The following is a 56,281-nucleotide window of genomic DNA, read 5'->3' as shown; positions in this document are numbered from 1 at the left end:
GTGTCTGCTCTTCTCGCCCTGTTCCTGACCACCCGCATTCGCGACGTCCACGATCCGGTGCAGGCGCCGTCACTGAAAGCCTGTATCGCCGGGGCAAAACTTCAGCTCGCTGACCGCTCCGTCTGGCTAATCGGTATTCTGGCAACCATCGTAATTCTGGTTCCTTTTGCCACCCGGGACACCCTCACGCCCATTTACGCTGAACAGCTCGGCGCCCGCGCCGGAATTCTGACGCTGCTGAGTAACATCCATCTGATCTTCTACGCCCTGGCGATTGCCCTGTGCAGCTCGGTGTTTTATCAGCGACTGGGGCTGGTCAAAACCGCGGTGCTGGGGATTTTGCTCCAGGTGATTTCGTCGTTTGGCATTCCGTTTACCAGCAATCTGTACCTGATTTATCTTCTGCAGGCGCTGGCCGGTTTCTCGTTTGGTATGGCGTTCGCGGCGTTCATGTCCCTGAGTGTGGTCAACACGACTTCCGATGAGCAGTCCACCCGCATGGGGTTATTCCAGACTATTTACTCCTGCGGCATGTTTGCCGGGCCGGTAATCATGGGCGTCATGATGCAACACATTAATCTCTCGTCCGGGTATCTGTTTATTGCCGGGCTTTCGATTATTGCGGCCATCGCCACCCCGCTGTCGGTGCGCTGGGTCTATTCCCGCAAAACCCGTCAGCCGGTGGAATTATCCACCAACCGTTCCCTCGCCTCCGCGCGAGAATAATTCCCGCTCATTATGTAATAACTATCCCGGTTCGCCGGGAGGGCATCTGTCATTTCGAGTATTAAAGGAGAATATTGTGGCTTATCAACTTAAATCCAGTAAACCGGTGCAGGAACGTCAGGAAGCGCAGCGACAAATACGGGAAACCGTTGAGCTGATTCTGGCGGATATTGAAAAACGCGGGAATAAAGCGATCCGTGAATTATCGATAAAATTCGATAACTACGACCGTCGAGATTATCGCCTGACGGACGCCGAAATTAATAGCTGCATGAAAAAACTCAGCCGCCAGGATATTCACGATATCGAATTCGCCCAGCAGCAGGTGTTTAATTTTGCTCGCGCACAAAAAGAGTGTCTGCGCGATCTGGAGATCGAAACGCGCCCCGGCGTTATTCTCGGCCATAAAAATATTCCGATTAACGCCGTCGGCTGTTATGTGCCGGGGGGTAAATATCCGCTGCTGGCATCGGCGCATATGTCGATAATCACCGCCAACGTCGCGGGCTGCTCGCGCATTATCAGCTGCGCCCCGCCGTTTGGCGGTGAACCGGCGCCAGCGATTGTCGCGGCGCAGAAAATGGCAGGTGCAACGGAGATCTTCGCCCTCGGCGGCATTCAGGCGATTGGCGCGATGGCGCTCGGCACCGACACCCTCGCACCGGTTGATATGCTGGTGGGGCCGGGCAACGCCTTCGTCGCCGAAGCCAAGCGCCAGCTGTTTGGCCGCGTGGGGATCGATCTGTTCGCCGGTCCGACGGAAACCCTGGTGATCGCCGACGACACCGTCGATGCGGAAATGTGCGCCACCGACCTGTTGGGCCAGGCGGAGCACGGCGTTACGACACCGGCAATTCTGCTGACCAACTCGCTGACGCTGGCGAAAGAGACGCTGACGGAGATCGAGCGCCTGCTGGCAAAACTCCCGACCGCTGACGTCGCCCGTCAGTCCTGGCAGGATTACGGTGAAATCATCGTCTGCGACAGCTACGACGAGATGCTCGCCGAAGCGGATCGTATCGCCTCCGAGCACGTGCAGGTGATGACGGATCGCGACGACTGGTTCCTCAATAATCTCACCAACTTCGGTGCTCTGTTCCTCGGCCCGCGCACCAACGTGGCCTATGGCGACAAAGTCATCGGCACTAACCACACCCTGCCGACGCAAAAGGCGGCGCGCTACACGGGCGGCTTGTGGGTCGGCAAGTTCATGAAAACCTGCACCTGGCAAAAAGTCCTCAGTGACGAAGCCACCGCCGAAATCGGCAGCTACTGCTCGCGTCTGTCGCTGCTGGAAGGTTTTGCCGGACACGCGGAGCAGGCCAACATTCGCGTACGCCGCTACGGGAATACGGACGTGCCTTACGCCACGCCTGCGCCGGTTCGGGAAAAGGTGTAATCATGACCCTTCCCCAGACTCCCTCTTTTCATCTTACGGGAAAACGGGCGCTGGTCACGGGCGGCTCCAGGGGGCTGGGCTTCGCCTGCGCCGTGGCGCTCGCCCAGGCGGGTGCAGACGTGTGGATTGCCGCCCGCGATCGACACACGCTGGAACACGCCGCCGCGCTTGCGACTGAAGGCGGACTGACGCTGCATTCGCTGGCGCTGGATATCACCAATATCTCCCGCGTCGATGCGGTGCTCGCAGAGCTGCCCGCCTTCGACATTCTGGTCAACAGCGCCGGGCTGGCCCGTCACGAGCCTTTCCTCGCCGTCAGCGAAACCCATTTTGACGCGGTGATGACCCTGAACCTGCGCGCCACGTTTTTCCTCAGCCAGCGGGCGGCGCAGCGGATGCGCGAGCACAACATTCCGGGTTCCATCATCCATATCTCCTCGCAGATGGGCCATGTCGGCGGTCCGAATCGCAGCGTCTACTGCGCGTCAAAATTTGCACTTGAGGGGTTAAGCAAAACCATGGCGCTGGAGCTGGGTGGCGCGGGTATCCGGGTCAATACCCTGTGCCCGACCTTTATCGAAACCGAGCTGTCGCGCCAGTCCCTCGACGACCCGGATTTTCGCCGCTATGTGCTGGAGAACATCAAGCTGCGGCGTCTTGGACGCGTCGAGGATGTGATGGGACCGGTGGTGTTTTTGGCCTCCGATGCGGCGGCGATGATCACCGGCACTGCGCTGCTGGTCGACGGCGGCTGGACTGCCACATGAGAGGCCAAATGGATAAAACAGTGTGTGATAACACCGCGCTCCCGCTGGTGTTGATCGGCGGAACGCTCTGCACGGCGCGTCTGTGGCAGCCGCTGATAGAGCGCCTGGCGCTCTCTTCCGTGATGTGCGTGAGCCTTACCGGGGCGGATTCCGCACCGCAGGCCGCGCAGCGCCTGCTGCAAAATCTGCCGCCGCGCTTTCTGCTGGCCGGGTTTTCCCTTGGGGCTATCGTGGCGCTACAAATAGCGGCCGATGCCCCGGAGCGGCTGGCCGGGCTTGCGCTCCTGTCGGTGAATCCCCTTGCCGATGCGCCGGAAAATCTCGCCGCCCGACGCGAGGCCGTTCGCGCTGCGCGTGAGCAAGGGCTGGCGAACTGGCTGTCTGACACCCTGTGGCAAAAGTATGTCGCCCCCGGGCGGCGATCTGATGCGCCACTCCACGCGCTTGTCTGCCAGATGGCGCAGGAGAGCGGCCACGACACCTTTGCCAGCCAGACGGAGATCGCCCTCTCCCGGCGGGATAACCGCCAGGCCCTGAGCGCGCTCTCCTGCCCCATTCTTATCATTAACGGCGCGTACGATCCCATCTGCACGCCCCACCATCACCAACTGGTCTCGGCAAGTGCGCCCCACACCCGGCACATCACGGTTCCAACAGCCGGGCATTTCGTGGTGCTCGAAGCGCCCGATGAGGTCGCCCCGCCGCTGCGCCAGTGGATTCAGGAGTCCCTTCATGCGACGCAATAAACTCAAACAATTGATTCAGGAACAGTCCCCCATCATCAACGGCTGGCTGGCGATCCCTTCCAGCTACAGCGCGGAGATCGTCGGTCATCAGGGCTACGACGCGGTGACGGTCGATTTGCAGCACGGAATGATCGATTTCGCCAGCGCCCTGACGATGCTTCAGGCCCTGTCAGCCACGCCCGCGGTGCCGTTAGTACGCGTCCAGCATAACGATCCGGCGCAGATCATGCGCATGCTCGACGCCGGGGCCTACGGCATTATCTGCCCGATGATTTCCACCGCCGAACAGGCCGCGCGGTTCGTCGCCGCCTGCCACTATCCGCCGTTTGGCGTGCGTTCGTTTGGTCCGGCGCGCGGGCTGCTGTACGGCGGAGCGGATTATCCGCAGCACGCCTGCCAGGAGATCCTGACGCTGGCGATGATTGAAACCCGCGAAGGGCTGGCGAATCTCGACGCCATTCTGGCAACCGACGGGCTGGACGGCGTGTTTATCGGCCCGAACGATCTGTCGTTAACCCTCACCGGCAGCGCCAGCGCGGAATCCCAGCACCCTGAGATGCTCGCCGCCGTCGAACGGGTGGTCAGCCGCTGTCGCCAGCAGCAAAAACTGGCCGGGATTTTTTGCACCTCCGGCGACGCCGCACGCCTGCGTATCGACCAGGGTTTTCAGTTTGTCACCCCCGCCAACGACGTGATGCAGCTTGGCCGCGCCGCGCGGGAAGCTATCGCCCTGGCGCGCGGTGCCTCCGCTCCCACCACGGGCGCATCCGGTTACTAACAGGAGAAAAATTATGAAAGCACAACATATCACCCCGGCGCAGGCCAAAAGCCGCGTCATCACGCCCGATGAGATGGTGTCCTGCAATCTGGCGTTTATCGACTGCAAACTGCCCGGCTCGCACCTCAAGCAGAACTACTCCTTCATCGGGCCGGGAGTCACCCAGTCATCGGCGCAGGTGGTCAATATTCCGGAACCGCACGGCTTTAATATTGGCGCAGCGGCGATGCCGAAAGGGGTCACCAATAACCTGCATCTGCACTTCACCGCTGAGGTGTTTTTGATTCATGAAGGCACCTGGCGTTTTCGCTGGGGGGCGAACGGCGAAAACGAGGCCGAGTTCAGCGCGCCGGCCATTCTGTCGATTCCGACGTGGATTTTCCGTGGCTTTACCAACGTTAGTCCGCAAGAGACCTGCGGCATGGTCTACACGGTGCTTGGCGGGAATAACACCGGGGGGATCATCTGGCATCCGTCCATTCTGGCGGCGGCCAGCGAATACGGGCTGTATCTGAGCAAAGACAATATGCTGCTCGACGTGAACGCGGGCGATACGATGCCGGATGCCTCACAGCTGTTAACACCGCTGCCGCCGGAAGAGATCGCCGCCCTGCGCCGCTATTCTGTCGAGGAGATGCGTCAGCGTGCCGTCATCGGCGACGATCGCCGCTGGTCAGCGGACGGCCTGCTGGATTCGGTACTGCCGGGTCATGGCGGGGAGATCGCGCCGGTGATTGGTTTTGGTATGTCGCAGGACCGCCACTCAGCACCGGCGATTGTGAATCCGCACGGGTTTTCCGTCGAATGGCTGCGCCTCGCCGCTGAGCATGTGGTCGGGCGTCATCTCTGCCCGGACGTGCAGGTGATTATGGTGTTCAAAGGGTCGCTGAAGGTGACGTGGAATCAGGCGGGCGAAGAGGTGAGCGTGATCGCGCCGGAGCGCTCGGTGATTTCCGTTCCGGCCAACAGCTGGCGTCAGTATTGTGCGGTCGGGGGTGACGTGGAGTGCATTCTGACCACTCAGGGCGATCAGCGTAAACGCGTCTACTGGGATGACGAGATTCTGGCGCAAGCCAAAGGCTATAACCGCTGTCTCGATCCGGACGGATATGTGGCGGCGGTTGATTTGCTGCCAGTGACGGCGCGTAAGGCGGGTGTAAAGCTGGAAGTGTTGCCGGACTAACCGGCGATATAGGGCGGGTCTGTCCCGCCCTGAAAAGCGTTATTCGAAGTAGACCTGAGGATTGTCAGACAGGGAGATAAAGGTTTTGCTCTCTTTATCCAGCGCGAGGATCTCGCCGCTTTCGATGTCATACACCCAGCCGTGCAGGCGGATGGCGTTATTGCGCAGCCCCACCGCCACCGATGGATGGGTTTTGATGTTGCTTAGCTGGGCAAACACGTTCTCCTGCACCATGCCATTCACTTTATCAGTCGGCGTGGCCCAGGTTTTCTTTTCGACCACGGCTTTGGCCGCATCGGAATAGCGCAGCCAGTGGGACACCGCAGGCATCGGGTCCAGATTCGCATTGTCAGCAATCGCCTTCATCGCACCGCAGTTGGAGTGGCCGCAAATCACAATATCGGTCACGCCCAGCGCTACCACCGCATACTCAATCGTCGCAGAGACACCGCCTGGCTCAGGGCCAAACGGCGGCACAATGTTGCCAGCATTTCGAATGACAAAGAGCTGTCCAGGTTCCTGCTGCGTCACCAGTTCGGGGACCAGACGGCTGTCTGAGCAGGAGATAAAAAGCGCTTTGGGATTCTGGCTGGACGCTAAACTACGGAAGAGTTCTTTACGTTGCGGGAAAATCTCTTTTTGAAAGCTGAGAAAACCTTCAATGATATGTTGCATAGCAATGTCTCTTTTATCTGTTTTAGTTTAGGCATGATCGCGATCACGCTTGTGAAGTTTACCCACCGCGCTTTACTTCATACAAGAAATATATTTCTGCCCTGATTGCATGACGATGTCGTGTGCGTTTTCGGTGATGTTTTGTCCTTCAAAGGCGCCGTAGAGCCGCTGGAACGGGACCTCCCGCAGTCGGTCGGTTATCGCACTGACCGCCGCCCCCGGCAGGGGAAGCATATTCGGGTAACTCCACATAAACGACACCCGGTCCGCGCCGGGCGTCACCTGCAAAATATCCCCGGCGAGCAGGACGCCGCTACCGCAATCCCAGTGCAATACCGTTCCGCCCGCAAAATGGCCGCCCAGACGCAGCAGCCGCACGCCGGGTAGCAGATCCTGAGTGTCCCCCTCCCAGAAGCGCAGCGCCGGGCTGTCGCGCATCACCCACTCCCGGTCGCTGGCATGGAGATAAACCGGCGCGTCAAACGCCGCCGCCCAGTCCTGCATGGTAGTGTAATAATGGGGATGGGAGATCGCAATGGCGTGCAGCCCGCCCAGCGCGTCAATCAGCGTGCGGGTGGCAGGGTCCAGCGTGGCGATGCAATCCCACAGGATATTACCGTGCGGTGTGGTCAGCAGGATCGCGCGCTGGTTGATGGCAAATTTGGGTACGGTTTTAAGGCTTAGCAGGCCTGGCTCAAGCTGCTGCCATTTGTTGGTGTGGTTGGTGACAACGGTGTCAAAATCCACCCACTGTTGCCCGCCAACGGGAACATACTGGCGCTCATCTTCACAAATCGCGCAGCGTTCCACTGCGCCCGTGGTGGTGTCATAGGATGTCCCGCAGGTTTTGCACAGTGTGATCATTTTCCCTCCTCTCAGCCGTCAGAGAAAGAGTATGGCAGGGATTGGCGTTACGTGCGGTGAGGTACTTTCACCGACTTTTTTATCCTATACTCTGCCAACAGCAAAACTGAACTCAGCAGGTACATAATGGAAATTGATCTCGATAATCTGGTGTTTAACGGTCTGGAAGAGGCGCAAGAGCGCAACGCGGAACGTCTGGAAGATGCAGACAAGAAAGCGCAGGCGGTTGTTGCTGACGATGATTGCGGCGATGCCTGCAAGATCTGACCGTCAAGGCCGGGTGGCGGCTTCGCCCTACCCGGCTTTTTTAACGTCTAAGCCGTAGAGCGTTTGTTACTTTTTCACACTGTCCAGCGCCTGCTGTGCACAGGCTTCATCTAACTGACCGCCCGGCGCACCGCCGATACCGATTGCACCAATCACCTCATCGCCCTCTTTCACCGGCAAACCACCTGCCAGCAGCAAGAAGCCTGGAACGTCACGCATATTCTGTGCGCCCGCGTTGCTTTGTGCGGCTTCCATCACCTTGCCGGAGGCATTTTTGGTGCTGAGCGCGGTAAACGCCTTCATCTCACTGGCTTTTACCGTATGCGGACCGGCGTTATCGGTGCGCTGCATGGCTTTCACCACGCCCGCACGATCCACTACCGTCACGCTGACCTGGTAATTTTTGGCGCGACAGGCCTGAATCGCCGCGCTCGCCAGGGCATTCGCCTGGGTGAGGGAGATATTTTTCTGCGTCAGGGTTTCTGCCTGCGCGGATACCGACATCATTCCTGCCACCAGCGCGGCTACCGTCATTAACGTTTTCATCGCAATTCCTCGAATGTGGGAGACACAGCGATGCTATCGGGATGCGCGGTTGAGCGGTATTCGGTTGATTACGCAGCCCACCTGGTAGTTATACGGATTGCAATTTGTCGTACTCACGGATGGCCTGCACCAGGCTGCTCACGCCGAGCTTGGCAAACAGGGCCGCGCGGTGCGCTTCAACGGTTCTGGGTGATAAATTCAGGCGCGCCGCCACCTCTTTATTGCTGCGCCCCTCCATCAGTTCGCAAAGCACTTCGTGCTCCCGCGCCGTCAATTGTTCAAACAGCGCTTTCACCCGCTTCACCTCCTGCCAGTGGGTCGTGCGGCGCTGGCTCTCCTCAAACGCGCGAGCGAGGGTTTCGATAAGCTTATCGGCATCCAGCGGCTTGGTGAAAAACTCGAAAACCCCTTGGTGAAACGCCCGACGGCAGGCATCAACGGTGCCGTGCCCGGTCATGACGATCACCGGCAGCAGCGGCCACGGCCACGCGCCCTCTTCCAGCCAGGTCAGCCCACCTTTGCCCGGCATGCGCATATCCAGCAGCAGACAGCCCGCGAGCGCCCGGTCGTTGCTATACCTTTCGGTAAACGCCTCGATGCTGGCAAAGGTTTTCACCTCCCAGTGCATGCCCGAGAGAAGAAAGGCCATTGACTCTCTGATGGCGGCGTCGTCATCAATCAAATAGACCACATTACCCATGTGCGGCTCCGTTACCCGGTTCCAGTTGCAACACGATCTGCGCCCCGCCCTCCGGCGTGTTAGCGAGCGCAATCGTGCCATTCATGCGCATCATTAGCGATTCCGTGAGCGTCATCCCGAGACCAATCCCCTTTTCTCTGCCGCTGTAGAACGGCATAAACGCCTTCTCCAGCGCCTCCGGGCTGAACCCTGGCCCGCCGTCGGTCATGATAATTTCGATGACCCTGTTTTTACGCTGGCTGGTGATGTGTACCCAGCCGCGCGCGTTCTCCTGCTGGGCCTGAATCGCATTGCTGAGCAGATTGTGTAACACCTGCTCCAGCCACAGCCTGTCGGCCAGCACGGTGGCGGCGTCGGAAGGGAAAGCGTGGCTGACGGTGATGTGCTCCGATTTGCGCTCATGCTCCAGCAAATTCACCACATGCTGCCAGCACTGGGCTAAATCGATATCGCTGAGCGTGACTTTTTCCTGCACCACATGTTCACGAAAGCGCGCCAGCAGTTCGCCGATGCGCTGAGTCTGAATCAGCGCCGCGCCGAGCGCATGGCCCACCGCCTGCGGATTCTCCTGCGCCAACTGTCGCTGCGCCCCCTGAATCCAGGTCTGCGCCGCCGTCAGCGGCTGGTTGATTTCATGCACAATGCCGGCGGTGATCTCGCCGAGCGTATTCAGTCGCGCATGCTGATAATACCAGGCTCGCTGCTCGGCGTTTTGCCGCTGCAAGCGTTGCCAAAGCACACCGCTCCCCGCCGCAACGATGGCCGCCCAGCCGACAAACAGCAGCGGGAATAGCGCCCAGGAGATTTGCAGCCAGTGCGGTTCAGCATCCGCCGTAAGGGTAAAGGGCTGCGTATGCTGAGGGAATGCCCGCTGCCAGTGCCAGAACGCCGTCGATGAGGGATGCGCATCGGCTGCTGACAAGCTGATAGTGAGATGGGAAAAACGGTGCGTGGCGGCGAGCAGCGGACGCAGATCGATCCGCACCCGGATCTGCCGCCACGGATTGTACAGCCAATACTGGTCGTCACGGAGCGGCTCAACGCGAGCAGCATCCAGCGCACGGCCCGCTGTTTTTTCCAGGGCCAGAATGTGGGGGAATTTTTTGCGCAGCGCCGTCAGATCTTCGTCGCCATTAAGCAGGGGCAAAACAGATTCGTTTTGCGTCAGCACCGCGCTGATGGCGGAAAAGAGCGCGGTAAATTCACGATCGCGCTCCCAGAACTGGCGGCGGATCTGTTCGGCATACAGCAGGACGCTGCTCAGCAGGCAGACAATTATCCACACCACCAGGGCACGCCGGATCAAATTTTGGCTGTTCATTCAGTCTTCAGGCGAGGTGATTTTTGCCTTAGACCTTAGCAGGTTGACGGATTAAGAACAAAAAAAAGCCGATACGTTCAGGTATCGGCTGCACAGCTCGTTCCAGTAGGTCATGCGCGTGTGGCGCAGCTCAGCGTGGTGTTTTGTCATGGAACCACTCCGGGTCGATGTTGGCGACGTCGACGCCGTACAGACTGGCGATCGGCAGCACCGATTCAATAACACGTTGCGCGCTGTTCTCCGTCTCTGATTTGGCGACAAAAAACCGCCGTAACGTATTCACCCAGTTTTGCATGGTCCCACTCCTCTCGATGGCGTCTGAACTCAGTTAACCCCCAAACTGGACTTAACGGAAATACCAATATCAGCTGACTATTTTCAGAATTCGCAAATACATCGCCTTCCGTCACTTACCCGTAACACGCTGTTCACTAATACCTTTTTGCATATAGCAAAGAACATTTTCTTATTTGGCGATAGATAACGCTTATGGGAGCGTATCCGGACAAAACAAAAACAACGGGATACTTGAGGGAACTATGGCTACACATAAAAAGCACTATCACACACTGGCACTGGCGCTCGGTTTACTGACCACAGGCGGCCTTTTATCGACCCAGGCGCAGGCCGATCAGCTGGCGGATATCAAAGCCGCTGGCGTGGTGAAAGTCGCCACGTTTGATGCCAACCCACCGTTCGGCTCCATCGATGCCAAAACGCACGATATCGTTGGCTATGACGTCGATTTCGCCAAAGCGCTGGCCAAAAAACTTGGCGTGAAGCTGGAGCTGGTCGCCACGAATCCGGCGAACCGCATTCCACTGCTGCAGTCGGGTAAAGCCGATCTGATCGTCGCCGACATCACCATCACCCCGGAGCGTGCTCAGGTGATTGATTTCTCCACCCCTTATTTCGTGACCGGTCAGCAGTTCCTGGTTCCGGCAAAATCGGCGGATAAGCTGGATGATTACAGCAAAGCGCGCATCGGCGCGGTGAAAGGCACCACCGGCGAGCAGGCGCTGCACCAGCGTTTCCCGCAATCCCGCGTGCTCTCTTACGACGATATTCCGCTGGCGTTAACCGCCCTGCGCAACGGTAACGTGCAGGCGATTACCCAGGACAGCACCATTCTGGCCGGTTTACTGGCCCAGGCGCCGGATAAAGCCGATTTTAAAATCCTGCCGGATTTGCTCAGTAAAGAGGAGATCGGGGTGGGAGTGAAGAAAGGCGAAACCGCGCTGTTGAACGTGGTGAATGACGAGCTGGTGAATCTTGAGAAAACCGGCGACGCCGCCAAAATTTATGACGTCTGGTTTGGCCCACAAACCGCCTCACCTCAGCCTCGCGCCTTTAAAATAGAAGCCCAGTAATATGCTCTCAGCGCTTTTTTCACGCTCCGCGGCCCGTGCCGCGGATTTTTCACATCTGGAGCAGGCAAGCGTTGAGTTCCGCGATGTGGTCAAACGCTACGGCGATCATCAGGTGCTGAAAGGTATTTCACTTCGCATTGAGCCAGGGGAAGTGGTGGCGATTCTGGGGCCGTCCGGTTCCGGTAAGTCCACGCTGATTCGCCTCATCAATCAGCTGGAGTCCCTCAACGGCGGCGAGATCCTGATAGACAACAAACCCACCCGCAAGCTGACCGGCCCCGCCCTGCGCCAGCTTCGTAGTCGGGTGGGATTTGTGTTCCAGCAATTTAACCTTTACGCCCATCTGACCGCCAGCCAGAACATCAGTCTGGCGCTTGAGCATGTTCACGGCTGGAAAGCGCCGCAGGCGCAGGAGCGTGCCCTGACGCTGCTGGAGAAAGTCGGGATGGTGGAGAAAGCCAGCCACTACCCGGCCGAGCTTTCTGGCGGGCAGCAGCAGCGCGTGGCCATTGCCAGAGCGCTGGCCTCATCGCCGCAAATTATCCTGTTCGATGAGCCAACGTCGGCCCTTGACCCGGAAATGATTGGTGAGGTTCTGCAGGTGATGAAGGCTCTCGCCCACAGCGGGATTACGATGATTGTGGTGACGCACGAGATGCAGTTTGCCCGCGAAATCGCCGACCGGGTGGTGTTCATCGACGGCGGACAGATTCTGGAGACCGCCCCGCCGGAGCAGTTTTTCCGCCATCCAGACCATCCTCGCGCCCGACAGTTCCTGCAAAAGGTGCTGAACCCGCTGCATCAGGAGCCATCCTGATGCCCGCCCTCGACTGGCAAGGGGTACTGACCGGACAGCCCTTGCAGTGGATTTTATCCGGCTTTCTGACCACCCTGTGGGTGACGCTCGCGGGGATGATCATCGCCAGCGTCTTCGCCATACTGCTTTTGCTTCTCCGTCTGGCAGGCGGGAAAACGGGAAACGCTCTCGTGGCGGCGTGGGTCTCTCTGTTTCGCAACACGCCGTTACTGGTGCAGCTATTGTTCTGGTATTTCGCGGCCTGGAACGGGCTGCCGCAGGCACTTCGCAGCTTCATCAACGCCGATCACAGCTGGTCGATTCTGCCGGGGGATGTCTGGTGGTTTACACCGGAGTTTCTCTGTTCCGCGTGGGGGCTGGGCGTGTTTACCTCCGCGTTCTTAATCGAGGAGATCGCCTCGGGATTGCAGGCGGTGCCATCGGGGCAGCGACAGGCGGCGCTGACGCAGGGGTTCTCCTCCTGGCGACTGTTCCGCTACATCCTGCTGCCTCAGGGGCTGGCAAACGCCTGGCAGCCGGTGGTCGGGCAGTATTTGAACTTAATGAAACTCTCCTCTCTTGCCAGCGGTATCGGCTTTGCCGAGCTGACCTATCAGGTGCGCCAGATTGAGAGCTATAACGCCCACGCGCTGGAAGCTTTTACCGTCGGCACCGTGCTGTATCTGCTGACGGGCGTGTTGCTGGGGCTACTGCTGGTGAGGCTTGGGCCGTCCACTAAACGCCGCCCGCGTGCGCGTCATGCGGCTATCAACGCCGGGAGGGAACACGCATGATCGCCGGGCTGAATGTCATTATCGATAACCTGGATTATCTGCTCTGGGGACGGATGTCCGCCGGTCAGCCTGGCGGGGTGTTGCTGACGCTGCTGATGGCGCTGGGCGCTGCCGTGCTGGCGCTGCCGGGCGGCATTGCGCTCGCGGCGCTCGCCTGGCGGTTTCCGGGCCTCGTGCGCAACACGCTGTTTTTGTGGGCCGAGCTGATTCGTGGTATCCCGCTGATCTTCGTGATTTTCTGGATGTGGTATTTACTGCCGCTTTTAACGGGTGGCGATCTCCCCGGCGCGTTGACCGTAACCCTGGCGCTGGCGTGGTTTACCGCGGCCGCCGTGATGCACTCCGTGCTGGCCGGGCTGAGGGCTTTGCCGGACGGGCAATTTGAGGCGGCGTTAACTCAGGGATTTGGTACGCAGCAGACGCTGTGGCTGATCCTGCTGCCGCAGGTGTTGCGCAATATTCTGCCGTCTCTGCTGGGGATTTTTATCAGTCTGCTGAAAGACACGTCGCTGGCTTTTATTGTCAACGTGCCGGAACTGACCACCGTTGCCGGCCAGGTGAACAACCGGGTGCAGATTTACCCGGCGGCCATTTTTATCTTTACCGGCGTGGTCTATTACCTGCTCTGCTGCTCGCTTGAGCAGATCGCTAAACGCTGGCGTTTCACCCCGCCAGCGCTTTAACCACCGTTTCCATCGCTTGCGTTGTCAGTTCACTGCGTTTCACGCGCTGGTTCGCCAGCGCGGTACGCAGCACGCCCGCAATGACGATATGCTTAGGCTCCTGCCCTAAATCCCGCATCTCAAGAACGACCTTCCCCACTACCCGGCACATTTCCTGATAAAGCGCGTCGTCTTTGGTCACATTGCCCATTGCTACCACTCCATTGCTTTAAAGGAGCAGCTTAAATGATTAACAGAATGGATACAAAAAAAGCCCGGCGATCGCTCGCCGGGCCTGGGTCTTTTATCCAGGGGATTAGTTGTTTACCGGAATCACAGCGCCTTTATATTTGGTGCGGATCCAGTCCTGAATCTCTTTGGAGTGCAGCACGTCCACCAGCGCCACGATATCTTTCTTCTTCTCGTCGCCGCGATGCACGGTGATGATGTTCGCATACGGGTTGTTCTCACCGCTCTCGACCGCGATCGGGTCGTGAACCGGGTCCAGACCTGCATCAATGGCGTAGTTGGCGTTAATCACGACCGCCGCGCCTTCGTCGTTGTTATACATCTGCGGCAGCAGAGAGGCTTCGACGTTTGGCGTGAACTGCAGTTTTTTCGGGTTTTCGACGATGTCGCTGATGCGCGCGGTCACTTTATCGATGCCTGGCTTCAGTTTGATCACGCCCTCCTTCTCGAAGATAGAGAGAATACGCCCCTCTTCGGAGACCGCATCACGCATGATGATTTTGCCGCCTTCCGGCAGATCTTTCAGGGATTTGTATTTTTTGGAGTAGATACCAATCGGCTCGATGTGAATCGCACCGGCACTGACGAAATCATAATCTTTATCGCCCGCATGATCTTTCAGCACGCTGTTCAGGTAAGGAATGTGCTGGAAGTAGTTCGCGTCGATATCACGGCCTGCCAGCGCGGTGTTGGGCAGGATGTAGTCCTGGAAAGGTTTGATCTCCAGATCGATACCCTGTTTCGCAAGAATCGGCTTCGCCTGCTCCAGAATTTCCGCATGCGGGGTGTTGGACGCGCCTACGGTCAGCGTATCCGCCCAGGAGGCAAAGCTCAGGGCGCTCAGGGTTGCGGCGGCAATCAGTGTCAGTGTCTTTTTCATGATGTGGTTTCCTGTGTGTTTTATCGTTTATCTAACAGTGAAGTAATGACGTCGCCGCAGAACTGGATAATGAAAACGATGATCAAAATAGTCACCGTTGCCACCAGCGTGACATCACCGTGGTTGCGCTGGAATCCTTCCAGATAAGCCAGATTTCCCAAACCACCGGCGCCAATCACCCCCGCCATTGCGCTGTAGCTCACCAGTGCAATCAGCGTCACCGTAATGCCTGAGACCAGTGCAGGTGATGATTCCGGCAGTAAAACCCGAAAAATTAAGGTGCTCAGACGTGCGCCCATCGAACGCGTCGCCTCAATGACCCCTTTGTCCACTTCACGCAGGGCGATCTCCACCAGACGCGCATAAAACGGTGCCGCGCCGACAATCAGCGCCGGGAGCGCGGCGTTGGCCCCCAAAATCGTCCCGACGATGGTCTTGGTGAACGGGATCAGCAGGACAATCAAAATAATGAACGGAATCGAGCGGAAAACGTTCACCACAATGGATATGACGCTGTAGACGGTGCGGTTGTGGAACAATCCGCCGCGCGCCGTCAGGAACAGCGCCAGCCCCAGGACAATCCCCAACACAAAGGTCGCGACGCCGGAGATCGCCGTCATGTAGAGCGTTTCCAGGGTGGCGGCCCACAGCTGGTCCCATTTCAGATGCGGAAAAAGCGTCTCAGCCATGTTTAATTACCTCGCCATCAATATCGCTGTGCTTCAGGTCGGCGAGGATATTGTTCAGTTGCTCTTCGGATGCCACGACGTGCACCCATAATTGGCCGAAAACACCGTGTGCCGTTTGCGTCATTTTGCCGTGCAGAATGTTAAACGGCAGGCCGTAACGCAGGGTCAGCTCCCCGACAATCGGCTTGTGGGTGCTGTGCCCGGTGAAAGTCAGGCGGATCACCGTGCCTTCCAGCTCGTTCGCCAGCTCCGGATTAAAAGCCTCTTCTTCGGTGTACTGGCTCACCTGGCGCACAAACTGCTGGGTGATCGGTTTTTGCGGATGGGTGAAAACGCCGAGGACATCGCCCTCTTCCACCACTTTGCCGTTTTCCATCACCGCCACGCGGTCGCAGATTTTGCGCACCACGTGCATTTCGTGGGTGATCAGCACGATGGTGAGATTAAAACGACGGTTAATGTCGAGCAGCAGATCGAGGATCTGATCCGTCGTTTGCGGGTCGAGGGCGGAGGTCGCTTCATCACACAGCAGTACGTCCGGGTTATTTGCCAGCGCCCGGGCAATGCCCACACGCTGTTTTTGCCCGCCGCTGAGCTGCGACGGATAAGCATTTTCGCGGCCTTTCAGCCCCACCAGATCCACCAGCTCTGCAACGCGGGCGTTAATTTTGGCTTTCGGCACGCCCGCGATTTGCATTGAGAAGGCGATATTCTCCCTGACCGTACGCGACCAGAGCAGGTTGAAGTGCTGGAACACCATGCTAATTTTCAGGCGCGCCTGGCGCAGTGCTTCGCCTTTGGCCGAGGAGATCTCCTGGCCGCTGATGGTCACGCTGCCAGAGGTCGGCTTTTCCAGCCCGTTCAGCAGGCGAATCAGCGTACTTTTTCCGGCGCCGCTGTAGCCGATAATCCCGTAAATCTGCCCCTGTTCGACCGTCAAATTGACGTTATCAACGGCGGTAAGTGCCACTTTTCCGTTGTCAAAAACCTTCGAAATATTCCTGAGAACAATCATTATTTTTCGTTATCCGTTACGCATATAGCGGTTTAGCAGTATGGATGTCCAAAAGATAGTAATCAGACGTTATGATGTTTTAAATGAACAAAATCGAATGTCTTATAACGCCGAGGAATATGTGGCGTGGCGACTGGGCGCAGGATGATTAGCTTATTTTCAGCAATGATTATCTGCACAATGCATATGTGGCAGCGCCTGAGGCGCAAAAACGGTCATTTTTGCCGCATTTTCTCCTTATATAGCCATCCTCACATCCAGAGCACTTTACGGCTTGCTGTCTTAACTGCCAAATCAGCCATTTATATTACTTTCCGTTCTAACAGGCAGTGAAACGTTCTTTCTTGAGGAAATTTCATAGTCCTATCATCCAGCCATGTCTCTGTTAAGGAAAAGACCATGGCGATTTATCACTCCGTGACTGAACTGATTGGCCGCACGCCGCTCATCCAGTTGCACAAGCTGGATACCGGCCTGTGCTCGCTGTTTTTAAAACTCGAAAACCAGAATCCTGGCGGCTCGATTAAGGACCGCGTGGCCCTGTCGATGATCAACGAAGCCGAGCGCAAAGGACTACTCGCACCGGGCGGCACCATTATTGAAGCCACGGCGGGCAATACCGGGCTGGGGCTGGCGCTGATTGCGGCGCAAAAAGGCTATGCGCTGGTACTGGTGGTGCCGGACAAAATGAGCCGCGAGAAGATTTTTCATCTGCGCGCGCTGGGCGCTCAGGTGGTGCTGACGCGCTCCGACGTCAACAAAGGCCACCCGGCCTACTATCAGGACTACGCGAAGCGGCTGGCGCAGGAGATCCCCGGCAGCTTCTATATTGACCAGTTCAATAACGAGGCCAACCCGCTGGCGCACAGCACCTCTACTGCGCCCGAGCTGTTTGAACAGCTGGACGGCAGGATCGACGCGATTGTGGTTGGCGTAGGGTCCGGCGGTACGCTCGGCGGGCTGCAGGCGTGGTTTGCGCAGCACTCTCCGCACACGGAGTTTGTGCTGGCCGATCCGGCCGGTTCAGTGCTGGCGGATCAGGTGGAGTCGGGCCGTCACCATGAAGCGGGTTCGTGGCTGGTCGAGGGGATCGGCGAAGACTTCATTCCGCCGCTGGCGCACATCGAAGGCGTGCATCAGGCCTATCGCGTCACCGACCGCGAAGCCTTCACCACCGCCCGCGACCTGCTAAAAACCGAAGGCATTCTGGCCGGCTCCTCCAGCGGCACCCTGCTGGCGGCGGCGCTGCGCTATTGCCAGGCGCAAACCACCCCGAAACGGGTGGTGACCTTTGCCTGCGACAGCGGGAATAAGTATCTGTCGAAAATGTTCAACGACGACTGGATGCGCCAGCAGGGGCTGATCTCCCGCCCGCAAACCGGCGATCTCTCTGATTATATCGCCCTGCGTCACGACGAAGGCGCGACCGTTACTGCCGCCCCGGATGACAGCCTGGCGACCGTGCTGGCGCGTATGCGGCTGTACGATATCTCACAGCTGCCGGTTTTAGAGAACGGTCAGGTGGTGGGCATTGTCGACGAATGGGATCTGGTTAGCCATATCGCAGGGGACGGCGAGCGTTTCGCCCTGCCCGTCACCGAGGCAATGACCCGCAACGTCGAGGTGCTCGACAAACATGCCTCTGAGAGCGCGCTGAAACCGATCTTTGACCGCGGTCTTGTGGCCGTGATTAACGACCGCGATCGCTTTCTGGGCCTGATTACGCGCAGCGATGTCCTCACCGTGTGGCGCAACCGTCTCCAACAATAAGGAACAATAATGATGAAAAACCTGGCAACCTTGAGCGTCCACAGCGGCGAGTTTAACGATCAGCACGGCGCGGTGATGCCGCCCATTTACGCCACCTCGACGTTTGCGCAACCGTCTCCCGGCGAACATACGGGCTACGAGTATTCCCGCAGCGGTAACCCGACGCGCCATGCGCTGGAAACGGCGATTGCCGAGCTGGAGAGCGGAACGCGCGGATATGCCTTTGCCTCCGGTCTGGCGGCGATCTCTACCGTGCTGGAGCTGCTGGATAAAGACAGCCATATCGTCGCCATCGACGATGTGTACGGCGGCACATATCGCCTGATTGAAAACGTGCGCAAACGCAGCACGGGATTGCAGGTGAGCTGGGTGAAACCTGGCGATTTATCGGCCCTTGAAGCGGCAATCCGCCCCGATACCAAAATGATCTGGGTGGAAACCCCGACTAACCCTTTGCTGAAACTGGTGGATCTCGCGGCTATCGCAGAGATCGCGCGTCGCCATCGCATCATTAGCGTGGCGGATAATACCTTTGCCTCGCCGGTGATCCATCGTCCGCTGGAGTTGGGTTTTGATATCGTTGTTCATTCCGCGACGAAATATCTCAACGGCCACTCTGACGTGGTGGCGGGCCTGGCGGTGGTGGGCGACAATCGCGAACTCGCTGACCAGCTGGGCTATCTGCAAAACGCCGTCGGCGGCGTGCTCGACCCGTTTAGCAGCTTCCTGACCCTGCGTGGCATTCGTACCCTCGCCCTGCGCGTCGAAAAGCACAGCGCCAACGCGCTGGCGATTGCGCAATGGCTGGAGCAGCATCCGGCGGTCGAAAAAGTGTGGTTCCCGTGGCTGGAATCTCATCCGCATTACCAGCTGGCACGCGTGCAGATGGCCCTGCCGGGCGGGATGATTTCCGTGGTCGTCAAAGGTGATGCGCAACAGGCCACCGCGATTATCCGCAAGCTGAAACTCTTTACCCTCGCCGAGAGCCTGGGCGGCGTGGAAAGCCTGGTCAGCCAGCCCTACAGCATGACCCATGCGTCGATTCCGCTGGAACAGCGGTTGGCCAACGGCATCGTTCCGCAGCTGATTCGTTTGTCCGTCGGGATTGAAGATACCCACGATCTGATCGCAGACCTCGAACAAGCGCTGAAAAATTAAGCGAAATGCGGCAGACGTTCCCTCTGCCGCAACAAGATAGCGTTTAGCCTTAACGCGTTGATAACAATCTTTTGTGAAACTGCACAGAATCTTTTTGAAACACCGTTTCCATTTTCCTTTTATCTGAAAATCAGCGTATAATGCGCGCCTAATCCCTGGGTGAATGGTTTCAGCGCTTGGAATACAAAAAACAACGTACAACTTCTCCTCTCCTTCGTTGGGCCAAGACTCAGGCACACTTTCTTCTGCACGCTCATTTGATGTCACCTATCCTTAGTGTGTGTCATTTAAAATTTCGCTACACAGGTTTGACTCTGCGGCAGTGCGCCCCCGGAGCGAGATTTCCATATCCTTCCCAACTTAAAGACTAAGACTGTCATGAAAAAGACGAAAATTGTTTGCACCATGGCCCGAAAACCGAATCTGAAGAGATGCTGAGCAAAATGCTGGACGCCGGCATGAACGTAATGCGTCTGAACTTCTCTCACGGCGACTATGCTGAACACGGCCAACGTATTCAGAACTTGCGCAACGTGATGAGCAAGACCGGTAAAAAAGCAGCGATCCTGCTGGATACCAAAGGTCCGGAAATCCGTACCATTAAACTGGAAGGCGGCAACGACGTCTCCCTGAAAGCGGGCCAGACCTTCACCTTCACGACTGACAAATCCGTTGTGGGTAACAACGAAATCGTTGCTGTGACGTACGAAGGTTTCACCACCGACCTGTCCGTTGGCAACACCGTGCTGGTGGATGACGGCCTGATCGGTATGGAAGTGACCGCTATCGAAGGCAAAAACGTTGTTTGTAAAGTGCTGAACAACGGCGACCTGGGCGAGAACAAGGGCGTTAACCTGCCAGGCGTTTCCATCGCACTGCCAGCCCTGGCTGAAAAAGACAAACAAGACCTGATCTTCGGTTGCGAGCAAGGCGTTGATTTCGTTGCAGCGTCCTTTATCCGTAAACGTTCCGACGTGACCGAAATCCGTGAGCACCTGAAAGCCCACGGCGGCGAGAAGATCCAGATCATCTCCAAAATCGAAAACCAGGAAGGCCTGAACAACTTCGACGAAATCCTCGAAGCGTCTGACGGCATCATGGTTGCTCGTGGCGATCTGGGCGTTGAAATCCCGGTTGAAGAAGTGATCTTCGCGCAGAAGATGATGATCGAGAAGTGTGTGCGTGCACGTAAAGTGGTTATCACTGCCACGCAGATGCTCGACTCTATGATCAAAAACCCACGCCCTACCCGCGCAGAAGCCGGTGACGTGGCGAACGCCATCCTCGACGGTACCGATGCAGTAATGCTGTCTGGCGAATCCGCGAAAGGTAAATACCCGCTGGAAGCCGTGACCATCATGGCTACCATCTGCGAGCGTACTGACCGCGTTATGACCAGCCGTCTGGATAACAGCAACGACAGCCGTAAACTGCGTATCACCGAAGCCGTTTGCCGTGGTGCCGTTGAAACCGCTGAGAAACTGGATGCACCGCTGATCGTGGTGGCGACCCAGGGCGGCAAATCCGCTAAGGCCGTGCGTAAATACTTCCCGAACGCCACCATCCTGGCGCTGACCACCAACGAAACCACTGCTCGTCAGCTGGTTCTGAGCAAAGGCGTGATCCCACACCTGGTGAAAGAGATCGCGTCTACCGACGATTTCTACCGTCTGGGTAAAGAAGTAGCTCTGCAGTTGGTTGATTGTGGTCTGGCACGTAAAGGTGACGTTGTGGTGATGGTTTCTGGTGCGCTGGTACCAAGCGGAACGACCAATACGGCGTCTGTTCACGTCCTGTAATCATTATCAAACGAATTGATTTGCTAAAAAAGCGCCTCCGGGCGCTTTTTTTATTTATGGCATTAGCCATGTTTATTCAAAATGCAAATCGAGTTTTTCTATTTAAGAGCGATTTATCTAAGATGAATCCGATGAAAAATGTCTTTTTTAACATAGCTTTTTCGGCAAAAGGGGCAGATTCGTTGTTTCTTTGAGCGAACGATCAAAAATAGGTGTATTCCCATCAAAAAAATATTCTCAACATAAAAAACTTTGTGTAATACTTGTAACGCTACATGGAGATTAACTCAATCTAGAGGGTATTAATAATGAATCGTACTAAACTGGTACTGGGCGCGGTAATCCTGGCTTCTACTATGCTGGCTGGTTGTTCTAGCAATGCTAAAATCGACCAACTGTCTTCTGACGTTCAGACTCTGAACGCTAAAGTTGACCAGCTGAGCAACGACGTGAACGCAATCCGTTCTGACGTTCAGGCTGCTAAAGACGACGCAGCACGCGCTAACCAGCGTCTGGACAACCAGGCTACTAAATACCGTAAGTAATAGTACCTGTTAATAAAATGGCGCACATTGTGCGCCATTTTTTTTGCCTGTTATTCGCCCTACTGCATGACCACCTCTTTCTCGCCTTCAGACACCGCGTCTGATGCGCGACTGTTCTGCACCGATAGCACTGGATTCGCCACCGAGGCGGATGGGCCGTTTCCCGCAGAGACCGCAACCGGAATACCCGCGCGGCGCGACAGCGCTTTATCTATCAGCACTTTGTCATTACCCTCCAGCGACGCAAAGGACGCAAAGCCCGCGTTGTGCACGATTGGCGTGGTTTGCGGGTTCTCCCCTTCGACCTGAGCCAGCGGGCGATGTACTTCTACATAGCGTCTGCCATCGGGTTCAACGGAGAACTTCACCGGCTCGTTGATGATCTGCACGCGGGTCCCCACGCGCGCCTGAGCGAACAGCGCTTTAATGTCCGGCGCATTCATGCGCATACAGCCGGAGCTGACGCGCAGACCGACACTGTCCGGTGCGCTGGTGCCATGAATCAGATACTCCCCGTTGCCTATCCCCAGACGCAGCGCAAAGCGCCCCAGCGGGTTGTTAGGCCCTGCCGGGACCACAGGCGGCAATTTGATACCTTGCGCCAGAGAACGCGCTCTAATGCCCGGTGTAGGCGTCCAGGTTGGATTCGGGATTTTCTGGCTCACGCGCGTGGTGCTGACCGGCGTCTCCAGCCCCAACTGGCCAATGCCTAAAGGATAGACCTGAACGATATTCTCCCCAGGCGGGAAATAGTAGAGCCGCAGCTCGGCCAGGTTCACCACGATGCCCTCGCGCGGCGTATCCGGCAGCAGCATTTGCGACGGAATAGTAATCACCGTCCCGGGCGCGGGATAGACCGGTGCAATCGTATTATTGGTTTCGAGGATCAGTTGCGCCGCGGTATTAAATCGACGGGCAATGGCCTGCAAATTTTTGTCCCCTTCCTGGATGGCGTAGGTTTGATTTTGACCAATAAGGCGGCTGCCCGCTGGCGGCAACGGATAATCCATCGCGCTGGCAGAATTAAGGCCACCGAAAGTGCTGAGCAGTAAAAGTGTAATTATCGACGCGCGCTTCATGCTGAGATTCCTTATTCACTGACAGAACGCCAGAAAGCCGAAAAACCAGCGAGGTGGGAGCCACCTCGCGTAACAGAATGAATGCAGTCTTTTTAGTTTAGCTAATGTTGGAGGCTTTGGAGCGGATTGCGCGGATCATCGCTTCCAGCCCCTGGGATCGGGAGGGGGTTAAGTGTTGCGCCAGTGACATTTTTTCAAACCACGGGCGCACGTCAAAGGCCACAATATCCTGAGCGGACATCTGGTGATACAGAATAAACACGACGGCAACCAGCCCTTTCACAATGGCAGCATCGCTGTCGCCCTGCAATTCAATCACGCCGTCGTCGGTCTGGCGCATCACAATCCAGACCTGGCTCTGACAGCCCTGGATAATGTTCACCGGGCTGTGTGCTGCTTCGCTGAGCGCAGGCAAACGCTGTCCCAGCTCAATGATGTACAGGTATTTCTCTTCCCAGTTGGCGCAACGGGTAAAGTTACGCAACAGTTTGTCTCTGTCCGGCAACGCGGCCATGTCTTGCCTCTCTTAGCCCAGCAGGTGATGGATACGTTTCAGCCCTGTCACCAGCCTGTCGATCTCTTCCGTTGTGTTATACATCACCAGCGACGCGCGGCACATGGCCGGGACCTGGTAAAACGCCATCAGCGGCATCGCGCAGTGGTGCCCGGTGCGCACGGCCACGCCGTAGTTATCCAGGAAACTCCCCACGTCGTAGGCGTGATGTTGACCCAGATTAAAGGCAATGACCCCTTTGCGCGAATCCGGTCCGTAGAGCGTCAGATCCGGCACGCTGGCCAGCTCCGCCAGCGCATAGCGCATCAGCGTCTGTTCGTACTCGGCAATCGCATCCAGCCCAATCGCTGATACGTACTCAACTGCCGCGCCCAGCCCGATAATTCCGCCCGTGTTCGGCGTCCCGGCCTCAAAGCGCCACGGCGCTTTAGCGTAGGTCGTGCCCTGCGTCAGGCTGACGGTGGCAATCATCGACCCGCCCCCTTCCCACGGCGGCATCGCCTGCAGGATATCCTCTTTCACGTACAGCACGCCAATCCCGGTCGGACCATATAGTTTGTGACCGGAAAAGACGTAAAAATCGCAGTCCAGCGCCTGCACGTCGGTGGCGTGGTGCATCACCGCCTGCGCGCCATCCACCAGCACTTTCGCACCGGCCTGATGCGCTTTAGCGATGATCTCGGCAACCGGGTTTTCGGTGCCAAGCACGTTGGAAATCTGGGTAATCGCCACCAGCCGCGTACGGTCGTCGAGCAGGGTATCCAGCAGCTCCAGCTGCAACGTTCCGTCCTGATTGAGGGGGATCACGCGCAGTTGTGCTCCCACACGCTCGCAAAGCATCTGCCACGGCACGATATTGGCGTGATGCTCCATCTGGGTGATGATGATGTTGTCACCCGCATGCACCTGCGCACTGCCCCAACTGTTGGCCACCAGGTTGATGCCTTCAGTGGTGCCGCGCACGAACACCAGCTCTTCCGGTGAACGGGCGTTGAGGAAGGTCGCAAGCTGCGTGCGCACGTTTTCCATCCGCTGCGTCGCTTCGGCGCTGAGGGTATGAATACCGCGATGCACCGCCGCATAGCCGTGGCGATAAAACTCCGCTTCGGCGTCAATCACCTGATTCGGCTTCTGCGCGCTGGCCGCGCTGTCGAGATAGGCAAGCGGCAGACCGTTCACTTCACGGGTCAGGACGGGAAAATCCGCCCGCACTTTCTCTACGGGAAAACTCATGCTTCGCCTCCTGGCAAACGCTGACCAATGCGTGCCAGCACCTGCTGTTTCAGGGTTTCATCGCGCAGCGCTTCCGTCAGCTCCGCGGCAAACGCGTAAATGATCATCTTCTGCGCCGCCTGCTTGTCGATCCCACGCGAGCGCAGATAGAACATCTGTTCATCGTCGATACGGCCAACCGTCGCCCCGTGGCTGCACTTGACGTCATCGGCATAAATTTCGAGCTGCGGCTTGGTGTCCACTTCCGCCAGACGGCCCAGCAGCAGATTGTTGTTCGTCATCTGCCCGTCGGTTTTGATGGCGTGTTGCGCCACGTTAATCAGGCCGTTAAACACCGCCCGCCCTTTGTCATTGGCGATGACTTTATGCATCTGGCGACTGTTACAGTAGCCTTTGTTGTGCTCAAGCCAGGTACGGGTATCGCACACTTCCGACTTCACCGGCATCGCCAGGCTATTCATGCGCAACGTGGTGTTCTCGCCGTTAAGCTGCGTGCTGGTATTGTGGCGCAGCACCGCCCCGCCGAGCAGGAAGCTGTGGCTGTACGCCGCCGCGTCCGGGCCGATGAGCATATCGTTGTGGGCAAAGTGATGGCTCACCGGGTTTTCAAACGCCAGCTTGATGTGATGCAGCTGGGCATTTGCCGCCACGTTCATCGTCAGGCGCGCACCGGTAAAGTGTCTGGTCTCATTCAGGCTGACGTAATGCTCGATAAGTGTCGCTTCCGCCCCCTCAGCCAGGTCGAGATGATGACGATAGTGGGCCGTATTGACCTCTTCGCCCTCCAGCCCCTGCGTGATGTGTAACAGCAGCAGCGGTTTCGCCGGGCGCTGATTACGCTTCACGCGGATATGCGTCACGCCTGACGCCAGGCTTTCGGTCAGATGCAGAAACACTTCCGGCTGCACCGGCGCAGGCAGAGACTGGCGCTGGTCATTGATCTCAACGTCAAATCCGCTGCCTTCAGTGCTGTCGCTCAGTTCCGGGTTATAACGCCCATCAACAAACACCAGACGTACGGCGTCAATATTCAGCGCCAGCGCATCGCGCTGGGCTGGCGTGACATCCGCCAGACGCGTGACAAACTGGCTGTTGAGCAAGCCGTCCAGCGGCGTGTACTTCCAGTTTTCGTGTTTGCGCGTCGGCAGACCGAGACGCAGCATCTGTTGCAGGTGCTGTTGCGCCTGTTCAGACCGCGTTTCGCCCTGGGTTTCAAACAGGCGATGCCACTGCTGCAGTGCGTTACTGCTGTTCGGTAAGCCAGCCATAGCCCTGCTCCTCCAGTTGTTTGACCAGAGTAAAATCGCCGGATTTAACGATGCGGCCCTGATACAGAACGTGGACATAATCCGGTTTGATGTAGTCAAGAATGCGCTGATAGTGGGTGACGATAATAAACGAACGTTTGCCGTCGCGCAGGGAGTTCACGCCGTCAGCAACAATTTTCAGCGCATCGATGTCCAGACCGGAGTCCGTTTCATCCAGAATACACAGCTCCGGCTCCAGCACGGCCATCTGCAGGATATCGTTACGTTTTTTCTCGCCACCGGAGAAGCCGACGTTCACGGAGCGGGTCAGCAAATCTTCCGGCATTTTCAGCAGTTTGATCTTCTCTTCCATCAGATCCTGGAAGTCAAAGCGGTCCAGCTCCTCTTCTCCACGGTATTTGCGCACCGCGTTGAGGGAGGTTTGCAGGAAGAACTGGTTGCTGACGCCCGGAATTTCGACCGGATACTGGAAGGCCATAAAGATGCCTTCACCGGCGCGATCTTCCGGGGAGAGTTCCAGCAGATCTTTGCCTTTGAATTCGACGGACCCGCCGACCACTTCATAATCTTCACGCCCGGCCAGCGTCGCGGAGAGCGTACTTTTCCCGGAGCCGTTTGGCCCCATAATGGCGTGCACTTCACCCGGACGGACGTCAATATTCAGCCCACGCAGGATCGCTTTATCTTCCACACTGACCTGTAAATCTTTAATGCTTAACATGTTTTTTCCTTAACCGACGCTGTGCTCAAGGCTAATCGCGAGTAATTTTTGTGCTTCTACGGCAAATTCCAGCGGCAGCTCAGAGAACACGTCCTTGCAGAAGCCGTTCACAATCATCGAAATCGCATCTTCTTCGCTGATCCCGCGCTGCAGGCAGTAGAACAGCTGGTCTTCGCCGATGCGCGAAGTGGTGGCCTCGTGCTCAAGCTGGGCGCTGTTGTTGCGACACTCCACGTACGGGAAGGTGTGCGCCCCGCAGTCGGTGCCGATCAGCATCGAATCACACTGGGTGAAGTTACGGGCGTTGGTTGCCGTCGGCATGATTTTCACCAGGCCGCGATAGCTGTTCTGGCTGTGCCCGGCAGAAATGCCTTTCGAAATGATCGTCGATTTGGTGTTTTTGCCGATGTGGATCATCTTGGTGCCGGTATCGGCCTGCTGATGGCCGCTGGTCAGCGCCACAGAGTAGAACTCACCGATCGAGTTATCGCCGCGCAGAATGCAGCTCGGGTATTTCCAGGTGATCGCCGAACCGGTCTCGGACTGGGTCCAGGACATTTTACTGTTTTCACCTTCGCACAGGGCGCGCTTGGTCACGAAGTTCAGGATGCCGCCCGTATTACCGTCACCAGGGAACCAGTTTTGCACCGTGGAGTATTTCACTTCGGCGTCTTTGTGAATGATCACCTCAACCACCGCCGCGTGCAGCTGGTAGCTATCGCGCACGGGCGCAGAACACCCTTCGATATAGCTCACGTAGCTGCCTTCGTCGGCCACCAGAATGGTGCGCTCGAACTGGCCGGTTTTTTCCGCGTTGATACGGAAGTAAGTCGACAGTTCCATCGGACAACGCACGCCTTTCGGCACGTAGATAAAGGTGCCGTCGGAGGCGACCGCCGCGTTCAGCGCCGCAAAGAAGTTATCGTTGCTCGGCACCACGGTACCGATGTATTTCTTCACCAGTTCCGGGTGGTCGTGAATGGCTTCGCCAAAGGAGCAGAAGATAATACCCTGCTCGGCCAGCTTGCCTCGGTAGGTGGTGGCAACGGAAACGGAGTCAAAAATGGCGTCGACGGCCACTTCACGTCCTTCGCGCACCGGCACGCCGAGCTGCTCAAAGGCCTCTTCCACCTCTTTGCTCAGGAACGTGTTGGCGCCCGTCTGCTGTACGGCACCCGGCTGAGACGCGCAGGTGTCATCACAGCTGCCGCAGGATGGCGCGGAGTAGTAGCTGTAGTCCTGATAGTTGAGCTTGTCGTAATGCGCTTTCAGCCAGTGAGGTTCTTCCATTTCCAGCCAGGCGCGAAACGCGCTCAGGCGAAACTCGAGCATCCACTCCGGCTCATTACGTTTGGCCGAAATCGCGCGCACCACCTCTTCGTTGATGCCTTTCGCCAGTTCGTCCGTTTGCAGGTGGGTGAAAAAGCCCTCTTTATAGTTGAGGTGCCCGCCACTCCAGGTGTTCACATCGTCAGTTGCTTCAGTATTACGAGACATAGTACCGCCTATACCCCAAAGCTTTCGCCGCAGCCGCATTCATTCTGCGCTTTCGGGTTATTGAATTTGAATAACTGGTTTAAGCCTTCGCGCACGTAATCGACTTCGGTGCCATCGATAAACGGCATCGCCTGCAGTGCGACAAACAGCTTCGCCCCGTCGGTTTCGAACACCAGATCGTCTTTTTCGGGCACGCTCACCGTGTCCAGCACGTAGCCGAATCCGGCGCAGCCAGTCTGTTTAACGCCGAGACGCAAGCCCACAATATCCGGCTTCTTCGCTATCAGCTCGTGAATATGCGCCGCCGCCGTGGGCGTCAGCGTCAAACCACGCCAGGCAAAATCAGCGGGATTAAAGGTTTCTGAATGCAATTCCATAGGTCCACCTCATCTGTTAAGCCACCAGGGGCATTACACCATGTTAGTGATAACGATTATCACTTCAACCCCCTGACAGCAGGGGCTTTCGGCTAAACCGCCCTTTTTGGCTACTTTTATTAAGCATAGACCCTGCGACGCAGCTTATTAGCCTATGAAAAAATTGTTTAATGCTTTGATGTATAACGCATTTGATGGGCTAAAACCGTGAGAACAGCGCAAGGGGAAAATATGTATCGGGAATACCTATTTATTTAATCGGTTTTAGAAAATCTTCAGAATCAACCGACTACCCGAAAATCAGGGCGTTATGTGATTTACGCAAACAAGGCATTCCAGGAAAACACCGAATCATCAGCGCGTCAGGGATAAGGGACTAAACTTTATGTGACACCAAAAGGAGATAAGTATGTCATCACATGATTTTGAGAATGAAGCCGATCGCCTGGCGAAAAAAGCCCTGAACAAAGCCGATGAATTTGCAGGCGAAGCGCAGTCCCAGTTTGGCGATGCGGTTGATTCACCGAAACATCAGCTGAAAGGCGCCGCACGCAAATACGCAGCACAAGCATCAGACGTCGCTTCAGAGGTCTCTGACAGAGTTCGTGATAATCCATTGACTGGGCTGATGGCGGCAGGCGCAATCGGGCTGATCATCGGTTTATTGGTCGGCAGGAAATAAGCCGCGAATAAGCAGCAAATATGGCAGGCCCGAAAGGGCCTTTTTAGTCTTGTCAGGCGATTAGCCGTTGATAAATGAGACGGAAAAACCTTGTTCGCGCCAGTGATCTAACTGCTCCTGCTGACGCATTGACGGCGCATGGCCCGTCCAGACAAATATTTTTTGCCCCGGGAACAGCTCGGGTTTCGGCGAGTCAATCGGCTCAGCCAGCACATCAATATGCCAGCCCTGCTGCGACAGGCGCCCGGCTTCCAGCCATAAACGCGTACGATCGTCCGTATCCCACCCAATCAGCAACGCTTCGTTGCCCGGTTTTTTGCGCGCTTCAGCCAGAAGCATCGCAATGAAATCGATCAGCACCCCATCCAGCAGGCTGGACATGTGTCGGGCGGTGTTGTGATCCAGGCTTAAACGCTGACGAACCGGAATGAAAATGTGATCGATGAGAACTTCTATGGCGTGGTCGCGACGGAATTCAGAAATTTTAAGTCGCAGTTTCGCGGGACTGGCAAACCGCAGCACCGTCATCATCTCTTCCTGAAGAGAGATCCAGTTGCTGTCCACCAGAGGAACGCCGACTTCCAGTAACGCCTTTACCTTGCCAACCGAAATGCCGGTTTTCATGAGGCGTTTAATCTCCTCGATGCGCTGGATATCCTCTTCGTCAAACTGACGATGGCCCCCTTCACTGCGCTGCGGCTTCAACAAACCGTAGCGTCGCTGCCAGGCGCGCAGTGTGACGGGGTTGATTCCGCATCGTTCGGCGACTTCGCCGATACTGTATAAGGCCATTAACTCCCTCATGCTTAAACGCAATACTTCCATACCAAACCTGATCAACTTTAGCAGATTGTATAACCTGATTGTATAACTAACAATTGACCAGGGTACAAGTCGATTTTGTACAAGATGACGTGTACCTGGTCTGATTTGTACAACCTTTACGACGCTATCCCTGTTTTTTCTCCGGCCACGCCACGGCTGGAATCCCGCCAAAACGCGGGCTGGCAAACAGATGTCCCTGGAACTGGGAGATCCCCGCCGACTCAAGCCACATCCACTCTTCCGCCTTTTCGACACCCACGGCACACACCAGGATTTCAAGGGATGTACAGCATTTGATGATGGCCTGAATAATCGCCTGTCGCGGGCCGCTGCGATGGACATCCGCCACCAGATCGCGATTAATCTTGATTCGGTCTGGCTGGAACTGTGCCAGCAATAATAGCCCTGCGAAACCCGCGCCAAAGTGATCGATTGCCACGCTGATACCGGCACTTTTGAGCTGGCGGACGGCGTCTTTAAATTCATCAAAGCGCGAAATCACTTCGCTCTCGGTGAACTCGACCACAATCTGCTCCGGCACCAGACCGTTGGCTTCAATCTCATTTAACAGAAATCCCACCGCGCCCGGCACATTTACCAGCGTCATTGGCAGCAGGTTGACGGATAAGGCCTGCTCCTGAAGGCGTAACTTGCCGGCCATGGCAAACGCCACTTTCTTACTCTGCAAATCCGCCTCGTAAATCTCGTTGCCAGAGAATTTTTTGAAGTAGGCATCCGGAGAGCCGCCGTCAGCGGTGCGGATCAGGGCCTCATAGGAGACCAGTTCCCGGGCAAAGGGATCGACAATCGGCTGAAAGGCAAAGCCGCAATCAGCCGATGCGTCGAGCGTCAGGGGTTCTGCCGGTGCAACATCGTCGTCCGGGATAAAGTCCCAGCTATCGCCGTCAGGAATTTCGTAGTAGTTGGCTTTTTCCGTCGCTTCAACGAAGGTACGGAAGAACTGCAATGCGCGATCGTTGTAGGTCAGCTGGTACTTGGTCGTCCCTTTATCAAGCACCTTCTGGAGTACTTCCTGGCGATCATAAGTGCGTAAATCGAACAGCTCCATTCCTGCTTTGCCAAAGCGTCGCGACGGCGCGTAATCGCACAGCAGCTCCACCAGGTTGTAGTGGCGCGGATCTTTGCAAATGTCGGCGTAAATGCGGAAAACGCTCTCTTCCGGCCCTTCCAGCAGCTGGAAAAAGTGCGTTCCATTGAACAGTAAAATCCCGGTGACGTCGGATTCCCCGTTCTTAATGTTCGCTCCCGCGACCATCTCTTCCAGCGCTTTCACCGGAACGTTTTCGCAGAGATGGCTGCGGTAGATTATTGTCGTGAGCATAGTCGTCCTGGTGAGTAGAAGGTTACCCCCGCGGCGTGTCGCGGGGGTCAGGTCATTGTTATACCACATTAATTGATTAACAAATAATTCACATTTCAAACAGTTCAGCCGGATTCCACAGCCTCCCGCGCGTTTGTACAGAATTTTCAGAGTGAAACATCTTGTACAATATATTCTGTACTGATATCGAATCAAACACATTGTAACTTACTGATAAAAAACAAATAGCACTTTTTGCTTAAAATTAAGGTAAAAAACTGTACATCAAAAATGTACAACTTTTTAAAAAACGTATAACTTAAATCGTAACTTAGCTGACTACTTAATTTTACAGGAGTGATACATGCGTCAGAACAGCTACATTCCCGATAGCGGTAATGCGATTGTCCAGTACTTCGAGAAAGCTGCGCTACCTACTCAGCAAGAAACCCTGGGACAGATCGTAGTAGAGATCCTGAGCGATGGTCGTCATTTGAATCGCAAAAACCTGTGCACCAAGTTACTCAGCCGTCTTGATAAGGCGTCCGGTCCAGAAGAAGAGAGCCACTACCATGCATTGATTGGTTTGCTATTTGATCGCTGAGATCCAATAGCAAACCCATTTAACAGATCACCTGGTTTTTAAGTCAATTCTGACGAAGGAACGTTTCAGGCACAAAAAGACCTGGCAATCTTCAGCAGACCCCCTTAAAAGGGGATCTGACTTAATGCCGCACGGCGTGACGTCACCCTGCGGCAATCAGAGATGCAGTTATGAACAGAAGTGAAATAGAGCAATTAACAGATGAATTAATTGGAGAGGCGGTTTTATCTCTTCTGAAAGAGCACGGCCCTGTCAGCAAGCAGTCTCTCGTGCGGAGACTGCGGGACATGGAGGCGAGTGAGGCCGACCCTCGCCGTCGCGAAGCCCTCGCGGCGGTGATAGCCGAAATCAGCGCCAGCGGTACGCCGTTCGCACAACGTAAGAGAGCCCGCCCTCAGAGGGATCTGAACGGTCTAAAAAGCGAGCAAAGCGATAATGTTTTCCCGCTGTTTGGCGATGGCAAGCCCAGCGGTTCAAAAAACATACACTAACAGCAACCGATCAATAACCCTTACGGTGAGAATAAATGAGACAAAATATTCAAGTTCAACCCGCTGCGTATACTGGTTTTCATGATACCGCGCTGTCTGAATATTTCCGTAATGCAGGCGACAGACTGGCCGATGAATCCGCGCTTTTCGCCTCTGCGGTGAGCTGTATCATGGCGTCAGAAGGGCATCTGACCAACAAAGCCATTATCCTCTGGCTGATTAACGCCCTTGAAACCACCGACGATGTGGTGATGGCTGACGTGATCCGCAAAACCCTCGAAATCGTGGTTGGCTATACCATGGACGATATCTAAAAAAACGATTTCGCCCCCGAAGGCCAGAAGAGCGTCGCACCCTGCTGCGTTTCTCACTGGCCTTTTCTTTTGTCGACACTTTTGTCGAATGTCATGTCGAGCCAGGCGTTCAAAACCAAACAACTCCTGTTAAATCAATGAAATGAAATCTGGCACAGAACCTGCTTAGCAGGAATGTCAGATGACGCACATTCAACATATTGAATCGCATGATGTATTGCGGACCTCCGCAATACCTTAATTCATTTCTTAACAGGTCTGTTATTGATGAAAAAAATCGCAAGCGTCTGCCCCTACTGTGGCGCAGGCTGTAAATTAAATCTCGTTGTAGAAAACAACCGTATCCTCCGTGCCGAAGCCGCTGAAGGCGTCACCAACCAGGGCACCCTGTGCCTGAAAGGCTTTTACGGCTGGGACTTTCTCAACGATACCCGTCTGCTCACCCCTCGCCTCACCCAGCCGATGATCCGCTATAACAAAGGAGACAAATTCACCCCTGTCACCTGGGAAGAGGCGATCCGCTACACCGCCAGCAAACTGAAAGCCATCAAAGAGCAATACGGCCCACGCGCGATCATGACGACCGGATCGTCACGCGGTACCGGCAACGAAACCAACTACGTGATGCAGAAGTTTGCACGCGGTGTACTTAACACCAATAACGTGGACTGCTGTGCCCGCGTCTGCCACGGCCCGTCAGTGGCCGGCTTGCAGAAGACGCTCGGCAACGGCGCAATGAGTAACTCCATAAACGATATCGAGAACTCAGCATGTCTGCTGGTGTTCGGCTATAACTGCGCCGATTCGCACCCGATCGTCGCCCGTCGGGTGCTCAAAGCCCGACAAAACGGTGCCAAAATCATCGTCTGCGATCCGCGTCGCATCGAAACTGCGCGTATCGCCGATCAGCATTTGCAGCTCAACAACGGCAGCAATATGGCGCTGGTCAATGCCTTTGGCTACGTTCTGCTGGAAGAGGAACTTTACGACAAAAACTACATCGCGCGCTTCACCGATGGCCTCGACGAATATCGTAAAATCGTTGCGGATTACGCGCCTGAGAAGGTCGAACATCTGACCGGCATCCCGGCGCGCGACGTGCGTCAGGCGATGCGCACCTTCGCCGCCGCGCCGTCCGCCACGGTGATGTGGGGCATGGGCGTGACCCAGTTCGGCCAGGCTGTGGATGTGGTGAAAGGCCTGTCGAGCCTGGCGCTGCTGACCGGCAATCTCGGCCGCCCTGCCGTCGGCGTCGGCCCGGTTCGCGGGCAAAATAACGTACAGGGCGCGTGCGATATGGGCGTGCTGCCGAACATGTTCCCTGGCTATCAGGACGTGACGGATGCCGCCGTGCGCGCGAAGTTTGCTGACGCCTGGGGGATTGACGTCAACACCATGGACGACCAGGTCGGCACACGCATCACCGAAGTGCCGCACCTGGCGCTGGAAGGCAAAATCAAAGCCTACTACATCATGGGGGAAGACCCGCTCCAGACCGAAGCGGATCTGGGCCTGGTGCGTCGCGGCTTTGAGGCGCTCGACTTCGTGGTGGTACAGGACATCTTCATGACCAAAACCGCCGAAGTCGCCGATGTGCTGTTACCTGCGACCTCCTGGGGTGAGCACGGCGGCGTGTTTACCTGTGCAGACCGCGGCTTCCAGCGCTTCGGTAAAGCAATTGAGGCCAGCGGCAACGTGAAACGCGACTGGGAGATCATCAGCCTGCTTGCCAGCGCGATGGGCTATCCGATGCATTACGACTCCAACCAGCAGATTTGGGACGAAATGCGCGAACTCTGCCCGCTGTTCTTCGGCGTCACCTACGAAAAAATGGGTGAGATGGGCCACGTGCAATGGCCATGTCCGACGCTGGATCACCCCGGCACGCCCTACCTGTACAAAGACAATCAGTTCGATACGCCCAATGGTAAAGGCCAGCTCTTTGCCGCCCCGTGGCGCGCGCCTGCTGAAGTGCCGGACGCAGACTATCCGTTAGTGCTGTGTACAGTACGCGAAGTCGGCCACTACTCCTGCCGTTCGATGACCGGTAACTGCGCCGCGCTGCAAAGCCTGGCCGATGAACCGGGACGGGTGCAGATGAATCCGGCGGATGCCGACGCGCTGGGGGTAAGAGACGGACAGCTGGTGTGGGTACGTTCGCGTCGCGGGAAAGTGATCACCCGGGCGAACGTCAGCGAGCGCATTAATCCGGGCGCGGTATACATGACTTACCAGTGGTGGATCGGAGCCTGTAACGAACTGACTCAGGATAATCTGGACCCGACCTCGAAAACGCCGGAAACCAAGTACTGCGCGGTTAAACTGGAGGCCATCGACGATCAGCGCTGGGCGGAAGATTATGCCGCCTCTGCCTATCAGTCGATGAAAACCCGGCTGATTGACGCGGTGAACGTTTAGCCACCCGATCGCTTAACAGATAAAAACAAAAAAGGCCGCATGAGCGGCCTTTTAAACAAGCGGGAGTATTAATGGACGTGAACGCCTAACCGCCAGGCAAAGTAGATCTCTTCTTTCAGTTCGTTTGAAGAGAGCGCGAGCAGGTCGGCAAACTCCAGTTCAAGCTGTTTCAGCTTTTTCAGGTACTGCGCCGGGGACAGGTTGCTCTTATCGCGACGTAAAAACTCTACTGCCAGTTGGGTGGGGCTCATTTCGGTATCCATAACATCCTCTCTATGTACAAAACCTGACCAGTATAGCACGTCTGACTGACCAATTTTTGACCAAAAACAATTCCTCAAGGATGTTTACCTTTATTTAAACCACCGCTGTCGTCAGACGCGACGAACAGCACAGCCTCTCCTGCTCGTCAAAAATATCGATTTGCCACACCTGATGACGACCGCCCGCATGGAGCGCGCGACAGACGCCGCGCACGCGCCCGCTGCGTACGGAGCGAATGTGGTTGGCATTCACTTCCAGCCCCACCACCTTTTGCTCCCCGTCGGTACAGAGGTAACCCGCCACCGATCCCAGCGTCTCCGCCAGCACCACGGATGCGCCGCCGTGCAGCAGGCCAAACGGCTGATGCGTGCGGCTGTCCACCGGCATGGTGGCTTCAAGGACATCTTCGCCGATACGGGTAAACTGAATATCGAGCAACCCGACCATATTCCCTTCGCCCATGGCATTGAGCACCTCAAGCGTCACGGTACGTTTCCAGATCATCCCATAATCTCCAGTAAAGCCTGCAATGGATGGCGAACGCCGCTTCCTTCAACGCGTTTCACCTGGCTGCGACAGGAGTAACCCGTCGCCAGACAGCGGTTTCGCGGCAAACGCTGCATGGCCTGATGCCATGACAACTCGTAGATCCCAAGCGAATTCGCGTGGTTTTTCACTTCGTGCCCATAAGTCCCGGCCATCCCGCAGCAGCCGACGCTGACGTTTTCCAGCTTCGCGCCAAAGCGGGCAAAAATAGAGGCCCATTGCGCTGGGGCACCTGGCAGCGCGGTCACTTCCGTGCAATGTCCAAAGAGATACCAGGCTTCACCGCTGACCTCTTTTGTCTCGGCAGAGTGCAGCGCCGCAGGCAGCCATTCATGCACCAGCATAACGCTGAAATCCCCGCGCTTGTCGCCCAAAGTCTGTTTGTACTCATCTCGATAACAGAGCACCAGCGCCGGATCGACGCCCACCATCGGCATGCCCAGCTGCGCGATACGGTTCAAAAAGTCCGACGTTTTCTGCGCCGTTTTCGCAAAGCGCGTCAGGAACCCTTTAATGTGCTGCGCTTTACCGTTCGGCGAGAATGGCAGCACCACCGGCTGATAGCCGACGCGCTCCACCAGCCGCACGAAATCGGCCACCACCTGCGCCTCGTAGTAGCTGGTAAACGGGTCCTGCACCACCAGCACGGTTTTCGCTTTTTGCTCGTCGCTCAGGGCCTCCAGCTGTTCCAGCGTCATATTGGCCGAACGGTGGCCCACCAGCTGGCGTTGCAGAGAAGGCGTGGAGAGCAGCGGCAGATCGACCATGCCGATATGTTTTTCGGAAAGTTTGCGCACCAGCGGCTGATTGATAAAGAAGTTGAACGTCTTCGGCGCGCGCGCCATCAGCGGGGCGTAGCTTTCGACCGTCGCCACCAGGTGATCGCGCACCGGGCGCAGATAGCGGGAGTGATACAGCTGCAGGAAGCGCGAGCGGAACTCCGGCACGTCGATCTTGATCGGACATTGCGTCGAGCAGGCTTTACAGGCCAGGCAGCCGGACATCGCCTCTTTCACTTCATGGGAAAAATCATACTCGCCCTTACTGGCGTGCCAGCTGTTCCTGGAACGCTCAATCAGCGTGCGCAGGCTGGCGCGTTTTTCCGGTAGATCGCTTTCGAGTTTGAGCGGGTCCACGCCGCGATCGGCCAGCAATCGCAGCCACTCGCGCACCAGCGTCGCTCGCCCTTTCGGGGAATGAATGCGGTTGCTGGTGATTTTCATCGACGGGCACATCGGGCTTTTCACGTCGAAGTTAAAGCACAGACCGTTGCCGTTACACTCCATCGCCCCGCGCCAAGAGGAACGCACCGCGATCGGGATCTGGCGGTCATAGGTGCCGCGCTTCACCGCGTCGACCTGCATCATCGGATCGTCCACACCCGCCGGCGGACAGATTTTTCCTGGGTTCAGGCGGTTATTCGGGTCAAACGCCGCTTTGATTTTGCGCAGTTCGCCGTACAGCTGCTCGCCGAAGAACGCCGGGCTGTACTGGGCGCGGAAACCTTTCCCGTGCTCGCCCCACAGCAGGCCGCCGTATTTTGCCGTCAGCGCGACCACGTCGTCGGAGATCTGCTTCATCAGCATCTCCTGCTGCGGGTCGCACATATCCAGCGCCGGACGCACGTGCAGCACACCGGCATCCACGTGACCAAACATGCCATAGCTCAGGCCGTGGCTGTCGAGTAACGCGCGGAACTCCACAATGTAATCCGCCAGATGTTCCGGCGGCACGCAAGTATCTTCCGCAAACGGAATCGGTTTGGCCGCGCCTTTCGCATTCCCCAGCAGGCCGACCGCTTTTTTACGCATAGCGTAAATGCGCTCAATGCCCGAGAGATCGTTGCACAACTGCCAGCCAATCACGCCGCCCTCGCCCTGCGCGATCAGTTCGTCGAGTCGGGTACAGAGCGTCTGCACCTGTGAGTCGATAAGCTCCGCATCATCGCCAGCAAATTCAACAATGTTCAGGGCCAGCATCTCTTTATCAGGCACATCGGTGATCAGCTCGCTGACCGAATGCCAGACGATATCTTCCCGCGCCAGATTGAGCACTTTCGAGTCGACGGTTTCCACCGACAGGGCGCGCGCCTCGACCATAAAGGGCGCGTTGCGCAGCGCCGCATCGAAGGAGTTGTATTTAACGTTCACCAGACGGCGCACTTTCGGCAGCCGGGTGATATCCAGACGGGCTTCGGTAATAAAGGCCAGGGTGCCTTCCGAGCCGGTCAGAATACGGGTGAGATCGAACTCGCTCAAATCGTCATTAAAGACGTGGCGCAGATCGTAGCCCGTCAGGAAGCGGTTCAGTTTCGGGAATTTATCGACAATCAGCTGGCGGTTATCGCGACAGCTTTCGAGCACGCTGCGATAAATGCGCCCGACCGCCGTGTTGTCCTGCCCGAGGGTTTCAGCCAGCTGTACTGGAATCGCCTGGGTGTCGAGAATGTCCCCGCCCAGTAGCACCGCGCGCACGCCCAGGACGTGATCGGAGGTTTTACCGTAAACCAGTGACCCCTGGCCGGAGGCATCCGTATTAATCATCCCGCCCAGCGTGGCGCGGTTGCTGGTGGATAATTCCGGAGCAAAGAAGTAGCCGTAGGGTTTCAGGAACTGATTGAGCTGATCTTTAATCACCCCCGCTTCGACGCGCACCCAGCCCTCTTCCGGGTTGATCTCGATGATACGGTTCATATAGCGCGACATATCAATGATAATGCCCTGATTCAGGGCCTGACCATTGGTGCCTGTCCCACCCCCGCGCGGGGTGAAGACCAGCGACGCAAAACGCTCCTGCGCGGCCAGACGGGAAAGCAACGCCACATCGGCGGTGGAACGGGGGAAAACGACGGCATCGGGAAGTAACTGATAGATACTGTTGTCGGTCGCCATCGTCAGCCTGTCGGCATAATTGGTGGCGGTATCACCTGTAAAACCCTGTTGCTCCAGTGCTTGCAAATAAGTCAGCACCAGCTGAACGACGCCAGGTGCCTGAGAAATCAATGGGATCATTACGGAAGACCCTAAATAGTGTTGTTGCCCTCTCGATAATCCGCGATGCGACAAGGCCGCAAGGGCGCGAATTATGACGGGGATAATCGTTTGCGTTGTGTTTGAATTGTTGTATCACATTTTTTTCTTATACGCCCATCAGTTTTACGGGCAGAATTCGCCTGTCAAAAATCGCTGAAATCACTAATGATTAAGGGATGCGATTTTCTGTTTCGGCCAGCCGGTCTGGTCTTCATGTAAGGTAAATTTCATTTATGGTCACTTCTCGTCAGCCCAGGGACGTTGCGCAAATACTGCTGTCGGTGCTGTTTTTAGCCATCATAATTGTTGCGTGTCTATGGATAGTTCGCCCCTTCGTCCTCGGTTTTGCGTGGGCAGGTACGGTGGTCGTTGCCACCTGGCCACTGTTATTACGTCTGCAGAAACTGTTTTTTGGTCGTCGTACTCCCGCCGTTCTGGTGATGACGCTGCTGCTGTTTCTGGTCTTTATCATTCCGATTGCGCTCCTGATTAACAGCCTTGTCGATACCAGCGGGCCGGTGATTCGTGGGATCACCAGCGGTGAGATGACCGTGCCGGATCTGGCGTGGCTTAACAGCATTCCGTTGGTCGGCGCGAAGCTTTACAGCGGCTGGCACAGTCTGCTGGAGATGGGCGGCAGCGCGATCATGGCGAAAGTTCGGCCATATGTCGGCACTACGACCACCTGGTTTATCGCCCAGGCGGCCAATATCGGCCACTTTATGATGCACTGTACTCTGATGCTGCTTTTCAGCGCCCTGCTCTACTGGCGCGGTGAACAGGTGGCACAGGGCGTACGTCATTTTGCGACCCGTCTCGCAGGGACACGCGGTGACGCGGCGGTGCTGCTGGCAGCCCAGGCGGTTCGTGCGGTGGCGTTGGGTGTGGTTGTCACGGCGCTGGTGCAGGCGCTTCTCGGCGGGATTGGTCTGGCGATAAGCGGCGTGCCGTACGCGACCATTTTAACCGTCATTATGATCCTCACCTGTCTGGTCCAGCTTGGCCCGTTGCTGGTGCTGGTCCCTTGCATTATCTGGCTCTACTGGAGCGGTGATACTACCTGGGGTACGGTACTGCTGGTGTGGAGCTGCGTGGTGGGCACCATGGATAACGTCATCCGTCCGATGCTTATTCGTATGGGCGCGGATTTGCCGTTGATTCTGATCCTCTCCGGCGTCATCGGCGGGTTGATTGCCTTTGGGATGATTGGGCTGTTTATTGGCCCTGTGCTGCTGGCCGTGACCTGGCGTCTGTTCTCCGCGTGGGTGCATGAAATTCCACCGCCAGGTACCGACCCTGAAGTGGCGCTGCATAATCTCGAAGAACTTGACGGCAAGAACAACCCGTAATGTATCGTCAGGCGAGGCCACTCGCCTGACACTTAAGCACGCCTAATCTTTATTAAGACTTTTCTCAGGTTCAGCCCGCTTCGTCTGGTCTCGCCCCGCCCTAAATCTTCATAGTTCTTAAACTATTGAGACGAATCTGATCGACGCTAAAACGTCGCATGTCCTACTATTAAGTCACGGTTATGAATCAACGCATTGATTTATAAGCATGGAAATCCCCTGAGTGAAACAACGAATTGCTGTGTGTAGTCTTTGCCCATCTCCCACGATGGGCTTTTTTTTGTCCTGCTTACGCTCGTTTTTACGCTCGTTCGATTTCACACGAACTCAGCATCTGCCACTTCTCCGGCAGTACCCGCGTCTCGCCAGTGACATTCACCGTCACCGCAGCGCGAATATCCGCTGAGGACAGCCCGACCTGCAGCTCAAATTCGCCTGGCTCAACCACTCTTTTACCGTCGCGGCGGGTGAAATTAAACATATCCACCGGCAGGCTGAAGATGAGCGTCGCCTTTTCGCCCGGTGAGAGCGTGACGCGCTGGAAGGCTTTAAGCTCCTGTAACGGTCGCACCATAGACGCCACGCGGTCGCGCACATAGACCTGCACCACTTCGCTGCCGCTACGTTCGCCGCTGTTTTGCACCGTCACGCTCAGCATCACCTCGCCCTCGACCGGGACAGACGTTTGCGCTAAACGCAGTGCATCGCAGGAAAATGTCGTCCACCCGAGACCAAAACCGAAGGGATAGCGCGAGCCAAAGTGGAAGGCGAACGGCGTGCCGCCGCTTTTCAGCTTGTGATTGTAATAGTACGGCATCGCACCCGCACTTTTCGGCACACTCACCACCAGCCGTCCCTGCGGTTCCGCGCGCCCGGTCAGCACATCGGCTATCGCCCAGCCGCCCTCCTGTCCTGGTGCCCAGGCCAGCAACAGCGCCGCGACCTTATCTTCCAGCCCCTGCAGGTTGTACGGACGCCCGCCCGTCATCACCACCACGACCGGCTTACCGGTTTCCACCAGCGCTTCCAGCAGGTGTTGCTGCACGCCGGGCAGGTTCAGGCTGTCGGTGTCGGAGCCTTCACCCACGGTACCGCTCTGGAATAATCCCGCCAGATCGCCCACGCAGGCGATGACGATATCGCTGTCCTGCGCCGCCCGCACCGCCTCTGGAATCAGACGGGTATCGAATGACACCGGCGATTGCTGCATCGGTTTGCCGCCGCTGTCGCCAGGAAATACCGGCGCGCCTGCCATGCGGTGCTCAATGATGTGGCAGCCTTTGGCGTAACGCACCTGGGCATCGCCCAGATAGTGTTTCAGCGCGGCAAGCGGTGTGGTTACCTGCGACGTCTCTTCCACCATATCGCTGATGATCAGATGCACCGGGAAGCTGTAGCCGCTCAGCAGCGCCAGCGGATCGTCTGCGGTTGGCCCTACCACTGCCACACGCGGTTTACCCGCAAGCGGCAGTACGCCGTTGTTCTCCAGCAGCGTCAGCGAGCGGGTTGCCACGTCGCGCGCCACCTGTCGGGTTTGCGCATTTTGCAGATCGATATTCTCTTCGCGCGCATACGGCTGCTCAAAAAGACCGAGGCGGAATTTTTCGCTCAGCACACGCGCAACAATTTCATCGATTTTATTCATCGAAATCAGCCCACGCTTCACGGCATCCGCCAGATGACGGGCGCAGTCGTCTTTCGGCAGCTCGACGTCCAGCCCGGCGTTGAACGCCAGCGCCGCAGACTCCGCCGCATCGTGGGAAATGCCATGATGCTGATGCAACAGGCTGACACCGCCGTAGTCGGCCACCACAATCCCATCGAATCCCCACTGCTCGCGCAGCACCGTGGTGAGCAAGAAGGCGTCGCTGTGGCCGGGCTGATTGTCGATATCATGGTAGGCCGGCATCACGGAACCGGCGTTGGCCAGTTTGACCGCCATTTCAAACGGCAGCAGGAACGTATCATTCAGCTCGCAAAAACCGAGATGCACCGGAGCATGGTTACGCGCCCCCTCGCTGAAAGAGTGGCCGACATAGTGTTTGAGGGTCGCCAGCAGATCGCGTTTTTCGCCCTGCAATCCGTCGACATACGCGGTCGCCATGACCCCGACCAGCCACGGATCTTCACCGAAGGTCTCTTCGGTACGCCCCCAGCGCACGTCGCGAGAGACATCCAGCACCGGGGCCAGCCCCTGCTGACAGCCCACCGACCGCGCCTCAGCGCCGATCTGTTGTGCCGCACGCTTAACCAGCTCCGGGTCCCAGGTCGAACCGTAGTTGAGGGATGAAGGAAACAGCGTCGCGTCTTTGCACAGCAGGCCGACCAGGCACTCCTCATGGAACAGCGCGGGGATCCCCAGCCGGGTCTCCTCCATCATCATCCGCTGCAGGCGGTTTGCCGCACGCACGCCGGTGTGCGCATCCACAATGTGCGTTCCCAGCGGACGGGTAATTTGCCCGACGCCCAGTTTGAGCCGCTCGCTCAACGCCGCCTGTTCGCTCACGCCTGCAAATTCGTCGCTAAGATCGCTACGCTCACGGTGGTTGCCGCCCTCATCCAGAACCAGCCAGTAGGCATGCATCTGCGCGAATTTCTCTTCCGGGGTCATACGTGCCAGCAGATCGGCGACACGCTCTTGCACGGGATATCCCGCATCCTTGTAGATGGCAGTCATGTTTTACTCCTGTGTAGCAGAATGAAATGCCGGGCTGGTCTGCCCCGCATCAGTGCGCGCTTCGCGCTTGCGGGCAAGCTCTTGTGCGATGGAATCCACCAGGCGGCTGTTCAGTTTGTAAATAGCGAGCAGCACCACCATGGCGATAAACAGCACGCAGGGGATCAGGGTGAACAGCGCGTTAATCGTGGTTAGTACCTGCGGGCTTTGAATTGCCTGACCGGGGACATAACTCACGATTCCCAGTACCCAACCAACCACCGCACCGCCGAGGGCGAGGCCGAATTTGATGGCGAACAGCGCAGTGGAAAAGACCAGCCCGTCCAGACGGCGACCGCTGCGGTGCTCCTCGTAATCCACCACATCTGAGAACATGGTCCACTGCAGCGGCGTGGTGAGGTTCTGGATAAAGCTAAAGATGATGTTCAGGCCGAAAATCAGCCAGATTTGCGTCGGCGGCAGGAAGAAAATCATCGCGCCAAATATCACAAAGGAAATAATCGTCCACTGATAGGCACGCACCCGGTCAAATTTACCCAATAACCGTTCAGATAATAAGGCTCCGCTTAAAGAGGCCACCATTCCGGAAACGATAAAAGCAAAGACTAAATCCGGGCGCAGCAGCACATAATTGACGTAATACATCGTGGCGGAACCGCGTGTGACGACTGCCGTCAGCAGTAAAATATTAAACACAAAAACAATGCGCCATTGGCTGTTGGCGGCCAGTAATTTTAAATCCGTGAGCATCGAGCCGGAGGTATCATTACGCGGAGAATAACGCTCGCGGGTCATAAAGAAGCAGATGAAGAATAAGATAATGCCTAACAGGCCCATCAGACTCATAGCATAGAAATAGCCTTTCTGCACATTCCCCTGGCCTAAATGGGAGACCAGCGGCAGGGCGATGACCGTAACAATCAGGCCGCCAATAAAGGACAGTCCAAAACGCCAGGATTGCAGGGAATGGCGCTCGCGCGGGTCCATCGTCAGGGCACCTGGCATCGCGCAGTACGGCACATTAATCGCGGAATAGATCAGGCTCAGCAAAGTGTAAGTCACGCAGGCATAGGCAATTTTCGCCGTTGGCCCGACATCGGGGACATAAAAAGTTATCAGACAGCTTACGCCAAATGGAATGGCGAACCACAGCAGCCACGGACGGAAACGCCCGTGCCGGGTCTGGGTGCGATCCACCAGCGCGCCAATGCACGGGTCGACAAAGGCATCCACCACGCGCACCACCAGAAACATGGTGCCCATGATCGCGGCGGGCAGGCCAAATACATCCGTATAGAAATATGCCAGAAATAAGGTGGCCGTTTGCCAGACCAGCGCACTGGCCATATCACCCAGGCCGTAACCTATTTTATCTTTGGTACGTAATACAGAGGAGATTGTCATTGTTAATTGCCTTTTATCGGTTAAAACGTATTTCAACCAGTTGCGCAAGATGTAGGGTAATGCGCAGTAAGGCTCAATTATTAGCAGCGCTTCGCTGGCTAACAATTGTAGAAATTAACAGACTGATTACGATATTTGGTTAATTGCGCTAAGTGTGACGGGGAGCATAGTGGGGGAAATAATGTCGCCGTCCCTTTAAGAATAAAAGGGACGGCGCGATCAATACTACTTATTCAGTTCAGCCAGGCTCAGCCAGGTTTGCACCACGGTGTCCGGGTTCAGGGACAGGCTATCGATCCCCTCTTCCATCAGCCATGCGGCAAAGTCTTCGTGATCCGATGGACCCTGGCCACAAATCCCGACGTATTTACCCTGTTTCTTCGCGGCGCGGATGGACATCGACAGCAGCGCTTTCACCGCTTCGTTACGTTCATCGAACAGCTCAGACACCACGCCGGAGTCGCGGTCCAGACCCAGCGTCAGCTGCGTCATATCGTTAGAGCCGATAGAGAAGCCGTCGAAGTGTTCCAGGAACTGCTCTGCCAGCAGGGCGTTAGACGGGATTTCGCACATCATAATGATCTTCAGCCCGTTCTCGCCGCGCTTCAGCCCCTGACGTGCCAGCTCTTCGACTACCGCTTTCGCCTGATCCACGGTACGCACGAACGGAATCATGATTTCGACGTTAGTCAGACCCATTTCGTTGCGCACGCGTTTCACCGCGTCACATTCAAGGGCGAAGCAGTCGCGGAAGCTGTCCGCCACGTAGCGGCCCGCGCCACGGAAGCCGAGCATAGGGTTCTCTTCTTCCGGTTCGTACCGCTCGCCGCCCACCAGGTTGGCGTATTCGTTGGACTTGAAGTCCGACAGACGCACAATCACCCGCTTCGGATAGAATGCCGCCCCCAGGGTGGCAATCCCTTCCGTCAGACGTCCGACGTAGAACTCTTTCGGTGAGTCATAGCCCTTCATCATCTCGCGGATTTCGTTTTGCAGCTGAGGCGTCTGGTCGTCAAACTCCAGAAGCGCACGCGGATGCACGCCGATCATGCGGTTAATGATAAATTCCAGACGCGCCAGGCCGACGCCTTCGTTCGGCAGACAGGCGAAATCGAACGCACGATCCGGGTTGCCGACGTTCATCATGATTTTCAGCGGCAGATCCGGCATGGTATCGACGCTGGAGCTTTTAACGCTGAAGTCGAGAATATCGGCATAAACATAGCCGGTGTCGCCTTCAGCACAGGAGACGGTGACTTTCTCATCGTCTTTCATGCGTTCCGTGGCATCACCGCAGCCGACAACCGCCGGAATGCCCAGCTCGCGGGCGATGATCGCCGCGTGGCAGGTACGGCCACCACGGTTGGTCACGATCGCCGCCGCTTTCTTCATGATCGGTTCCCAGTCCGGGTCGGTCATGTCTGTTACCAGCACATCACCCGGCTGAATACGATTCATCTCGCTGATATCGTGGATCACTTTAACCGGGCCGGCACCGATGCGGTGACCAATCGCACGCCCTTCGGCGACAATTTTGCCCTGGGCATGCAGCGTGTAACGTTCCATCACCTGGCCGCGAGAACGCACGGTTTCCGGACGCGCCTGCACGATAAACAGTTTGCCGGTGTGGCCGTCTTTCGCCCATTCGATATCCATCGGACGTGCGTAGTGTTTTTCAATCTGAACGGCCTGTTTCGCCAGCTCCTGTACTTCCGCATCGGTCAGGGAGAAGCGGTCGCGCTGCTCCTGCGGCACGTCCTCGATTTCCACCTGTTTGCCGTGTTCCTGGCTCGGGGCGTAAATCATGCGGATTTTTTTGGAGCCCATGGTGCGGCGCACAATCGACGGACGGTTGGCCGCCAGCGTCGGTTTGTGGACGTAAAATTCGTCAGGGTTAACCGCGCCCTGCACCACCATCTCACCCAGACCCCAGGCCGAGGTGATAAACACCACCTGATCGAAGCCAGATTCCGTATCGATGGAGAACATCACGCCGGAGGAGCCGATGTCGGAGCGCACCATGCGCTGCACGCCCGCAGAGAGCGCGACGCCACGGTGGTCATAGCCCTGATGCACGCGATAGGAGATCGCGCGGTCGTTGAACAGGGAAGCAAAGACATGCTTCACCGCCACCAGCACCGCGTCGTAGCCCTGAACGTTCAGGAAGGTTTCCTGCTGACCGGCAAAAGAGGCGTCCGGCATATCTTCTGCGGTGGCAGAGGAACGCACGGCGAATGAGGCCTGCGCGTCGTCAGCAGAGAGTTGGTTATAAGCATCGTGAATCGCTTTTTCCAGCTCCGGCTGGAAAGGTGTGTCGATAATCCACTGGCGGATCTGCGCACCGGCTTTGGCAAGCGCGGTTACGTCATCAATATCCGTTTGGTCCAGCAGGTCGTAAATGCGCTGGTTAACACCGCTCTGGTCTAAAAAATAGTTAAACGCGTCGGCAGTTGTGGCAAACCCGTTCGGTACGGAAACACCCATACCCGACAGATTTGTAATCATTTCACCCAGGGAGGCATTTTTGCCTCCAACTCTGTCTACATCATTCATGCCGAGTTGGTTATACCAAAGCACCAGCGGTGACGAGCCATTGTTGGACATCGAAACAATCCTTTTGTGATATTTAAACGGAGTAAGTAACGCCTGACTTCGTATTTATACTGGCATATTTATTCCCGGCAAAAAAACGGTGAATCGTGTAAGCACTTTTATTTTTCTTTTTTTCGGACACTTTCCCATCATTCGCTAACCCGATGATTCCTATAGATTCGTGCTAAAACCCTTAAAACAAAGTGACTAATTTAAAAATGAAATCCACTTTTCAGTAAAATCAAAAACACCGTTTCATTTGTAAATCAGACAAGTTCTTTGCTGTGTATTTTACTTTTTTAATTTATGCTTTCAGACAATTACGTACGATATTCAGGGTGGATAAAATGGATAATGCTGTAGATCGCCACGTTTTTTATATTTCTGATGGTACGGCGATCACCGCCGAAGTGCTGGGGCATGCGGTGATGTCGCAATTCCCCGTTGCGATTAACAGCATCACGCTGCCGTTTGTCGAAAATGAGAGCCGCGCAAAAGCGGTGAAAGAGCAGATCGATGCGATTTATCAGCAGACCGGTATTCGTCCGTTAGTCTTCTATTCCATTGTTATCCCCGAAATTCGCACCATTATTTTGCAAAGCGAAGGTTTCTGTCAGGACATCGTGCAGGCGCTGGTCGCTCCGCTGCAAAGCGAGCTAAAACTCGATCCGACACCCGTTGCCCATCGCACCCACGGCCTGAACCCCGGGAATCTGGTGAAGTATGACGCGCGTATTGCCGCCATCGATTACACCCTCGCCCACGACGACGGAATTTCGATGCGCAATCTCGATCAGGCGCAGGTGATTTTGCTCGGCGTGTCGCGCTGCGGCAAAACCCCGACCAGCCTCTATCTGGCGCTCCAGTTTGGTATTCGCGCCGCGAACTACCCGTTTATCGCCGATGATATGGATAACCTCGTGCTGCCCGCCGCTCTGAAACCGCTGCAACATAAGTTATTCGGTTTGACGATAAACCCCGAACGTCTGGCCGCCATTCGCGAGGAGCGTCGTGAAAACAGCCGTTATGCCTCGATGCGTCAGTGCCGCATGGAGGTCTCTGAAGTGGAAGCGTTGTACCGCAAAAACCAGATCCCATGGCTGAACAGCACCAACTATTCGGTGGAAGAGATCGCCACGAAAATCCTCGACATCATGGGGTTAAACCGTCGCATGTACTAATATGCTAGTACGATAGTTTATTTTCAGTTATCATCGCGTTCACGCTTCGGGGCAGAGTGGCCCCGAACTTGAATTCAGCAGGGATTGGTTTAAGGTGATGCCCATCACTTCCCGGTAGTCTGCCGATGAAGCAAAAAATTCTGAGAACTTCCATGAACAAAACCGACGAACTTCGCACAGCGCGTATCGAAAGTCTGGTGACGCCCGCCGAACTGGCCCAGCGCCATCCTGTCTCCGCAAGCGTGGCGGAACACGTGACAGCGTCACGTCGACGCATTGAAAAAATCCTCAACGGTGAAGACCGCCGTTTACTGGTGATTATTGGTCCCTGCTCCATTCACGATCTCGATGCGGCGATGGAGTATGCTCAGCGCCTGAAAGTGCTGCGCGATAAGCACCAGGATCGCCTTGAAATCGTGATGCGCACCTATTTTGAAAAGCCGCGCACCGTGGTGGGCTGGAAAGGTCTGATCTCCGATCCTGATCTGAATGGCAGCTACCGTGTGAACCACGGTATTGAGCTGGCGCGTAAACTGCTTTTGCAGGTCAACGAACTGGGCGTGCCGACCGCGACCGAGTTTCTGGATATGGTGACCGGGCAGTTTATCGCCGATCTCATCAGTTGGGGGGCCATCGGGGCTCGCACCACGGAGAGCCAGATCCACCGCGAGATGGCCTCGGCGCTCTCCTGCCCGGTAGGCTTTAAGAATGGCACCGATGGCAATACGCACATCGCGGTGGACGCCATTCGCGCCTCGCGCGCCAGCCATATGTTCCTCTCGCCGGATAAAAACGGCCAGATGACCATCTACCAGACCAGCGGCAACCCGTACGGCCATATCATCATGCGCGGCGGTAAAAAACCGAACTACCACGCGGAAGATATCGCGGCGGCGTGCGATACGCTGCACGAGTTTGATCTGCCTGAGCATCTGGTGGTGGATTTCAGCCACGGCAACTGTCAGAAACAGCATCGTCGCCAGCTGGATGTATGCGATGAGATTTGCCAGCAGATCCGCAGCGGGTCCACCGCAGTGGCCGGGATTATGGCCGAGAGCTTCCTGAAAGAGGGCACGCAGAAGGTGGTGGCCGGTCAGCCGATCGTTTACGGCCAGTCGATTACCGATCCGTGTCTGAGCTGGGAAGATAGCGCGTTGCTGCTGGAAAAACTGGCGGCAGCGGTCGATACCCGGTTCTGATCTCCCTGCCCCATTGTGCCGGGTGGCGCTCTGCTTACCCGGCCTCTCCTCGTTTCTGCATAACGTCCTCAATCCGTAAGAATTGATCTCGTCACAAAATTTTCACAAAAACGCTTGCCGTGAAATTTCACTTTGTTGATAATGATTATCATTGTTACATTGATTGTTATTTATAAACACTATGTCACGCATTACTAACAGCACGGCAACGCGCGAACAAGAAGACACACAGCCAAAACCTGCTCCCCTGGAACGTCGCATCGACAGCAAGACTCTGCTGGGTGACGAGGGGCGGGTCATTATTGAGCATGACGGCCAGCACTACCTGCTGCGCCAGACACATGCCGGAAAACTGATTCTCACTAAATAAACAATACCCAAACTATTCGCCAGCCACCCAGGTGATCCCCAGGCAGCCAGCGCTTTCGATTTCCAAATGGAGAGTTGCTATGCCATACCTGCATTCCGCGTCTTTGCGCCCCTCGCTGCTGGCGCTGGCCGTTGTCAGTGCCCTGCCGGGCGCTGCGTTTGCCGCCTCAGAAGAGATGACCGTCACCGCCACGGGTAACGCCCGTAGCACCTTTGAAGCGCCAATGATGGTCAGCGTGATCGACGCGACCTCCCCTGATAAACAGACCGCCAGCTCTGCCGCCGACCTGCTGCGCAATGTCCCAGGCATTACGCTCGACGGCACAGGGCGCACCAACGGTCAGGACGTGAACCTGCGCGGTTACGATCGCCGTGGCGTGCTGGTGCTGGTGGATGGCGTGCGTCAGGGGACTGACACCGGCCACCTGAACAGCACCTTCCTCGATCCTGCGCTGATCAAACGTATCGAAGTGGTACGCGGCCCGTCTGCCCTGCTCTACGGCAGCGGCGCGATGGGCGGCGTGATCTCCTATGACACCGTCGATGCCAAAGATCTGCTCGAAAACGGTAAAAACAGCGGCTTCCGCGTCTTCGGCACTGGTGCCACGGGCGATCACAGCATTGGCTTGGGTGCCAGCGCGTTTGGTCGTACCGATACGCTGGATGGCCTGGTGGCCTGGTCCAGCCGCGATCGCGGGGATTTACGTCAGAGCGACGGGTCCACCGCGCCTAACGACGAATCTATCAACAACATGCTGGCGAAAGGCAGCTGGAAAATCGACAGCGCCCAGACCCTGGGCGGTGCCCTGCGCTACTACAATAACGCCGCGCAGGAGCCTAAAAACCCGCAGACCCTCGATGCGGATGACAGCAGCAACCCGATGACCGACCGTTCCACCATCCAGCGCGACGCTCAGCTCTCTTACGCTCTCGCGCCGGAGGGGAACGACTGGCTGAATGCCAACGCGAAAGTGTACTGGTCCGAGGCACGTATTAACGCCCAGAACGTCGACCGCACCGCTGAATTCCGCAAGCAGACGACCAAAGGCGGGAAAGTCGAGAACCGCACGCGCTTGTTCACCGACTCCTTCGCCTCGCACCTGCTGACCTACGGCGGAGAGTATTACCGTCAGGAGCAGAACCCAGGCGGATCTACTACCGGCTTCCCGGACGCGAAAATCGACTTCAGCTCCGGCTGGCTGCAGGACGAAATCACCCTGCGCGACCTGCCGGTGACCCTGCTCGGCGGTACGCGCTATGACAACTACCGTGGCAGCAGCGACGGTTACGAAGATGTGGATGCAGATAAATGGTCATCCCGTGCGGGCTTAACCGTGACGCCAGCCGACTGGCTGATGCTGTTCGGCTCCTACGCGCAGGCGTTCCGCGCGCCGACGATGGGCGAGATGTATAACGATTCCAAACACTTCTCCATCGGCAGCTTCTACACCAACTACTGGGTGCCAAACCCGAATCTGCGCCCGGAAACCAACGAAACGCAGGAGTACGGTTTTGGCCTGCGCTTTGACGACCTGATGCTCGCCAACGATGAACTGGAGTTCAAAGCCAGCTACTTCGACACCAAGGCGAAAGATTACATCTCCACCACCGTCGACTTTGCGGCCGCCACCACCATGTCCTATAACGTACCCAACGCCAAAATCTGGGGCTGGGACGTGATGGCGAAATACTCGGCTGATCTGTTCAGCCTGGATATGGCCTACAACCGCACGCGCGGGAAAGACACCGATACGGGCGAATACATCTCCAGCATTAACCCGGATACCGTCACCAGCAAACTGAACGTTCCGGTGGCGCAAAGCGGTTTCTCCGTGGGCTGGATCGGTACCTTCGTCGATCGCTCCACGCACATCAGCAGCTCATACAGCAAACAGCCTGGCTACGCGGTGAATGACTTCTACGTCAGCTATCAGGGTCAGGAGCAGTTGAAAGGCGTCACCACCACGCTGGTGCTCGGCAACGCCTTTGACAAAGAGTACTGGTCCCCGCAGGGCATCCCGCAGGATGGACGCAACGGCAAGATTTTCGTCAGTTATCAGTGGTAATCACCTTGCCCCGGCTCGCCGGGGCGCTTATCTGGAAGGAAGAGACAATGAATCACTACACACGCTGGATTGAGCTAAAAGAACAAAACCCTGGCAAATACGCACGCGACATCGCCGCCATGATGGGCATCAGCGAAGCTGAACTGACCTCCGCACGCGTGGGCCACGACGCCTGGCGCCTGCACGGTGAAGTGCGTGAGATCCTCAGCGCGCTCGAAGCGGTAGGCGAAACCAAGTGCATTTGCCGCAACGAATACGCGGTACATGAGCAGGTCGGAAGCTTTACCAATCAGCATCTCAGCGGCCACGCCGGGCTGGTGCTGAACCCGGGTGAGCTCGATCTGCGCCTGTTCCTGAATCAGTGGGCCTACGTGTTCCACATCAGCGAAGCCACCGCGCGCGGCGAACGCCAGAGCATTCAGTTCTTTGACCATCAGGGCGATGCGCTGCTGAAGGTCTACACCACCGACAACACCGATGTCTCTGCGTGGGGTGATGTTTTGACCCGCTTTATCTTTGCCGATAACCCGCCGCTGGCGCTGAAAGCCGCCGACGCAGTGGCTCACGCCGCTGAAGTGGACGGAAATACGGTGGACAGCGAATGGCGGGCGATGACCGACGTGCATCAGTTCTTCAGTCTGCTGAAGCGCCATAACCTGAGCCGTCAGCAAGCGTTCCGCCTGGTCGGTGACGATCTGGCCTGCAAAGTGGATAACAGCGCGCTGGGACAGTTGCTGGAAACCGCGCGTCAGGACGGCAACGAGATCATGGTCTTTGTCGGTAACCGTGGCTGCGTGCAGATCTTCACCGGCGCCGTGCAAAAACTGGTCCCGATGAAAGGCTGGCTGAACATCTTTAACCCTACCTTCACCCTGCATCTGCTGGAAGAGACCATCGCCGAGACCTGGGTCACGCGTAAACCGACCGCCGACGGGCACGTCACCAGCCTGGAGCTGTTTGCCGCAGACGGTACGCAAATCGCCCAGCTTTACGGCCAGCGCACCGAAGGCCAGCCGGAACAAACTCAGTGGCGCGCACAGATCGACGCGCTGGCGCCAAAAGGGCTGGCCGCATGAGAAAACTGCTTGCCCTGATTGTCGCGCTGCCGCTTACGGCTTTTGCCGCAGCGCAGGAGAAAATTGTCTCGCTGGGCGGTGACGTGACGGAGATTGTCTACGCCCTGGGCGCAGAGTCATCGCTCGTCGCCCGCGACAGCACCAGCCAGTGGCCGCAACCGGCCACAGCGCTGCCGGACGTGGGCTATCTGCGTCAGTTGAACGCCGAAGGGATTCTGGCGATGCGCCCGACGCTGGTGCTGGCAAGTGCGCAGGCTCAGCCGTCGCTGGCGCTCAAACAGGTCGAGCAGAGCAATGTCCGGGTCGTCACCGTGCCGGGCAGTAACGATCTCAGCGTCATCGACGAAAAGGTGCGAGTGATTGCTGAAGCGACCCATCGCATTGAGCAGGGTGATGCTCTGCGTAAAAACCTGCGTCAGGCACTGGCGGCGCTGCCGTCCTCATCGCTCAATAAACGGGTGCTGTTCATTCTCAACCACGGCGGGATGACCGCCATGGCGGCGGGCCAGCAGACCGGCGCGGATGCGGCGATCCGCGCCGCCGGTTTGCAGAATGCGATGCAGGGTTTTGCGCGCTATCAGCCGCTTTCGCAGGAGGGTGTGATTGCCAGCCAGCCGGATCTGGTGGTGATTTCGCAGGATGGCGTGAGCGCGATGGGTGGCGAAGACAATCTCTGGAAGCTGCCAGGTCTGGCACAAACCCCGGCGGGTAAAAATAAGCAGGTATTGCAGATTGACGATATGGCGCTGCTCGGGTTTAGCGTGCGCACGCCGCAGGCGATTCAGCAGCTGCGCGACAAAGCGGAGCAACTCCCCTGATGCCTCGCCGGATCATCCTCTCCCTGTGGGGGCTGGCGTTGACGCTGGCGCTGATGACGCTGGTGGCGACCGGTTTTGGCGCGTTGCGCCTGCCGGTCACCCTGCTGTGGAACGGCACCGATGACGCGCTGCGCCAGATCTGGTTCACCATTCGCCTCCCCCGCGTGCTGCTGGCGCTGGTGATTGGCGGATCGCTGGCGCTGGCAGGCTGTGTGATGCAGGGGCTGTTTCGTAACCCGCTCGCCGACCCCGGTCTGCTGGGTATCAGCAGCGGTGCAGCCTGCGCTGTGGCGCTGTGGGTGGTATTGCCCGTGACGCTGCCGGCGCTGCTGATGCTTTACGCTCCGATGCTGGCGGCGTTTCTCGGCGCGCTGGCGGCGACACTGGTCATTTTTCTGCTCAGCCAGCAGCGTGACAGCTCCCTGTCGCGGCTGCTGCTGGTAGGCATTGCCATCAACGCCCTGTGCGGTGCGGCGGTTGGCGTGTTGTCGTGGGTCAGCAATGATGCGCAGCTCCGCCAGTTGTCCCTGTGGGGGATGGGCAGTCTGGGGTCGGCACAGTGGTCGACGCTGCTGGCTGTCACCTCACTGATGATCCCGACGGTGCTGATTATCTGGCAGTTAGCGGGTGCGCTGAATTTGCTGCAGTTGGGCGACGAAGAGGCGCACTACCTGGGGGTGGACGTGCGCGCGGTGCAGCGTATTTTGCTGCTGTGCAGCGCGTTGCTGGTCGCCTCTGCGGTCGCCGTCAGCGGCGTAATCGGCTTTATCGGTCTGGTGGTTCCGCATCTGATGCGTATGTGGCTGGGATCGGATCATCGCGCGGTGATCCCCGGTTCGGTGCTGGCGGGCGCATTTTTACTGCTGATCGCCGACACTCTCGCCCGGACGGCCGTCGCCCCTGCGGAGATGCCGGTCGGCCTGCTGACCAGTCTCCTTGGCGCTCCCTGGTTCCTGTGGCTCATATTCCGTCGCGGAGGACAGCATGGCTGAACAATTTAGCGCGCGGGCGTTGACTTACCGTACAGCAGACAAGACCGTGATTCGTGAGGTGTCGCTCTCCCTGGAGCCGGGTGAACTGGTGGTGCTGATCGGCCCTAATGGCGCAGGGAAATCGACGCTGCTGCGTCTGCTGACCGGCTTTCTGAAACCCGCGTCGGGAGAGTGCGTGCTGAACGGGAGACCGCTGGCGGCCTGGAGTACGCAGACGCTGTCCCGCCATCGCGCGGTGATGCGCCAGCAGACCCAGCTGGGCTTCGACTGGCCGGTTGAAGCGGTCATCGGCATGGGACGTGCGCCCTGGACGCCGCAGCCGGAAGGCGCAGTGATCCATCAGGTGATGCAGATAACCGGCTGTCTGCCGCTGGCGGGAAGGCGTTACGCCTCCCTGTCGGGCGGTGAGCAGCAGCGGGTGCAACTCGCCCGCGCCCTGGCGCAGTTATGGTGCGACGGCGCGCCGCGCGGCTGGCTGTTTCTCGATGAACCGACCTCGGCGCTGGACCTTTATTACCAGCAGCATTTGCTGCGCCTGATGAAATCCTTAACCGCACAGGGCGATCTGCACGTCTGCGTGGTGCTGCACGATCTCAATCTGGCCGCCCTGTGGGCCGACCGGATTGTGTTATTGCACGAAGGAGAGATTGTGTCGCAGGGGTCGCCGGAAAGCGTGTTGCGCGCCGGGGATCTGGCGCGCTGGTACGGGGCGCAGGTGCACGTGGGCCAGCATCCGGTGAATGCGGCCCCACAGGTGTTTCTCGCGCCTTAGCTTGAACAGCTCACTTCCAGCCGCTTGCCCCAGTCCGGTGGGCGGCTGACATAATCATCGCTGCGATCCGCATACGGCGTGCGTAGGGCATCGTGCAGACGGTGCAGCTCTGCGTAGTCCCCCTGCTCTGCCTGTTCAATCGCCCGCTGCGCCAGCCAGTTGCGCAGAACCATCGCCGGATTAACGGCTTTCATCTGCGCCTGACGGGCGTCGTCCTGAATTTCCTCGCGCTGCAAGCGCTCACGGTAGGTGCTAAACCAACCGTCAAAAGCCGCTCTGTCGATAAACTCATCTCGCAGCGGCGAGGCTGCACTCTGCTGTTCCGTCTGGCTCAGCATGCGGAAAGTACGGGTGTAGTCGCTACCCTCTCGGGCCATCAGCGCAAACAGCGCATTCAGAATATCGTTATCGCCCTTCTCCTGCGTCGTCAGCCCCAGCTTGCGGCGCATCAGCTTGCCGTATTCTTGCATCAGAACCTCCTGATAGAGATCCAGCGCATTGTTCAGGGCTTCCACATCAATAAACGGCGACAGAGACTGGGCGAGGCGCTGTAGATTCCACAGGCCCACCGCAGGCTGGTTTTCAAAGCTGTAGCGCCCCTGATGGTCTGAGTGATTGCAGATAAAATCTGGCTGATAGTCATCAAGGAAACCGTACGGGCCGTAATCCATGGTCAGGCCCAGGATCGACATGTTATCGGTGTTCATCACGCCGTGGGCAAAGCCGACGGTTTGCCAGCAGGCCATCAGCGACGCGGTGCGCGCCACGACATCACGGAACCAGAGGATGTATTTGTCCGCGTCATCCTGCCACTGCGGCCAGTGATGACGAATGACAAAATCTGCCATCTGGCGGACTTTTTCCGGCTCGCGGCGATAGTAGAAGTGCTCGAAATGGCCGA

At 56.9% G+C, this 56,281-nt stretch carries 55 protein-coding genes, 1 other RNA gene and 1 pseudogene (2 of these 57 running past the window's edge); 31 read left to right on the top strand and 26 right to left on the bottom strand.

All coding sequences use genetic code 11. The features are described from left to right. The 6 genes from ETG88_RS02215 to ETG88_RS02190 all read left to right on the top strand — a co-directional run. A protein-coding gene (locus tag ETG88_RS02215; RefSeq protein ID WP_233446103.1) for an MFS transporter crosses the window boundary here: on the top strand, positions 1-726 show its 3' portion. Its footprint begins 408 nt before the window's first position; 726 of the gene's 1,134 nt are visible here — the last part of the coding sequence; its start codon lies beyond the left edge, outside the window; the stop codon is at positions 724-726. 76 nt (positions 727-802) lie between these two features. After that, entirely contained in the window at positions 803-2,125 is a 1,323-nt protein-coding gene (gene hisD / locus ETG88_RS02210) for a histidinol dehydrogenase (RefSeq protein ID WP_102103550.1), read from the top strand. Positions 2,126-2,127: 2 nt separating this feature from the next. Beyond that, positions 2,128-2,892 carry an SDR family NAD(P)-dependent oxidoreductase gene (locus tag ETG88_RS02205; RefSeq protein WP_129034447.1) on the top strand — a complete coding sequence of 255 codons (765 nt, stop codon included), beginning with the start codon at positions 2,128-2,130 and terminating at the stop codon, positions 2,890-2,892. An 8-nt stretch (positions 2,893-2,900) separates the two neighbouring features. Then, the gene (locus ETG88_RS02200) at positions 2,901-3,638 is read left to right on the top strand and encodes an alpha/beta fold hydrolase (protein WP_129034446.1); all 738 of its coding nucleotides are present in this window, start codon (positions 2,901-2,903) and stop codon (positions 3,636-3,638) included. Further along, positions 3,625-4,416 (top strand): HpcH/HpaI aldolase family protein, encoded by a 792-nt coding sequence (locus ETG88_RS02195; RefSeq protein ID WP_129034445.1) that lies wholly within the window; start codon positions 3,625-3,627, stop codon positions 4,414-4,416. Before ETG88_RS02200 ends, ETG88_RS02195 begins: the two co-directional genes overlap by 14 nt. A 13-nt stretch (positions 4,417-4,429) precedes the next feature. Further along, positions 4,430-5,599, top strand: a complete 1,170-nt coding sequence (locus ETG88_RS02190) for a cupin domain-containing protein (RefSeq protein WP_129034444.1) — start codon at positions 4,430-4,432, stop codon at positions 5,597-5,599. A 39-nt stretch (positions 5,600-5,638) separates the two neighbouring features. Here ETG88_RS02190 and ETG88_RS02185 read toward each other — a convergent pair whose 3' ends face one another. Together ETG88_RS02185 and ETG88_RS02180 are read right to left on the bottom strand one after the other, a co-directional pair. After that, on the bottom strand, positions 5,639-6,274 hold the full coding sequence (locus ETG88_RS02185; RefSeq protein WP_100780429.1) for a carbonic anhydrase: 636 nt from the start codon (positions 6,272-6,274) through the stop codon (positions 5,639-5,641). A 72-nt stretch (positions 6,275-6,346) separates the two neighbouring features. Then, positions 6,347-7,138, bottom strand: coding sequence for an MBL fold metallo-hydrolase (locus ETG88_RS02180; RefSeq protein ID WP_129034443.1), 792 nt, complete (start codon positions 7,136-7,138; stop codon positions 6,347-6,349). Positions 7,139-7,264: 126 nt separating this feature from the next. Here ETG88_RS02180 and ETG88_RS02175 point away from each other — a divergent pair, with 126 nt between their 5' ends. Beyond that, entirely contained in the window at positions 7,265-7,405 is a 141-nt protein-coding gene (locus ETG88_RS02175; RefSeq protein ID WP_095281773.1) for a hypothetical protein, read from the top strand. A 66-nt stretch (positions 7,406-7,471) separates the two neighbouring features. On the opposite strand, the gene ETG88_RS02170 is transcribed toward ETG88_RS02175, so the two are convergent. The 4 genes from ETG88_RS02170 to ETG88_RS22230 all read right to left on the bottom strand — a co-directional run bounded on the left by ETG88_RS02170 (position 7,472) and on the right by ETG88_RS22230 (position 10,267). Further along, positions 7,472-7,951: a GlcG/HbpS family heme-binding protein gene (locus tag ETG88_RS02170; protein WP_129034442.1), complete on the bottom strand. Its 480-nt coding sequence runs from the start codon at positions 7,949-7,951 to the stop codon at positions 7,472-7,474. 88 nt (positions 7,952-8,039) lie between these two features. Next, complete coding sequence (locus ETG88_RS02165; RefSeq protein ID WP_102103542.1) at positions 8,040-8,651, bottom strand: response regulator transcription factor; 612 nt, start codon at positions 8,649-8,651, stop codon at positions 8,040-8,042. Beyond that, complete coding sequence (locus tag ETG88_RS02160) at positions 8,644-9,972, bottom strand: sensor histidine kinase (RefSeq protein ID WP_129034441.1); 1,329 nt, start codon at positions 9,970-9,972, stop codon at positions 8,644-8,646. Before ETG88_RS02160 ends, ETG88_RS02165 begins: the two co-directional genes overlap by 8 nt. Positions 9,973-10,102: 130 nt before the next feature. Beyond that, the gene (locus ETG88_RS22230) at positions 10,103-10,267 is read right to left on the bottom strand and encodes a hypothetical protein (protein WP_164971748.1); all 165 of its coding nucleotides are present in this window, start codon (positions 10,265-10,267) and stop codon (positions 10,103-10,105) included. Positions 10,268-10,511: 244 nt separating this feature from the next. Between ETG88_RS22230 and ETG88_RS02155 the strand changes: the two genes are divergently transcribed. The 4 genes from ETG88_RS02155 to ETG88_RS02140 are packed head-to-tail and all read left to right on the top strand — an operon-like array spanning position 10,512 to position 13,615. Beyond that, entirely contained in the window at positions 10,512-11,342 is an 831-nt protein-coding gene (locus ETG88_RS02155; RefSeq protein WP_107703714.1) for an ABC transporter substrate-binding protein, read from the top strand. A gap of 1 nt (position 11,343) precedes the next feature. Further along, positions 11,344-12,159: an amino acid ABC transporter ATP-binding protein gene (locus tag ETG88_RS02150; RefSeq protein WP_129034440.1), complete on the top strand. Its 816-nt coding sequence runs from the start codon at positions 11,344-11,346 to the stop codon at positions 12,157-12,159. After that, complete coding sequence (locus tag ETG88_RS02145) at positions 12,159-12,932, top strand: amino acid ABC transporter permease (RefSeq protein WP_129034439.1); 774 nt, start codon at positions 12,159-12,161, stop codon at positions 12,930-12,932. The genes ETG88_RS02150 and ETG88_RS02145 overlap by 1 nt, the downstream gene beginning before the upstream one ends. Next, positions 12,929-13,615, top strand: coding sequence for an amino acid ABC transporter permease (locus ETG88_RS02140; protein ID WP_129034438.1), 687 nt, complete (start codon positions 12,929-12,931; stop codon positions 13,613-13,615). Before ETG88_RS02145 ends, ETG88_RS02140 begins: the two co-directional genes overlap by 4 nt. On the opposite strand, the gene fumD is transcribed toward ETG88_RS02140, so the two are convergent. The 4 genes from fumD to ETG88_RS02120 all read right to left on the bottom strand — a co-directional run bounded on the left by fumD (position 13,596) and on the right by ETG88_RS02120 (position 16,427). Further along, positions 13,596-13,805, bottom strand: a complete 210-nt coding sequence (gene fumD, locus ETG88_RS02135) for a fumarate hydratase FumD (protein ID WP_014069945.1) — start codon at positions 13,803-13,805, stop codon at positions 13,596-13,598. The two genes, ETG88_RS02140 and fumD, sit on opposite strands and share 20 nt — an antisense overlap. 105 nt (positions 13,806-13,910) lie before the next feature. Beyond that, positions 13,911-14,723: a MetQ/NlpA family ABC transporter substrate-binding protein gene (locus ETG88_RS02130; protein WP_006174916.1), complete on the bottom strand. Its 813-nt coding sequence runs from the start codon at positions 14,721-14,723 to the stop codon at positions 13,911-13,913. 20 nt (positions 14,724-14,743) lie between these two features. Beyond that, positions 14,744-15,412, bottom strand: a complete 669-nt coding sequence (locus tag ETG88_RS02125) for a methionine ABC transporter permease (protein ID WP_100780438.1) — start codon at positions 15,410-15,412, stop codon at positions 14,744-14,746. Then, positions 15,405-16,427: a methionine ABC transporter ATP-binding protein gene (locus ETG88_RS02120; RefSeq protein ID WP_129034437.1), complete on the bottom strand. Its 1,023-nt coding sequence runs from the start codon at positions 16,425-16,427 to the stop codon at positions 15,405-15,407. The genes ETG88_RS02125 and ETG88_RS02120 overlap by 8 nt, the downstream gene beginning before the upstream one ends. A gap of 399 nt (positions 16,428-16,826) precedes the next feature. Between ETG88_RS02120 and ETG88_RS02115 the strand changes: the two genes are divergently transcribed. The 5 genes and pseudogenes from ETG88_RS02115 to ETG88_RS02100 all read left to right on the top strand — a co-directional run bounded on the left by ETG88_RS02115 (position 16,827) and on the right by ETG88_RS02100 (position 21,699). Then, positions 16,827-18,197 (top strand): pyridoxal-phosphate dependent enzyme, encoded by a 1,371-nt coding sequence (locus tag ETG88_RS02115; protein WP_129034436.1) that lies wholly within the window; start codon positions 16,827-16,829, stop codon positions 18,195-18,197. 12 nt (positions 18,198-18,209) lie between these two features. Further along, complete coding sequence (locus ETG88_RS02110) at positions 18,210-19,355, top strand: trans-sulfuration enzyme family protein (RefSeq protein WP_129034467.1); 1,146 nt, start codon at positions 18,210-18,212, stop codon at positions 19,353-19,355. A 176-nt stretch (positions 19,356-19,531) separates the two neighbouring features. Continuing rightward, positions 19,532-19,726: a protein YnhH gene (gene ynhH / locus ETG88_RS22620; RefSeq protein WP_420890799.1), complete on the top strand. Its 195-nt coding sequence runs from the start codon at positions 19,532-19,534 to the stop codon at positions 19,724-19,726. Positions 19,727-19,733: 7 nt separating this feature from the next. Continuing rightward, a pseudogene (pykF, locus tag ETG88_RS02105) lies at positions 19,734-21,154 on the top strand (pyruvate kinase PykF). Between the two features lie 308 nt (positions 21,155-21,462). Further along, positions 21,463-21,699: a major outer membrane lipoprotein gene (locus tag ETG88_RS02100; protein ID WP_095281761.1), complete on the top strand. Its 237-nt coding sequence runs from the start codon at positions 21,463-21,465 to the stop codon at positions 21,697-21,699. Between the two features lie 59 nt (positions 21,700-21,758). Here the strand turns inward: ETG88_RS02100 and ldtE are convergent, their stop codons facing one another. The 7 genes from ldtE to sufA form a co-directional block, all read right to left on the bottom strand. After that, positions 21,759-22,778 carry a L,D-transpeptidase LdtE gene (gene ldtE, locus ETG88_RS02095; RefSeq protein WP_100780442.1) on the bottom strand — a complete coding sequence of 340 codons (1,020 nt, stop codon included), beginning with the start codon at positions 22,776-22,778 and terminating at the stop codon, positions 21,759-21,761. A 97-nt stretch (positions 22,779-22,875) separates the two neighbouring features. Then, entirely contained in the window at positions 22,876-23,292 is a 417-nt protein-coding gene (gene sufE / locus ETG88_RS02090; RefSeq protein WP_129034435.1) for a cysteine desulfuration protein SufE, read from the bottom strand. A gap of 12 nt (positions 23,293-23,304) precedes the next feature. Further along, positions 23,305-24,525 carry a cysteine desulfurase SufS gene (sufS, locus tag ETG88_RS02085; RefSeq protein ID WP_107703720.1) on the bottom strand — a complete coding sequence of 407 codons (1,221 nt, stop codon included), beginning with the start codon at positions 24,523-24,525 and terminating at the stop codon, positions 23,305-23,307. Then, complete coding sequence (gene sufD / locus ETG88_RS02080; protein WP_129034434.1) at positions 24,522-25,793, bottom strand: Fe-S cluster assembly protein SufD; 1,272 nt, start codon at positions 25,791-25,793, stop codon at positions 24,522-24,524. The genes sufS and sufD overlap by 4 nt, the downstream gene beginning before the upstream one ends. Continuing rightward, on the bottom strand, positions 25,768-26,514 hold the full coding sequence (sufC, locus tag ETG88_RS02075) for a Fe-S cluster assembly ATPase SufC (RefSeq protein ID WP_095281756.1): 747 nt from the start codon (positions 26,512-26,514) through the stop codon (positions 25,768-25,770). The genes sufD and sufC overlap by 26 nt, the downstream gene beginning before the upstream one ends. A gap of 9 nt (positions 26,515-26,523) precedes the next feature. Continuing rightward, positions 26,524-28,011 carry a Fe-S cluster assembly protein SufB gene (gene sufB, locus ETG88_RS02070; protein WP_129034433.1) on the bottom strand — a complete coding sequence of 496 codons (1,488 nt, stop codon included), beginning with the start codon at positions 28,009-28,011 and terminating at the stop codon, positions 26,524-26,526. 8 nt (positions 28,012-28,019) lie between these two features. Next, complete coding sequence (gene sufA, locus ETG88_RS02065) at positions 28,020-28,388, bottom strand: Fe-S cluster assembly scaffold SufA (protein ID WP_095281754.1); 369 nt, start codon at positions 28,386-28,388, stop codon at positions 28,020-28,022. A 409-nt stretch (positions 28,389-28,797) separates the two neighbouring features. Between sufA and ETG88_RS02060 the strand changes: the two genes are divergently transcribed. Beyond that, positions 28,798-29,070, top strand: coding sequence for an ElaB/YgaM/YqjD family protein (locus ETG88_RS02060; RefSeq protein WP_100780447.1), 273 nt, complete (start codon positions 28,798-28,800; stop codon positions 29,068-29,070). Positions 29,071-29,130: 60 nt separating this feature from the next. Here ETG88_RS02060 and ETG88_RS02055 read toward each other — a convergent pair whose 3' ends face one another. After that, complete coding sequence (locus ETG88_RS02055) at positions 29,131-29,862, bottom strand: MerR family transcriptional regulator (protein WP_100780448.1); 732 nt, start codon at positions 29,860-29,862, stop codon at positions 29,131-29,133. Positions 29,863-30,019: 157 nt separating this feature from the next. Further along, complete coding sequence (locus ETG88_RS02050) at positions 30,020-31,237, bottom strand: diguanylate phosphodiesterase (RefSeq protein ID WP_129034432.1); 1,218 nt, start codon at positions 31,235-31,237, stop codon at positions 30,020-30,022. A gap of 343 nt (positions 31,238-31,580) precedes the next feature. On the opposite strand from ETG88_RS02050, the gene ycgZ reads away from it, so the two are divergent. The 4 genes from ycgZ to fdhF all read left to right on the top strand — a co-directional run bounded on the left by ycgZ (position 31,581) and on the right by fdhF (position 35,043). Further along, positions 31,581-31,820, top strand: coding sequence for a regulatory protein YcgZ (gene ycgZ / locus ETG88_RS02045; protein ID WP_100780450.1), 240 nt, complete (start codon positions 31,581-31,583; stop codon positions 31,818-31,820). A 170-nt stretch (positions 31,821-31,990) separates the two neighbouring features. Continuing rightward, complete coding sequence (locus tag ETG88_RS02040) at positions 31,991-32,311, top strand: hypothetical protein (RefSeq protein ID WP_100780451.1); 321 nt, start codon at positions 31,991-31,993, stop codon at positions 32,309-32,311. Positions 32,312-32,346: 35 nt separating this feature from the next. Beyond that, on the top strand, positions 32,347-32,625 hold the full coding sequence (locus tag ETG88_RS02035) for a biofilm development regulator YmgB/AriR family protein (RefSeq protein WP_100780452.1): 279 nt from the start codon (positions 32,347-32,349) through the stop codon (positions 32,623-32,625). Positions 32,626-32,892: 267 nt separating this feature from the next. Beyond that, on the top strand, positions 32,893-35,043 hold the full coding sequence (gene fdhF, locus ETG88_RS02030) for a formate dehydrogenase subunit alpha (protein ID WP_129034431.1): 2,151 nt from the start codon (positions 32,893-32,895) through the stop codon (positions 35,041-35,043). A gap of 68 nt (positions 35,044-35,111) precedes the next feature. On the opposite strand, the gene ETG88_RS02025 is transcribed toward fdhF, so the two are convergent. The 3 genes from ETG88_RS02025 to ydiJ form a co-directional block, all read right to left on the bottom strand. After that, a complete protein-coding gene (locus ETG88_RS02025; RefSeq protein ID WP_100780454.1) occupies positions 35,112-35,306 on the bottom strand; it encodes a YdiH family protein in 195 nt (64 codons plus the stop codon). 94 nt (positions 35,307-35,400) lie between these two features. Continuing rightward, on the bottom strand, positions 35,401-35,811 hold the full coding sequence (gene menI / locus ETG88_RS02020; protein WP_100780455.1) for a 1,4-dihydroxy-2-naphthoyl-CoA hydrolase: 411 nt from the start codon (positions 35,809-35,811) through the stop codon (positions 35,401-35,403). Beyond that, positions 35,808-38,864, bottom strand: a complete 3,057-nt coding sequence (gene ydiJ / locus ETG88_RS02015; protein WP_129034430.1) for a D-2-hydroxyglutarate dehydrogenase YdiJ — start codon at positions 38,862-38,864, stop codon at positions 35,808-35,810. Before ydiJ ends, menI begins: the two co-directional genes overlap by 4 nt. A gap of 254 nt (positions 38,865-39,118) precedes the next feature. Between ydiJ and ydiK the strand changes: the two genes are divergently transcribed. Continuing rightward, positions 39,119-40,234, top strand: a complete 1,116-nt coding sequence (gene ydiK, locus ETG88_RS02010; RefSeq protein WP_100780457.1) for an AI-2E family transporter YdiK — start codon at positions 39,119-39,121, stop codon at positions 40,232-40,234. 176 nt (positions 40,235-40,410) lie between these two features. Beyond that, an RNA gene (gene rprA, locus ETG88_RS02005) (antisense sRNA RprA) lies at positions 40,411-40,518 on the top strand. A 17-nt stretch (positions 40,519-40,535) separates the two neighbouring features. On the opposite strand, the gene ETG88_RS02000 is transcribed toward rprA, so the two are convergent. The 3 genes from ETG88_RS02000 to ppsA form a co-directional block, all read right to left on the bottom strand. Then, a complete protein-coding gene (locus ETG88_RS02000) occupies positions 40,536-42,911 on the bottom strand; it encodes a glycoside hydrolase family 3 N-terminal domain-containing protein (RefSeq protein ID WP_129034429.1) in 2,376 nt (791 codons plus the stop codon). A 3-nt stretch (positions 42,912-42,914) separates the two neighbouring features. Beyond that, complete coding sequence (locus tag ETG88_RS01995; RefSeq protein WP_102103523.1) at positions 42,915-44,315, bottom strand: MFS transporter; 1,401 nt, start codon at positions 44,313-44,315, stop codon at positions 42,915-42,917. A 225-nt stretch (positions 44,316-44,540) separates the two neighbouring features. Then, positions 44,541-46,919, bottom strand: coding sequence for a phosphoenolpyruvate synthase (ppsA, locus tag ETG88_RS01990; protein WP_100780460.1), 2,379 nt, complete (start codon positions 46,917-46,919; stop codon positions 44,541-44,543). 335 nt (positions 46,920-47,254) lie between these two features. On the opposite strand from ppsA, the gene ppsR reads away from it, so the two are divergent. The 8 genes from ppsR (at position 47,255) to ETG88_RS01950 (ending at position 55,380) form a co-directional block, all read left to right on the top strand. Continuing rightward, a complete protein-coding gene (gene ppsR / locus ETG88_RS01985) occupies positions 47,255-48,088 on the top strand; it encodes a posphoenolpyruvate synthetase regulatory kinase/phosphorylase PpsR (RefSeq protein WP_100780461.1) in 834 nt (277 codons plus the stop codon). A gap of 152 nt (positions 48,089-48,240) precedes the next feature. Next, complete coding sequence (aroH, locus tag ETG88_RS01980) at positions 48,241-49,287, top strand: 3-deoxy-7-phosphoheptulonate synthase AroH (RefSeq protein WP_102103852.1); 1,047 nt, start codon at positions 48,241-48,243, stop codon at positions 49,285-49,287. 181 nt (positions 49,288-49,468) lie between these two features. Next, positions 49,469-49,657 carry a hemin uptake protein HemP gene (hemP, locus tag ETG88_RS01975; RefSeq protein WP_129034428.1) on the top strand — a complete coding sequence of 63 codons (189 nt, stop codon included), beginning with the start codon at positions 49,469-49,471 and terminating at the stop codon, positions 49,655-49,657. Between the two features lie 79 nt (positions 49,658-49,736). Beyond that, positions 49,737-51,722: a TonB-dependent hemoglobin/transferrin/lactoferrin family receptor gene (locus ETG88_RS01970; RefSeq protein WP_129034427.1), complete on the top strand. Its 1,986-nt coding sequence runs from the start codon at positions 49,737-49,739 to the stop codon at positions 51,720-51,722. A 47-nt stretch (positions 51,723-51,769) separates the two neighbouring features. Beyond that, the gene (locus tag ETG88_RS01965) at positions 51,770-52,798 is read left to right on the top strand and encodes a hemin-degrading factor (protein WP_129034426.1); all 1,029 of its coding nucleotides are present in this window, start codon (positions 51,770-51,772) and stop codon (positions 52,796-52,798) included. Next, on the top strand, positions 52,795-53,616 hold the full coding sequence (locus tag ETG88_RS01960) for a heme/hemin ABC transporter substrate-binding protein (RefSeq protein ID WP_129034425.1): 822 nt from the start codon (positions 52,795-52,797) through the stop codon (positions 53,614-53,616). Before ETG88_RS01965 ends, ETG88_RS01960 begins: the two co-directional genes overlap by 4 nt. Next, positions 53,616-54,608, top strand: a complete 993-nt coding sequence (locus ETG88_RS01955; RefSeq protein ID WP_129034424.1) for a FecCD family ABC transporter permease — start codon at positions 53,616-53,618, stop codon at positions 54,606-54,608. Before ETG88_RS01960 ends, ETG88_RS01955 begins: the two co-directional genes overlap by 1 nt. Further along, positions 54,601-55,380 carry a heme ABC transporter ATP-binding protein gene (locus ETG88_RS01950; RefSeq protein ID WP_129034423.1) on the top strand — a complete coding sequence of 260 codons (780 nt, stop codon included), beginning with the start codon at positions 54,601-54,603 and terminating at the stop codon, positions 55,378-55,380. The genes ETG88_RS01955 and ETG88_RS01950 overlap by 8 nt, the downstream gene beginning before the upstream one ends. Here ETG88_RS01950 and selO read toward each other — a convergent pair. Next, positions 55,377-56,281: the 3' portion of a protein adenylyltransferase SelO gene (gene selO / locus ETG88_RS01945; protein ID WP_129034422.1), read on the bottom strand. The gene runs 538 nt beyond the window's last position; the window shows 905 of its 1,443 coding nt (coding positions 539-1,443); the start codon falls outside the window, past its right edge — the gene reads right to left on this strand; it ends in the stop codon at positions 55,377-55,379. The genes ETG88_RS01950 and selO overlap by 4 nt on opposite strands.

This window comes from Lelliottia nimipressuralis (assembly GCF_004115925.1).
Taxonomy (GTDB): Bacteria; Pseudomonadota; Gammaproteobacteria; order Enterobacterales; family Enterobacteriaceae; genus Enterobacter; species Enterobacter nimipressuralis.
The sequence above is the reverse complement of the archived record's forward strand: the minus strand, read 5'-3'. Positions and strand labels throughout refer to the sequence as shown.

Bases quoted from the DNA above. Each gene is read 5' to 3' on its own strand.
- ETG88_RS02205 (WP_129034447.1), top strand. From the start codon at position 2,128: ATGACCCTTCCCCAGACTCCCTCTTTTCATCTTACGGGAAAACGGGCG.
- ETG88_RS02200 (WP_129034446.1), top strand. From the start codon at position 2,901: ATGGATAAAACAGTGTGTGATAACACCGCGCTCCCGCTGGTGTTGATC.
- ETG88_RS02195 (WP_129034445.1), top strand. From the start codon at position 3,625: ATGCGACGCAATAAACTCAAACAATTGATTCAGGAACAGTCCCCCATC.
- ETG88_RS02190 (WP_129034444.1), top strand. From the start codon at position 4,430: ATGAAAGCACAACATATCACCCCGGCGCAGGCCAAAAGCCGCGTCATC.
- ETG88_RS02185 (WP_100780429.1), bottom strand. From the start codon at position 6,274: ATGCAACATATCATTGAAGGTTTTCTCAGCTTTCAAAAAGAGATTTTC.
- ETG88_RS02180 (WP_129034443.1), bottom strand. From the start codon at position 7,138: ATGATCACACTGTGCAAAACCTGCGGGACATCCTATGACACCACCACG.
- ETG88_RS02175 (WP_095281773.1), top strand. From the start codon at position 7,265: ATGGAAATTGATCTCGATAATCTGGTGTTTAACGGTCTGGAAGAGGCG.
- ETG88_RS02170 (WP_129034442.1), bottom strand. From the start codon at position 7,951: ATGAAAACGTTAATGACGGTAGCCGCGCTGGTGGCAGGAATGATGTCG.
- ETG88_RS02165 (WP_102103542.1), bottom strand. From the start codon at position 8,651: ATGGGTAATGTGGTCTATTTGATTGATGACGACGCCGCCATCAGAGAG.
- ETG88_RS02160 (WP_129034441.1), bottom strand. From the start codon at position 9,972: ATGAACAGCCAAAATTTGATCCGGCGTGCCCTGGTGGTGTGGATAATT.
- ETG88_RS22230 (WP_164971748.1), bottom strand. From the start codon at position 10,267: ATGCAAAACTGGGTGAATACGTTACGGCGGTTTTTTGTCGCCAAATCA.
- ETG88_RS02155 (WP_107703714.1), top strand. From the start codon at position 10,512: ATGGCTACACATAAAAAGCACTATCACACACTGGCACTGGCGCTCGGT.
- ETG88_RS02150 (WP_129034440.1), top strand. From the start codon at position 11,344: ATGCTCTCAGCGCTTTTTTCACGCTCCGCGGCCCGTGCCGCGGATTTT.
- ETG88_RS02145 (WP_129034439.1), top strand. From the start codon at position 12,159: ATGCCCGCCCTCGACTGGCAAGGGGTACTGACCGGACAGCCCTTGCAG.
- ETG88_RS02140 (WP_129034438.1), top strand. From the start codon at position 12,929: ATGATCGCCGGGCTGAATGTCATTATCGATAACCTGGATTATCTGCTC.
- fumD (WP_014069945.1), bottom strand. From the start codon at position 13,805: ATGGGCAATGTGACCAAAGACGACGCGCTTTATCAGGAAATGTGCCGG.
- ETG88_RS02130 (WP_006174916.1), bottom strand. From the start codon at position 14,723: ATGAAAAAGACACTGACACTGATTGCCGCCGCAACCCTGAGCGCCCTG.
- ETG88_RS02125 (WP_100780438.1), bottom strand. From the start codon at position 15,412: ATGGCTGAGACGCTTTTTCCGCATCTGAAATGGGACCAGCTGTGGGCC.
- ETG88_RS02120 (WP_129034437.1), bottom strand. From the start codon at position 16,427: ATGATTGTTCTCAGGAATATTTCGAAGGTTTTTGACAACGGAAAAGTG.
- ETG88_RS02115 (WP_129034436.1), top strand. From the start codon at position 16,827: ATGGCGATTTATCACTCCGTGACTGAACTGATTGGCCGCACGCCGCTC.
- ETG88_RS02110 (WP_129034467.1), top strand. From the start codon at position 18,210: ATGAAAAACCTGGCAACCTTGAGCGTCCACAGCGGCGAGTTTAACGAT.
- ETG88_RS02100 (WP_095281761.1), top strand. From the start codon at position 21,463: ATGAATCGTACTAAACTGGTACTGGGCGCGGTAATCCTGGCTTCTACT.
- ldtE (WP_100780442.1), bottom strand. From the start codon at position 22,778: ATGAAGCGCGCGTCGATAATTACACTTTTACTGCTCAGCACTTTCGGT.
- sufE (WP_129034435.1), bottom strand. From the start codon at position 23,292: ATGGCCGCGTTGCCGGACAGAGACAAACTGTTGCGTAACTTTACCCGT.
- sufS (WP_107703720.1), bottom strand. From the start codon at position 24,525: ATGAGTTTTCCCGTAGAGAAAGTGCGGGCGGATTTTCCCGTCCTGACC.
- sufD (WP_129034434.1), bottom strand. From the start codon at position 25,793: ATGGCTGGCTTACCGAACAGCAGTAACGCACTGCAGCAGTGGCATCGC.
- sufC (WP_095281756.1), bottom strand. From the start codon at position 26,514: ATGTTAAGCATTAAAGATTTACAGGTCAGTGTGGAAGATAAAGCGATC.
- sufB (WP_129034433.1), bottom strand. From the start codon at position 28,011: ATGTCTCGTAATACTGAAGCAACTGACGATGTGAACACCTGGAGTGGC.
- sufA (WP_095281754.1), bottom strand. From the start codon at position 28,388: ATGGAATTGCATTCAGAAACCTTTAATCCCGCTGATTTTGCCTGGCGT.
- ETG88_RS02060 (WP_100780447.1), top strand. From the start codon at position 28,798: ATGTCATCACATGATTTTGAGAATGAAGCCGATCGCCTGGCGAAAAAA.
- ETG88_RS02055 (WP_100780448.1), bottom strand. From the start codon at position 29,862: ATGGCCTTATACAGTATCGGCGAAGTCGCCGAACGATGCGGAATCAAC.
- ETG88_RS02050 (WP_129034432.1), bottom strand. From the start codon at position 31,237: ATGCTCACGACAATAATCTACCGCAGCCATCTCTGCGAAAACGTTCCG.
- ycgZ (WP_100780450.1), top strand. From the start codon at position 31,581: ATGCGTCAGAACAGCTACATTCCCGATAGCGGTAATGCGATTGTCCAG.
- ETG88_RS02040 (WP_100780451.1), top strand. From the start codon at position 31,991: ATGAACAGAAGTGAAATAGAGCAATTAACAGATGAATTAATTGGAGAG.
- ETG88_RS02035 (WP_100780452.1), top strand. From the start codon at position 32,347: ATGAGACAAAATATTCAAGTTCAACCCGCTGCGTATACTGGTTTTCAT.
- fdhF (WP_129034431.1), top strand. From the start codon at position 32,893: ATGAAAAAAATCGCAAGCGTCTGCCCCTACTGTGGCGCAGGCTGTAAA.
- ETG88_RS02025 (WP_100780454.1), bottom strand. From the start codon at position 35,306: ATGGATACCGAAATGAGCCCCACCCAACTGGCAGTAGAGTTTTTACGT.
- menI (WP_100780455.1), bottom strand. From the start codon at position 35,811: ATGATCTGGAAACGTACCGTGACGCTTGAGGTGCTCAATGCCATGGGC.
- ydiJ (WP_129034430.1), bottom strand. From the start codon at position 38,864: ATGATCCCATTGATTTCTCAGGCACCTGGCGTCGTTCAGCTGGTGCTG.
- ydiK (WP_100780457.1), top strand. From the start codon at position 39,119: ATGGTCACTTCTCGTCAGCCCAGGGACGTTGCGCAAATACTGCTGTCG.
- ETG88_RS02000 (WP_129034429.1), bottom strand. From the start codon at position 42,911: ATGACTGCCATCTACAAGGATGCGGGATATCCCGTGCAAGAGCGTGTC.
- ETG88_RS01995 (WP_102103523.1), bottom strand. From the start codon at position 44,315: ATGACAATCTCCTCTGTATTACGTACCAAAGATAAAATAGGTTACGGC.
- ppsA (WP_100780460.1), bottom strand. From the start codon at position 46,919: ATGTCCAACAATGGCTCGTCACCGCTGGTGCTTTGGTATAACCAACTC.
- ppsR (WP_100780461.1), top strand. From the start codon at position 47,255: ATGGATAATGCTGTAGATCGCCACGTTTTTTATATTTCTGATGGTACG.
- aroH (WP_102103852.1), top strand. From the start codon at position 48,241: ATGAACAAAACCGACGAACTTCGCACAGCGCGTATCGAAAGTCTGGTG.
- hemP (WP_129034428.1), top strand. From the start codon at position 49,469: ATGTCACGCATTACTAACAGCACGGCAACGCGCGAACAAGAAGACACA.
- ETG88_RS01970 (WP_129034427.1), top strand. From the start codon at position 49,737: ATGCCATACCTGCATTCCGCGTCTTTGCGCCCCTCGCTGCTGGCGCTG.
- ETG88_RS01965 (WP_129034426.1), top strand. From the start codon at position 51,770: ATGAATCACTACACACGCTGGATTGAGCTAAAAGAACAAAACCCTGGC.
- ETG88_RS01960 (WP_129034425.1), top strand. From the start codon at position 52,795: ATGAGAAAACTGCTTGCCCTGATTGTCGCGCTGCCGCTTACGGCTTTT.
- ETG88_RS01955 (WP_129034424.1), top strand. From the start codon at position 53,616: ATGCCTCGCCGGATCATCCTCTCCCTGTGGGGGCTGGCGTTGACGCTG.
- ETG88_RS01950 (WP_129034423.1), top strand. From the start codon at position 54,601: ATGGCTGAACAATTTAGCGCGCGGGCGTTGACTTACCGTACAGCAGAC.